Genomic DNA, 53,191 nt, shown 5'->3' with positions numbered 1-53,191 from the left:
TCTTCGGCCACTGCCCTCTTCTGACCAACCGGAGTTATGCCAATTTCGTTCGCCGTTTCGGCGAAAAAGCCGTCGGGCTTGGCCGGGAATATTCCTGGCACCTGTTCCGGATCTTCTGGTTCACCGTCGAGTTCGGCCTGATCGACACGCCGCAGGGACGCCGCTGCTTCGGCGCCGGTATCGTCTCCTCTCCCAACGAGACGCGTGCGGCGATGGAAGGCAGGGAAGCCGAATTCCGGCCCTTCGACCTGATGACGGTGCTGAGGACCCCCTACCGCATCGATATCGTCCAGCCGATCTACTATGTCATCGACAGCTTCGCGCAGCTGGAATCGATCATCGAGGAGGATATCGGCGCAAGGATCAGGGAGGCCAAGGCGCTGGGGGATTTTCCGCCGGTGTTCGAAGCCAAGGCTTCCTGAACGGGAGGAATTTTGTCTCGCTCAGGCTTGCCTTGTCGGCCCTTATTGTCCAACGTTCCCGCACGTTAACGATGGAGGGACGCCATGGCAGAAAAGTCGATCGACCATGCCTTCACTGCAAAAAGCCGGACCTCGGCCGCGTCGGATCCGACGTTTGCCGGGGCTCTGTCGTTCATGCGCCGCCGCTTTACCAAGGATCTGGCGGGTGTCGATGCCGTCATCTGGGGCATCCCCTTCGATGCCGCGACCTCCAATCGGCCGGGCGCACGGTTCGGGCCGCAGGCAATCCGGCGGGCGTCGGCGATCTTCGACAACGATCCGCAATATCCGTTCCAGCGCGATCTTTTCGCCGACATGGCCGTCATCGATTACGGCGACTGCCTGCTCGACTACGGCAACCACCAGAAGACCCCGGCTGCGATCGAGGCACAGGCGAATGTCATCCTCGACAGCGGCGCCTTCCTGCTGACGCTTGGGGGCGACCATTATGTCACCTGGCCGCTGCTCAAAGCGCATGCCGCCAAACACGGACCGATGGCGCTGGTGCAGTTCGACGCGCACCAGGACACCTGGCTCGACGACGAAGGACGCATCGACCACGGCTCCTTCGTGGCGCGGGCGGTGCGGGCCGGCATCGTCGATCCTGCCCGGTCGATCCAGGTCGGGATCCGTACCCACGCGCCGGAAGATTTCGGGATCCGTCTCGTCTATGGCCATGAGGTCGAGGAGATGACGGCAGCCGAGATCGCCAGAATGATCCTCGATCACGTCGGCGAAACGCCGACCTACCTCACCTTCGACATCGACTGCCTCGACCCCGCCTTTGCACCGGGCACCGGCACGCCGGTCGCCGGCGGGCCTTCGAGCGCCAAGATACTCTCGGTGCTGCGCCGGCTTGGGGCCCTCGATATCCGCGGCGCCGACGTCGTCGAGGTGGCGCCGGCCTATGACCATGCGGATATCACCGCCATTGCGGGGGCGACGGTTGCGATGTATATGCTCGGGCTTCGTGCGGAACGCCGCGCGACCGCGTTAAATTTCTGAATCAACTTGCTGGTAAACTGAATCCGGCATCCAATCCAAGGCACTGATCTAACAGGATAAGACCATGACAGCGAAGATCTTCATCGATGGCGAACACGGCACCACGGGACTGCAGATCCGCACCCGCATGACCGGCCGCCGCGACGTCGAGTTGCTGTCTATCCCGGAAGCGGAACGGCGCAACGCCGCCATGCGCGAGGATCTCCTGAACAGCGCGGACGTCGCCATCCTCTGCTTGCCGGACGATGCCTCGCGGGAAGCCGTGACCATGCTTGCCGGCAACAACAAGGTGCGGGTGATCGACACCTCGACCGCCTTCCGCGTCGATCCCTCCTGGGCCTATGGCTTTGCGGAAATGGACAAGGCCCAGGCAGACAAGATCAAGGCCTCCCGGCATGTCGCCAATCCGGGCTGTTATCCGACCGGCGCGATCGGCCTGATCCGGCCGCTGCGCGCCGCCGGCATCCTGCCCGACGGTTATCCGGTCACGGTCAACGCGGTCTCCGGTTATACGGGCGGCGGCAAGCAGATGATCGCGCAGATGGAAGATCAGGCCAGGGAAGACGCCATCTCGGCCAACAATTTTCTCTATGGCCTGCCGCTCAAGCACAAGCACGTGCCGGAGATGAAGATCCACGGCCAGCTCGACCGTGCGCCGATCTTCTCGCCGTCGGTCGGCCGCTTCGCGCAGGGCATGATTGTCCAGGTGCCGCTCTTCCTCGAAGACCTCAAGGACGGCGCGACGATGGAGAGCATCCACAAGGTGCTGGTCGAGCATTATGCCAGCCAGGATATCGTCACCGTCGTGCCGCTCGACGAGAGCAAGGCGCTTGCCCGCGTCGATGCGGAAGAGCTGGTCGATACCGACACGATGAAGCTCTTCGTGTTCGGCACGCCGGGCGGCGCGCATGTCAATCTGGTGGCACTGCTCGACAATCTCGGCAAGGGCGCCTCGGGTGCCGCCGTCCAGAACATGGACCTGATGCTTTCGGCCTGATGACCGAAGGCATTCCCTTCCCTTTTTCCTTTCCTGTCGAATGGCGGATCGAAACCGCCAGGCAGATCGCCGATACCGTCGTCGGCACGGTCCATGAAGTGACGCGTGCCGGCGGCGAAATCGATATCGTCAAGATCCTGAAACCCAGGGCGCTGGAAGACAGTCTTCGCGGTGCCGATTTCATGGCCTGGCGGGATGGCGTCGGCTGTATTCGGCTGATCGCGCGTTCGGACGATCTCCTGCTGATGGAGCATGCAGGCAAGGTGACGCTGCGCGACCATCTGCAAGCTCATGGCGACTTGGACGCAACCCGGATCGCCGCCGAAGTCCTCATGGAGTATCACCGGCCGTCCAACATCGCTCCGCCCCCAACCCTGATGCCGCTTTCCCGCTATTTCAAAAGCCTGTTCGAGAAGGCCGAAACGGACCGCCGCGACGGCATTGCCGGCCCCTTTATCGAGGCGGCGGAAATGGCGGAGACGCTGATCGCCGATCAGCGGGACATCAAGCCGCTGCATGGCGACCTGCATCACGAAAACATCATGCTTGGCCCGCGTGGCTGGCTGATCATCGATCCGGCCGGATTGATCGGTGATGCCGCGATGGACGTCGCCAACATGTTTTCCAATCCGCTTGACCGCTTCGACCTCACCCGCAATGAAGAACGCATTGCCTCCATGGCCGGCGTATTTGCTGAGAGTCTCGGCCGCGACGTCTGCACTATTCTGCGTTATGCCTTCGCCTATGGCTGTCTCTCGGCAGCGTGGCACGAGGAGGACGGCAATGCGAAAGACCGCGACGACGAGCTTGCCGTCGCCACCGCGGTCCGCAGTGTGCTGCAACAAGCTTAAGCGAGCGTCCGCTTCAAACCCAGATGGACGGCGAGCTTCTCGCCGGGGCCATGCACGGCGGCGAAGAGCAGGCCGGCCAGGAAGGTGAAGTGGTCGACGAAGAAGCCGAATTCCGCCTGGTTAGCTTGCCAATGGCTGGGGCCATGGAAAGCGAAGGCAAGGAAGATGACGTAGGCGCCGGCAAGCAGCGCCGCTTCGGAGAAAAAGGCGCCGGTCAGGAATGCGAGAGCCAGCCCCACCTCAAAGATCGCCGCGATCCAGGCGAGGAACAGCGGAAACGGAAATCCGGCGCCCGAAATGAACCCTGCGGTCGCCTGCATATCGAGAAACTTGAACGTCGTCGCCATGACGAACAGGCCGCCGAATATCAGCCTTGCGACGAGAATTGCGATTGTCTTTGCCATAACCCTACCCTCTCCTTGGCCGAAGCCCTTTGAACTATGTCCCAAGGACGGGCAGACGGCGCCCATTCCGACACGAGGCCGAAAATTTTTCTCGGAGAAACGACAGGCGGAAATCGATCCGCCCGCTTAGGGAAGGTTTCCATTCAATAGATCGGAAATCAGGTCCGCGTGACGATCGCGGTCTCCGGCGGATATTCGCCGACGAAACCGCGCCAATGGGCGACGGCAAAGCCGAGTACGATCAGGGCGACGGCCTGGTGCGTCAGCGCCAGATCGAGCGGCACCTGCATGACGAGCGTCGAAATGCCGATGACGGCTTGTAGCGTCACCAGCCCGAACAGCAGAACGGAACGGCGGGCATGGGTCGAGCCGGAGGCCAGCCGAAGCGACACGATCATGTGCACGAGGGTCACGGCCCACAGGATGTAGGCGCCGCAGCGGTGCGCGAACTGTACCGTCTTCGGGTTCTCGAACAGGTTGACCCACCAGGGCTGTTGGACAAAGAGATCGCTCGGGATCAGTGCGCCATCCATCAGTGGCCAGGTATTATAGGAGAGGCCGGCATCGAGCCCCGCCACCAGCGCACCGAGATAGATCTGGAAAAGGACCAGGAAGGCGATCCCGCCGGCTGCCCATTTCGATCTTGCCGTCGGTGGAAGGTCGCGGCTGTGCGGCGCCAGCCCGCGCATGATCCAGATACAGGCGGCGAAGATCAGACAGGCGATGACGAGGTGCGTCGCGAGCCGGTATTGCGAGACGCTGACCAGCTTGGTGAGGCCGGAAGATACCATCCACCAACCGACGAAGCCCTGGAAACCCCCGAGCGCCAGAAGGCCGACCAGCGGACCGCGCAGGCGCTTTTCGATACGGCCGGTGAGCCAGAAGAAGATCAGCGGCAGAGCAAATACCATGCCGATCGAGCGGGCCAGGAACCGGTGCGCCCATTCCCACCAGAAGATCGACTTGAACTCGTCGACCGTCATGTCCCTGTTGATTTCCTGATATTGCGGAATGCGCTGGTAGAGGCGGAATTCCTCGTCCCATTCCGCAGCCGACAGCGGTGGGATGACGCCGTGAATCGGCTTCCATTCAGTAATCGACAGTCCGGAATCGGTGAGCCGTGTCGCGCCGCCGACCAGAACCAGACAGAACAGCGTGAAGACGACGACGCCGAGCCAGATGCGCACGGCCTTGCGGTCGCGCTCGCGGCGCCTGGTGTGGTTCAGGACATCGATGATCACAGCATCAGTTGCCGACATGGGTATGCTCCTGTCGCTCAAGCCAAAAAGGACGCGGGTGCGGGGCCACGCATCCATCAAGCATTTCGCGTTGCTTTGCCCCATCAACCCATGCAAAACAAGCCCCGGCGCTTTGCGGCATGCGGTCGCGGATAGGAGAAGACGTCTTGGTCCCGCGTTTGAGAAGTTTCATCGGCACGATCCTGATCATCATCCTGGTGATCTTTTATGCGCTTGCCGCCACGACTTTCGCCATGCTGCTGCTTGCCACTTCACCCTGGTGGGTGCATTTCCTCTACTTCCTGATCAGCGGCCTCCTCTGGATCCTGCCGGCCATGCTGATCATCAAATGGATGGCCGGGCCGAAGCCGAAACCGTGATCGGTTTTACTTGCCGTTAACCAGCGGCAGCGGTTTCCAGGGCTTTCCCTTATCAGTAAACCGATTTTTGGCGCCCTCCCCTTATGTTGCCGGCAGAACGGCATCAGCGGGCGAAGCCATGCAGCAACGGAAAATCCACCACGAAGAGCAGATCGAGGATGCGCTTCCCCCAAGAGCCGCCGATCAGACTATACGGCTGTCCGAGCTCACTCTCGTTTCGACCAACGATCTCCGGTCCGTGGAAGCCGAGTGGCGCCGCCTCGAAAAGCTTGGCAAGAACTCTCTTCATCAGGGTTTTGACTGGTGTCTCGCCTGGGTTCAGGCGCATCATAGCGAACTTGCGATCATCCAGGGGGTTGTCGATGGCCGCACGCTTTTCATCCTGCCGCTCGAAGTCATACCGGAACGCCGCGCTCGAATCGCCCGTCTGCTCGGCCACCGGTTCAACAACGTCAATACCGGCCTCTTCGATGCCGAACTTGCCGCACCCGATGCGGAGGAACTGCAGAATTTCGCTTATGGCATAAAGCTCGCACTCTCCGATAAGGCGGACCTGGTCGTTCTCGACAATATCCCGCTTGTCTGGCGGGGCATACGTCATCCGCTGTCCGCGCTTGCTTCGATCGAAAACCAGAACCATTCCTTCCAGTTGCCGCTCTTTCAGAATTTCGAGGCGACGCTGGCGCAACTCAATGCGAAAAGCCGCCGCAAGAAATTCCGCTCGCAGAGCCGCAAGATCGAGGCGATCGGCGGTTACGATCACATTGTCCCGATCGATGCGGCCGAAAAGCACGTTCTGCTCGATATCTTCTTTCGCCAGAAAGGCGAGCGACTGAGACTGTTCGGCCTGCCGGACGTCTTTCAATTTCCCGGTATCCAGGATTTCTTCCACCACCTGATGGACGTTCCGGTCAAGGGCACAGATACGCCGCTGATGCTGCATGCCATTCGGCTGCGCGGCGAGCACGAAGGGCACATCGCGGCGATTGCCGGCCTGTCGCGCAAGGGCGACCATGTCATCTGCCAGTTCAGCTCGATCGACGAGACGATCTGCCCGGAGGCGAGCCCCGGCGAATTGCTGTTCTGGCTGATGATCGAGCAGTCCTGCCGGGAGGGTGCTTCGGTGTTCGATTTCGGCGTCGGCGACCAGCCCTACAAGCGCAACTGGTGTACCCAGGAAACGGTGCAGTACGATATCCTGCTGCCGCTCACCTGGAAGGGTTCGCTGATGCGGCCTCTTTTGATCGGAGTGACCAAGGCGAAGGCTGCGATCAAGCGTAATCCGCACGTCTATGCGTTGGTGCAGCGGTGGCGGTCCCGCCGGTGCCCGAACGTGCCGGAAGCTCCCGCCTCCGACGCGGAACCAGCAGCCGAATAATCAGGCGGCGCGGCGTTTGCCGGGGCGTGGCGAATGCCGGTCGACGGTCTGCGCCATGACCAGCAGATTGCCATAGCCGGCCGCTTCGAAATCCGTCACCAGTTCGGCGACCTCCTCATCCTTGAAGCCCGGAACCGACAGAACGATCTCGGCCATCGCATTGCGGGTCAGACGCGAGATGCCGGCGATCTCGGCGGGACCGCATTCGATCAGCACCAGGTCATAGGCATCCGCCAGCGCATCGATGATCATCGACAGGCGATCGACACCGCGCATGGCACGTGCCGGATCCGAAGCGCCGTGCGGGATGATATGGGCGTCAGAAAGCCGGTCCGGATGGATCGCGTCGCCGAAGGCGGTTTCGCCGCAGAGAAGATCGGTAATGCCGGGCAGTTTCGGATTTTCCACCATCATCTGCGTCGGGGCGGCAGAACCGGTCATGTCGACCAGCACGACAGTGCGGCCGCGCTCAGCGAGCTCGCGGGCGAGCATGACGGTCGCAGTCGAGCCCTCGTCGCCACCCGGTGAAATGCCGATCGCCACAGGCACATCGTGGCGCTGCAGGTAATGCGCGACGGAGCCGATCGTGAAGCCGCGGTCGTCGACTTCCGCCACGGTGTCCTCTTCTTCGCTCTCCTTCTCGGACAGCGACTGTTCGGCGATCTTGGCATAGGCGAGCGCTGCGGCGTTCTTCGGGTTTTCACGGGCCGGTTCCGGCCGGTCGAAGCGTGCCGCCTCTGCCTGCATCTGGTGGACCGGCAGCGGAGCGGCCGTAGCAGCGGGAACGGATGCGGTGGGTTCCAGCATGATGTCGTCTTCGACATCACGAACGCCGGAGGGGCGCAATGCGCGGCCGGAGAAGAGCTCGATAACGATGACGATCAGGCAGCCGAAGATGAAGGTGGCGAGCGAGACGACGATGACGATCGGGATGATCTTCGGGAAATAGGGTTCCGACGGTTCGGCGGCTTTCGAGACGACGCGCGCATCGGCCGGGCTCGAATTGCCGTCGAGGCGGGAACTCGCTTCGCGGTAGCGGGCAAGATAGGTTTCGAGAAGCTGGCGCTGGGCGGCGGCCTCGCGTTCCAGCGCGCGCAGGCCCACTTCCTCTTCGCCCGCCTTGGCGGAATCAGCCTTCAATCCGTTGAGCTGGCCCATCAACTGGCGTTCGCGGATGCGCGACATCTCGGCTTCGTTGTCGAGGCTTGCGAGAATCTTCTTGGTCTCGCTCTCGATCTGCTGGCGGATGCCGGAAAGCTGGCCGCGCAGTCCCTTCAGCCGCGGATGGCCTTCGAGCAGCGAGGTCGCGGAGTCGGAGATCTGGGCCTGCAGGTTGGCTTCCGCTTCCTTCAGCCGCTGGATGACCTGCGAACCGACGACATCGCTTAGCGTATCGGAAGCACGGCCGGCCTTCAGGGCCGTGCGGACGTTTTCGGCGCGCGCCTCGGCATTCGCCCGCTCGCCGCGGATACGGGCAAGTTCGGTCGAAATGTCGTTGAGCTGCTGGGTCGAGAAGCTGTTGGTCTCGGTGGTCTGGAACAGGCCGTTGGAAGAGCGGTAGCCGGCAACCTTCTTCTCCGCCTCCTTGACCTTCTGGGTCAGGCTGGCGATTTCCGGCTCCAGCCATTTGGCGGTCTCGGAATGGGTGTCGAGCTTGGCGCCGCTCTGGATTTGAAGGTAGACCTGCGCCATCCGGTTCGGGATTTCGGCTGCAAGCTTCGGGTCGCGCGAGGAAAACTCGATGGCAATAACGCGCGAATTCTCGACGGCATAGACATTCAGCTTGTCGCGGAATTCCTGGATAACCCGATCTTCCGGGTCGAGCTTCATCGGATCCTGCTTCAGGCCAATCAGGACCAGCGGATCGGGAAGGAAGGATTGCGCGGCCGGATCGAATTCCTTGAGCTTGGCGAGATTGAGGTCTCGGGTGACCCGCTTGATGAGGTCGGTCGATTGCAGCAGCTGCGCCTGGCTGGTGATGTTGAGCGAGTCGAGGAGCGGATCGTTGGCCTGCGCCGCCGCGTCCCCTCCCGAGAGGTTCGGCGAGCGGGATTCGATCAGCATCCGCGCCTCGCCCTTGTAGCTGGGCTTCATCAGGCTGGTGCCGACCAGTGCGACCGCCGCTGCGACGATCGTTGCGCCCAATATCCTGGCCTTGCGTTCCCAGACCGCCGAGATGACCCGACCGAGGTCGATATCCACGTCCTGATTGCCACCGTTTACGCCTGACATGATACGCTCCAACTGATCGGTTTCGGCGAAGAGTAAAGGATCATGGTAACGCGAGAGTTAATGGCCTAGTACAGCGTCGGAGCTCCAAGAAAATCCCCAAATTCCCGGCCTCTTTACCGGGCATTAACCCTAACGGATCGATAACGGGGACAGATGGTATGAACAGCCGGAGCCTCGAACGCGGAAATGTCCTTCGCCCCCTTCAAACGCGTGATGGCCAAACATGTGCTGGCGTTAGCGCTCGCTGCGACGGCGCTTGCCGGCTGCACGAGCTACGCGCCCGCCCCGAAAAGTTTCCAGCAGGCAACTATGCAGCCGTACAGGCTGGATAGCGGCGACCGGCTGCGCGTCAGCGTCTTCGAGCAGCCCGGCCTCACCAATACCTATACGGTCGACCAGGCAGGTTACATCGCCTTCCCGCTGATCGGCCAGGTGGCCGCCCGCGGCCAGACGTTGCCGGCGCTGGAAGGCTCGATCGCTTCCCGCCTCAAGCAGGGTTACCTGCGCGATCCGGACGTCACCGCCGAGATCGACCGCTACCGTCCCGTCTTCGTCATGGGTGAAGTCGGCCGGCCAGGACAATATTCCTACGTGCCGGGGATGACCGCCCAGAACGCGATCGCGATCGCCGGCGGTTTCACCTCGCGAGGCAACCAGCGCGACGTCGACGTCACCCGCAAGATCAATGGCCAGGTGATCACCGGCCGCACCGTCATCTCTTCCACGGTGCTTGCCGGCGACACGATCTACGTCCGCGAGCGGCTGTTCTGACCGATCCATGGCGGAGAGCCCCCCCTTGCGGATACTCCACTGCTTCAGGTCGCCCGTCGGCGGGATTTTCCGCCATGTGCGCGATCTGGTCGAGGAGCACCGGGCAGCCGGCCACGAGGTCGGCATCCTGTGCGACAGCTCGACCGGTGGCGCGCATGAGGACCGCCTCTTCGACAGTATCAGGCCGCATCTTTCGCTCGGCCTCACCCGCATTCCGATGCGCCGCGCAATTGCGCCTTCCGATTTCGTGGCGATCTACAAGAGTTACAAACATATCAAGAGCTTGCAGCCGAACATTTTGCACGGGCACGGCGCCAAGGGTGGCGCCATTGCTCGGCTGATCGGCTCAGCCCTGCGGGTCAACAGGTATCGCGTAGCCCGCCTCTATTCGCCGCATGGCGGCAGCCTGCATTTCAGCCGGTCGAGCCTTTCCGGCCAGGCCGTCCTGCGGCTGGAACGCTTCCAGGAGCATTTCGGGGACGCGCTGGTGTTCGTCTGCGACTACGAACGGCGCACCTACGAGGCCAAGATCGGCAAGCCGCGAAAAGTCTCCCGAGTGATCTACAACGGTATCAAGGACGCCGAGTTCGAAACCATCGGCGCCGACCAGGGGGCACCGCATTTCCTCTATATCGGCATGCTGCGCGACCTCAAGGGTCCGGATGTGTTCATCGACGCCTTCGCCCGCACCGAAAGGGCGGTCGGTCATCCGCTTTCGGCGCTGATGGTCGGCGACGGCCCTGATCGCGACCGCTACGAGGCGATGATGGCCGAGCGCGGGCTTGGCCGGCGCATCCAGATGAAGCCGGCCATGCCGGCGCGCGACGCGTTCGCCATGGCGAAGATCGTCGTCGTGCCCTCCCGCGCCGAAGCGATGCCCTATATCGTGCTCGAGGCGCTGGCGGCCGGCAAGCCAGTGATCGCCTCCAGGGTCGGCGGCATCCCGGAAGTGCTCGGCGAGGCGAGTGCTGCCCTTGCCATCCCCGGCGATGCCGAGGATCTCGCCCGCGTCATGACCGAGGCGGTCACGACGCCCGGCTGGCAGGATGCGGTGATGCCGAAACCGGAGGCCTTCAAGGCGGTCTTTTCCGCCTCGGTCATGGCCCGCGAAATGCTCAGCCTGTATCAAGATCTGACAGGTTCGAGACCGGATCCTGGGCGCGGCTAAAGGCTTCCTTCACCTCTTTTTGGTATGCGTTTCCCATTGCTTCCAGCGTCACCGGGGCTTCCAGCGCCGCCGGACCCGGAAGGCCAAAGGGATCGGTCCATGAACCAGCCGAACAAGTCCGAGCAGTTCGATGTCGAAAGCCTTCGCAAGAAGGTTTCGGAACTCCGCGCGGCCGACGAAAAGCATGATCCGGTGAACGCCACGGTGCTCAATCCGTTTGCGCGCCAGATCGCAGAGCAGTTCCGCAACGACAGCTATTCGCCAACGATGCTGATCGGCCAGTTCCGGTTGTTCGAGCTCCTCGCCATGCTCGGGATCGGCCTTGGCGTCGGAGCACTTTTCGCACCGATCGATCTCACCGGCTTTTTCGCCCGCTTCGCCCTCGTCGCCTGGGGCTCGACGCTCACGGTCCTGCTTCTGCAGGTGGCCGATACCTATCAGATCCCCTCGCTACGTGGCGCTTCGCGCACCGCCAAACGCGTTTTCGTCTGCTGGACGATCGGTTTTCTGCTGACGGCGTCCACCCTTTACCTTGTCGAACGCGAGCCCTATCCGCTTGCCGGCTTTATCGCCTGGTTCGTCACCAGCGCCGCTTTCCTCTTCCTCGAACGGCAGCTCACGGCCTTTGCCATCCGTCACTGGGGGCGTAACGGCGTGATGGAGCGTCGCGCCATCATCGTCGGCGGCGGCGAACCGGCCAAGCAGCTCGTCCGCCAACTCGAACAGCAGCCCGACAACGACATCCGCATCTGCGGCATTTTCGACGACCGCAACAGCGAACGCTCGCCGACCGTCGTCGCCGGCTATCCGAAGCTCGGCACCTTTGCGGAACTCATCGAATTCGCCCGCCTCGCACGCATCGACATGCTGATCATCGCGCTGCCGGCCACCGCCGAGGCCCGCATCCTGCAGCTGCTTCGCAAGCTCTGGGTGCTGCCGGTTGATATCCGCCTTGCCGCCCACGCCAATCGCCTGCGTTTCCGCCCCCGCTCCTATTCGCACGTCGGCGCGGTGCCGATGTTCGACATTTTCGACAAGCCGATCCGCGACTGGGACTCGGTCGCCAAGCGCGTCTTCGACATCGTCTTTTCAGTTGTCGGCCTCCTCCTTACTTGGCCGATCATGCTGGCTGCGGCAATCGCCGTGAAGGCGACCTCGAAGGGGCCGATCCTGTTTCGCCAGAAGCGCCACGGCTTCAACAACGAGATCATCGACGTCCTGAAGTTCCGTTCGATGTACACCGACCTCAGCGACCAGACGGCAGTCAAGGCCGTCACCAAGGGCGACCCGCGCGTCACCTCGGTCGGTCGCTTCCTGCGCAAATCCTCGATCGACGAACTGCCGCAGCTGTTCAACGTGCTGCGCGGCCAGCTTTCGCTCGTCGGTCCGCGCCCGCATGCGGTGCTCGCCCAGACGGGTACGCGCAAATATGTCGATGTGGTCGAGAGCTATTTCGCCCGCCATCGAGTCAAGCCGGGCGTCACCGGCTGGGCGCAGATCAACGGCTTGCGCGGCGAACTCGACAGCGACGAGAAGATCCGTGCCCGCACGGCCTACGATCTCGACTATATCGAGAACTGGTCGCTGCTCTTCGACCTCAAGATCCTGTTCCTGACGCCGATCCGGCTGCTCAACACGGACAACGCCTATTGAGCACGCTCGACTATAACCGCGCAGGCGGCCACCCGGTGGGTTTCGACAGCCGGCTGGCGGCCGTAAAGCTGGCCGGTTCCGGCCTGATCGCTTTTGGCGTCTTCCTTTCCGGCTTCGTCATTTCCGAGCCTGCGCCTTACGAACTGATCATGGTAATCCAGATCGGCATCTGGTTCCTGCTCGGCCTGAAGATATCGCGTACCGTCGCACCGCTTCTGGTGATGATGCTGACGTTCAACATGAGCGGCATGTTCTCCATGTTCGTCATGAAGGACATGAGCGAGGCGCCGATGTATTTCGCCGTCTCCACCTTCCTGGCGCTGAGTTCGGTCTTCTATGCGGCGATCATCGAGAACGACCACCGGCGCCTGAACCTGATCTTCAAGGCTTGGGTGATCGCCGCGATCATCACCTCGCTGCTCGGCGTTCTCGGCTATTTCAACGCCTTTCCGGGCTCGCATGTCTTCACCCGCTATAATCGCGCCATGGGAGCCTTCCAGGACCCGAATGTCTTCGGCCCCTATCTCGTCGCCCCCCTCCTCTACCTCCTCTACCGGTTGCTGACCGGACCGCTGATAAAGGCGCCGCTGCTGATCGCCGGCATCCTCATCCTGGCGCTCGGCATCTTCCTCTCCTTCTCGCGCGCAGCTTGGGGCCTTCTCATATTTGCCGGCATCGCTCTGGTGATCGTCATGCTCCTCAAGGAGCGCACCACCGCCTTCCGGTTCAAGATCCTGGCGATCGCCGGGGGTGCTGCGATCTTCCTTGTCCTGGCTCTGGCGATCGCGCTGCAGTTCCCGCAGGTCTCCGACCTGTTCACGAACCGCGCCAAGCTGGTGCAGGACTATGACGGCGCCCGGCTCGGCCGTTTCGAGCGTCACAAGATCGGCTTCCTCATGGCCATGGAACGGCCGCTCGGGCTGGGCCCGATGGCCTTCGGCAAGATCTTCGGCGAGGACGAGCACAATATCTGGCTGAAGACGTTGACGACCTACGGCTGGCTCGGCGCGATCACCTATCAGATCATGATCTGGTCGACGCTGTGGTTCGGCTTCCGCTATATGCTGCGCGAACGCCCGTGGCAGGCCTATCTGATGATCGCCTGGGTGATGATATTGGGCCACGCGATCATCGGCAACGTCATCGACACCGACCACTGGCGGCATTTCTACCTCCTGCTCGGCATCGTCTGGGGCTGCGTGGCGCTGGAACATCGTTTCATCCGATCGCAGCGACGAGCCCGCTCTCCGGCCGACAACGCCGCTTGACTTCGGCGCCCAGCGCTCCAGATTTCCTATCATGCTGACGGCTTCTCAACTCCGCGCCGCACGCGCGATGACAGGAATGACGGTGGAGGAACTCGCCGCCGCATCCGGGCTTTCCAAATCCGCGATCGAAGAAGCCGAGGCCTCCCAGGTCTTCGCAAATGCCGGTGTCACCGATCGGCTCCGTTCGATCTTCGAGTCAAAGGGCGTGCTTTTCCTTGGCGCGGGCGAGGACGATGCGGGCGCCGGGCCGGGGCTCAGGCTGCGCCAGCAGTTTCACGACGAGGGAATTCGTCCCCAGAACCTCAACGCCGCAAACGACGACTGAAATCGCTGCAGCGCGGGAACTCTTTGAGATCTCACGCGTTTCTCCGCCGCCAGACAACGTGCAGGGGGTACGCATGACACGCACCAACAATCTTTATCTCATTATCGGCGCCTTGCTTGTCGCCGTCGTCGGCCTCGGTTTTTACGTCTATCGCGAAGAAACCAAGCCCAGAGGCGTCGAGCTCAGCATCGGCCAGAATGGTATTAAAGTCCAAGAAAAGTGAGGGTTCATTAGAGGATACATTATTAACGATAGAAGCTCAGAGTTGTCCGGAACAAAATTTTCCATGCGAGTTTAGGTTCGAACAAGCAAGAAAAGGGGATACTTATGTCGACGCATATGAACCTCGAGGATATCGACAGTAAAGGCTTGAAGAAAGTCTGGAGCGTTGCCGAGTTCGCAAAGCGCTATCGTATCGATCACGAGGAAGAAACCCGCCTTCTGAAACTTCTCGGACCCTTTGCGTCCCAGCAGGAACTCTTGATGAATGCAAGCCGGGCGCCGCGTTTTCGCTAATCATTAGATAGATACCGCAGCTAATCTTTCAGCCCGCCTTCTTGCCGAAGTTTCCAGCATGCGTAACTTCGTTCTATATTTAAAATTATCTTCCGCAGCCCCTCTGCAATCCCCTTATATTTTTGTCTTCCAGGAACCAATTGCCGCCCGAGCGGTTAACCGCGGCTGCAGCCTCGGTGAAGCCCGTGCCGCTGCCCGCGACGAAGGCTTTCGCGATTGCCCAGGTCGCCCGCGTGACCAGCCGCAACATCACCCTCAAGGGGTTCACGCGCAACGGCCCGGATCGCGTCACCTTCGCCAACCGCCGCGGCTGCCCGGAAATCTGAACTGTTGCCCAGGCCGATCGCTCCGTTGACCTCGAAAGCCGCGCCCGAGTTCGGACGCGGCTTTTATGTTCACCGACGCGTTCTTATGCCGACCATCCTCTTTTTCTTCCGATCAGGGGATTTTGAGCTTGCGCCGGCAAAGCGGAGCGACTAGGGAAAACATGCTCATTGAGCAGGTCGGGGCGTAGCGCAGCCCGGTAGCGCACTTGACTGGGGGTCAAGGGGTCGTCGGTTCAAATCCGGCCGCCCCGACCAATTAAATCCCCTTGAAATCTCAGTCAGATCAAAAACCTTTTCGCAGAACCGGGACTTCCCCACGTAATTTACCCGCCCCACCGGATTGGCAGAGCGGGCTGAAGTTTTCATCCGGTTCAACGGATATCAGTAGGGCGAATAGCACTGCTGGCGCGGGCCGTAATAGGGCTGGAACGTGTTGTCGTAGGCCCTGTAGGACCGGTAGCGGGCGTAGCACCAGTTGACGTGCGAATTGCCGCCGACATATCGCCGGGGCGCGTAGTAGCGCGGTGCGTATCTCGGTGCATAGCGCGGCTGGGCCAGCGCGCCGCCGATGATCGCGCCAAGGGCAAGCCCTCCGATGATCGCACCGACATCGGGGCCACGGCGATGGCGGCGGTAATAGCGGTCGCCATCGTAGCGGTCGCGATAGTAGCGACGCCCTCCCCAGCTGTCACGATCGCGCCAGTACTGCACCTGCTGGACATCCTGAGACGCCTCGATCCTCGGGGCGCCGATCGACGGAAACGCCTGGGCGGGAGCGACGCCGCTGAAAGCCGTAATCAGGGCCAGAACGGCGACGGCGAGCTTTTTTTTCATAATTCACCTCCTCTGATTTTCCTTTATGAAGAAATGATCCTCCATTTCTCCTGAACCAGAGGTGAATGGTAAATTTTGCTTAACTTTGCCGCGAGTTGAATTAGCGAACCTGATCCAAGAGGCGCTTGCATTCCAGAAGGTCGAACAGTGCCTCCTGCAACAGGGCGCGGTCCTCCTTGCCGATGCTGGACTTGCCGATCGACACCTCCATGTCGTCCTCGTTGGAGCCACCGAAGCCGAAAAAGCGGCCGCTCGGCTTCACCTTGGGGCGACCGACGATCTGATCCTCTTCGGCCGTGCTGATCTTCGGGTCGACCTGCTTTTCGCTGTTTGCCGCCATGATCGCTTCCATCGTGGCGAGATCGCCGGACGCGATCGCCGAGACGAACTTGTTGCCGTTCATCTTCAGAAGCTTCTGCACGCCTTTTATGGTGTAACCGTGATCGTAGAGCAGGTGGCGGATGCCCTTCAGGAGATCGACGTCCTCGGGACGATAATAACGCCGCCCGCCGCCGCGTTTCATCGGCCGGATCTGCGGGAAACGCGTTTCCCAGAAGCGCAGCACATGCTGCGGCAGGTCGAGGTCGTCAGCGACCTCGCTGATCGTACGAAAGGCGTCCGGGCTCTTCTCCAAAGGTCATACTCCAAACGGCAGGCTGCCCATGCCCCAAGGGCAGACTCATAGCCTCCAATTCACGCGCGGATTATGCGCCGAATCGGACATATCTCAACGGCTTAAGCCGGGAGATTCAAGCATGTTCACAGGATTGCGGAAAGGTCGCGGAGGTTCAGGCGACAGGGCTTGCCGGCTTCAGTTTCGCCTTGCGCGCCGTGTGCGCCTTGAGGATACGGCTCTTCAGTACATTGGAGGCCTTGAACGTCATCACCCGACGCGGAGAAATCGGCACTTCCTCGCCGGTCTTCGGATTGCGGCCGATCCGCTCGTTCTTGGAACGCACCTGGAAGGTCGCGAAGGAGGAAAGCTTGACCACCTCGCCCCGCACGATCGCGTTACAGATTTCGTCTATGACCGTCTCGACGAGCTCGGCCGATTCTGTCCGCGAAAGTCCGACCTTGCGGAAAACCGATTCCGCCAGATCCGCGCGTGTTACTGTCTTGCCGGCCATGATCCCCGCCCAATTTTCGAAATTGATCTTATCAAAGCCGATAGAGAGTATTTTGCTTGAGCGCGAGGGTCAAGCACCTGTGCTCAATCGCTTATTTACGTTTCGGCCAATCATTGTCGCCCTACCAGCGGACCAGCAATGCGCCCCACGTAAAACCGCCGCCCATGGCTTCGAGCATCACCAGATCGCCCTTCTTGATGCGCCCGTCTGAGGCGGCAACCGAAAGTGCCAAAGGAATCGATGCAGCCGAGGTATTACCATGCAGATCGACCGTCACGACGACCTTTTCCAAAGGAATGCCGAGTTTCTTCGCCGACCCGTCGATGATGCGGCGGTTGGCCTGGTGCGGCACCAGCCAGTCGAGATCGTCTGCCGTCGTGCCGGTCGCGGCGAACGCGCTGTCGATCACGTCCGTAATCATGCCGACCGCATGTTTGAAGACCTCGCGGCCCTCCATGCGCAGATGCCCGACCGTGCCTGTGCTGGACGGGCCACCATCGACGTAGAGCTTGTCCTTGTGCGAGCCGTCGGAGCGCAGATGGGCGGTGAGCACGCCGCGGTCGGCGATCGTCCCCTCGCCTTCCGCCGCTTCCAGCACCAGCGCGCCGGCGCCGTCGCCGAAAAGGACGCAGGTGGTGCGGTCCTTCCAGTCGAGAATGCGGGAAAAGGTCTCGGCGCCGATCACCAGCACACGCTTCGCCATGCCGCCGCGGATATGCAGATCGGCGGTCGCCATCGCATAAACGAAGCCGGTGCAGACCGCCTGCAGGTCGAAGGCGTAGCCGTGGGTCATGCCCAGCCGGTTCTGGATGTTGACGGCGGTTGCCGGAAAGGTGTTGTCGGGCGTCGAGGTGGCGACCAGCACGAGATCGATGTCATCTGGCGTCAATCCGGCATTGTCGAGCGCCGCACGCGCCGCCTGCTCGCCGAGAGAGGCGGTAGTCTCGCCCTCGCCGGCGAGATAACGCTGACGAATGCCCGTGCGCTGCACGATCCATTCATCGGAGGTCTCGACGATGTCTTCCAACTCGCGATTGGTCACTACCCGCTTCGGGAGCGCTGCCCCGTAACCGCGAACCACTGAACGGATCATTCTTAACTCACATCCTGTCGTCATGCCGCTTCGGGGCCAGCCGGGGGCTGGCGACGGGCATGGTAAATTGCAAGATCCTGTCGGATCTTCGCGTTGAGATCGTTGCGTGCCATGTCATAGCCGACATCAATCGCGGCAGCAAAACCGTCGGCATTGGCACTGCCGTGGCTCTTGATGACGATGCCGTTCAAGCCCAGGAACACGCCGCCATTGACCTTGTTCGGATCCATCTTCTCGCGCAGCCTATCGAAGGCGGGCTTGGCGAGAAGGTAGCCGATCCTGGCCAGCAGCGTGCGCGACATCGATTCGCGCAGAAGCGTGGCGATCTGCCGGGCCGTGCCCTCCGCCGCCTTCAGCGCGATATTGCCGGTAAAACCTTCGGTCACCACCACATCGACGGTGCCCTTGCCGATGTCGTCACCTTCGACGAAACCGTGATAGGCGATCGTCGGCAGATTGGCCTCGCGGATCAGCCGCCCGGCCTCCTTGACCTCTTCCTGGCCCTTCACCTCTTCGACGCCGACGTTCAGAAGCCCGACGGTCGGCCGGTCCACTTCGAAGAGGGAGCGTGCCATGGCCCCGCCCATGATCGCAAAATCGAAAAGTTGCTGAGCGTCGGCACCGATCGTCGCGCCGATATCGAGCACGATGCTCTCGCCCTTGAGGGTCGGCCAGATGCCGGCGATCGCCGGGCGTTCGATATTGGCCATGGTGCGCAGACAGAACTTCGCCATCGCCATCAGGGCGCCGGTATTGCCGGCGGAGACCACGACCTCCGCCTCGCCGAGTTTCACCGCCTCGATCGACCGCCACATGGTCGAGACATAACGGCCGCGCCGGAGGGCCGCACTCGGCTTCTCCTCCATGCTGACGGCAAGTTCGCATTCGTGGAAGACGGATTTATCCCGCAGCTTTGGATATTTCGCCAAGACCGGTTCGCACTGGACCTTCAGGCCATAGATGAGGAAGGTCACATCCGGGTGGCGTTCCAGTGCCTTGGCAGCACCGGCAATGACGACCTCGGGACCAAAATCGCCGCCCATGGCATCGATAGAAATTCTGATCACGCGTCCCTGATCCTTATCTTCGCCGAACGCACGCCCCGACCGGGGACCATGCGCCAGTTCTCACGTCTCCAACGGCCCTTCGCTCCTCATGCGGGGCCGTGTCGGCGAATTCGTGGCCAAAATATAGTTTTTGCTGTCGCTTACAACCCGTCCTCAATCCTTTTTCCAGTCCTTAAGGACGGCAAAGGGATTGGGGCGTCCGGACTTTTCATCCGGATCACCTTCCAGGTGATCGGCGAACTCGACGCCGGGTTCGCGGGGATAGGGATCGATCGCAAGTGCTGCGAATTCGGCCACCACTTCGCCGACATCGATCGTGTCGCCGACAAACATTTCCGGAAGATCGGGACCATCGGGATCGATCACCATCTCCGCCGTATCGCTGGTGACGACCCGCGCGAGCTTCGACCCTTCAGGCACGAAGATCTGCTCGAATGGCTCGTCTATCTTCGACGCCACCGGCTCGAGCGTGACGACCGAGGACTGGACGATATCGGCCTGGACGCGTCCCTTCAGACGCACCCCGTCCTTCTTCCAGCGGGCGATCTGCAGTTCGGCCTTCAGCGAACCGACCGAAACGACCTGCCACAGCTTTGCGAGACCCACCAGCTCGCGCGCATCCGCTTCGAGCTTCACGGTCACCGCATTGGCGGAAATATTCCCGACTTTGACGGGATAGGAAAAGGGGGGCTTTTCGCCTGAGCCACTGTCGTTCTTCATCAAACCTCACTCTTCTCGCGGCAGCAGGCCCGGCAGGGGCAAAACCGCGTGCCCGCGGGAAATCTCATCCTCGGAAATGCCGGCGAGCGCCGCCTCCGCAACGATCATCCAGTCCGCCAGCCCTCGCATCCCAGGCGCCTCCTCCGTCTTGGGATAGATATTCCGCATGAGGGCCGCGGCAAGCGCCTCGCCGTCCTTGCCTTCGAGAGCGGCGGCATAGGTCTCCACCCGGCCATAGAACATCCCGGCCAGCTTTTTCATGCGCTTCGGCACGCTCTGGTCGCCGATGCCGAGTTCGCGGATGGAGTGGTCGATATCCTGGAAAAAAGCGTCGACGATCTCCTGTGCCAGCTCCTGCCCGCTCGAATCGGACTTCGCGGTGCGCCTGAAGAACAGGATCATCACGATCGAGAGCATCTCGAAACGGCCCATGACCGTGTCCGGTACGTCCAGATCGCTATAGAAGAATGGAACACGCGCCATCGACGTCAAGGTCGAGTATTGGCGGTCAACAATCGCGTGGTTTTGGTTTTTCTTCTTGAAAAGGCCGAAGATCATCTGAATTCCCGTTATTTGCCTCCAGGAATGGGCCAGCCTGTCGCCGGCCATGTTGCATGGAAACGAAAGCTGGTTTACCGAAGCATGCACGAATTGCAATGCCGTTCCGCCGGATCAGCGAACGGGGTGGGATCTTCGCGGCCTTAACATCCGGGTCGGGATCGGTCTTATGTCCCTGAATAGCCACAATGGTAGGGTCAGCAGGGGCAGGTTGAGTTTGGGGGATGCCGTTGAACAAGCGGGTTTTCGGATACGAGATGACATTCTTGAGTAAAACCGCGATGGCGATGGTCGTCGCATCCATCACCGTCTCGGGTTGCACGTCCATGCATATCGGCGACACCATGTATAACGGCTACGTGGTCGACCAGAAATCGCTGGAACTCATTCCGGTCGGGTCGAGCCGCGAGCAGGTGCTGCTGACGATGGGCACGCCCTCGACGACGGCCACCTTCGATACCGAGGTGTTCTATTACATCTCGCAGAAACGTGAGCGCGCCGCGGCCTTCATGAAGCCGAAGATCGTCGACCAGACGGTGCTCGCCATCTATTTCGACAAGGACGGCGTCGTCGCCCGTCGCGCCAACTATGCGATGCAGGACGGCAAGGTGTTCGACACGATTTCGCGCACGACGCCGACCGGCGGCCGCGACCTCACCTTCCTGCAGCAGCTGCTTTCCGGCGGTTCCAGCGCTGGTGGAGCGGCAGCTCGCAGCATCCTGTCCGGCTTCGGCAAGTAAGCACCGGAAAACGGATACAAAAATCCAAAAAGCCCGCGAGGATCACTCCTCGCGGGCTTTTTGTCTGGCTTGGTTCAGAGATCAGCCAGCAAGCACCGCCAACAGCAGAAGCGCCACGATATTGGTGATCTTGATCGCCGGGTTGACGGCCGGGCCCGCCGTATCCTTGTAGGGATCACCGACCGTATCGCCGGTAACGGATGCCTTGTGGGCTTCCGAACCCTTCATGTGGCGGGTGCCGTCCTTGTCGACGAAACCATCCTCGAAGCTCTTCTTGGCATTGTCCCAGGCGCCGCCGCCCGAGGTCATGGAGATCGCCACGAACAGGCCGTTGACGATGACGCCGAGCAGCGATGCGCCAAGGGCAGCAAAGGCAGAAGCCTTGTCACCGCCGGAGATCAGCAGAACGCCGAAATAGACGACGATCGGGGCCAGAACCGGCAGCAGCGACGGAATGATCATCTCGCGGATCGCAGCCCGGGTCAGGATGTCGACGGCGCGGCCATAGTCCGGCTTTTCAGTCCCCGCCATGATGCCCGGCTTTTCGCGGAACTGCTTGCGTACTTCCTCGACGATCGAGCCCGCAGCGCGGCCGACGGCGGTCATCGCGATGCCGCCGAACAGGTATGGGATCATGCCGCCGAAGATTAGGCCGGCAACGACGTAAGGGTTGGAGAGGCTGAAGGAGATTTCGCCGATGCCCTGGAAGTATGGATACTGGGCGGGGTTGGCGGCGAAATATTGCAGGTCGTTGGAATAGGCGGCAAACAGAACCAGAGCGCCAAGGCCCGCAGAACCGATCGCGTAACCCTTGGTGACGGCCTTGGTCGTGTTACCGACCGCATCGAGCGCATCCGTTGACTTGCGCACTTCCGGCGGCAGGTGCGCCATTTCGGCGATGCCGCCGGCATTGTCGGTGACCGGACCGAAAGCGTCGAGCGCCACGATCATGCCGGCAAGGCCAAGCATGGTGGTGACGGCGATGCCGGTGCCGAACAGACCGGCGAACTGGTAGGTGGCGATGATGCCGCCGACGATGACGATCGCCGGAAGGGCGGTCGATTCGAGCGAGACCGCAAGGCCCTGGATGACGTTGGTGCCGTGACCGGTCACCGAGGCCTGGGCGATCGAGTTCACCGGGCGCTTGTTGGTGCCGGTGTAATATTCGGTGATGACGACGATCAGCGCGGTCACTACGAGACCGAGCAGACCGCAGATGAAGAGGTTCGTACCGGTGATCGGCTTGCCGGCGACGGTGCCGATCGTGCCCCAGCCGATGGTGATCGAAGTGGCGATGGCGAGACCGACGATCGACAGCAGACCGGTGACGATGAGGCCCTTGTAGAGAGCGCCCATGATCGAGCCGTTGGAGCCGAGCTTGACGAAAAAGGTGCCGATGATCGAGGTGATGATGCAGGCGCCGCAGATCGCCAGCGGGTAGACCATGACGGTTGCGAGGATCGGCGCGCCGGCGAAGAAGATCGCCGCAAGCACCATGGTGGCGACGACGGAGACCGCATAGGTTTCGAACAGGTCGGCGGCCATGCCGGCGCAGTCGCCGACGTTGTCGCCGACGTTATCGGCAATCGTCGCCGGATTGCGTGGATCGTCTTCCGGAATGCCGGCTTCCACCTTGCCGACGAGATCGCCGCCGACGTCGGCGCCCTTGGTGAAGATGCCGCCGCCGAGACGGGCGAAGATCGAGATCAGCGAAGCGCCGAAGCCGAGCGAGACGAGCGCGTCGATGACTTCACGCGAGCCGGTCGGATGGCCGAGGCCGGCTGTCAGAATCCAATAATAAATCGAGACGCCGAGGAGAGCGAGGCCTGCCACCAGCATGCCGGTGATGGCGCCGGATTTGAAAGCGATGTCGAGACCGGCCGCAAGGCTTTGGGAAGAAGCCTGGGCGGTGCGCACGTTGGCGCGGACCGAAACGTGCATGCCGATGAAGCCGGCGGCACCCGAAAGCACGGCGCCGATGACGAAGCCGACCGCAGCGGTGCCGGACAACAGAACCCAGGCAAGGATCGTCACAACGACGCCGACAATGGCAATGGTCATGTATTGACGCATCAGATAGGCCTGCGCGCCCTCACGGATATATCCGGCGATCTCCTGCATGCGGATACTGCCCTGATCGGCAGCCAACACGGAACGCGTCGCCCAGACGGCATAAATGATCGATAGCAACCCGCACACGATCACACCCAGAATTACAGTCATTCGCTTTTCCTCTCCCTTAGCGCCGGATGGTCCATACCCTCCGGCCGTGCACCCCTGCAGCGGCGCACATCCACGGGATGAGCAAAGTCCGCCGCAATACTCCATAGTGCGCATTCCCGCGCAGCCGACCGCTCCCCTCCCAAGGAATCCGGGATCGCCTGCGCGGACGGGAGATTGCGGTGGAGATGAATTGGCGTCAAGCCCCGAAGGGGCAAGACTCTAGGCGGATTTCACGGAAGAGCGTTTGAACATCAGCGCCAGCACCAGACCGAGGCAGACGATCGTGACCGGCCAGATGATCAGATTCATGAACGACCAGCCGTAGGCAGTGAACACCTTGCCCGAGGAGAAGGAGGACAACGCGACGGTGGTGAACAGGATGATATCGTGAAAACCCTGTACCTTGTCGGCCTCATGCGGGCGGTAGCTGGAGGCAACGATCGCGGTCGAGCCAATGAAGGCGAAATTCCAGCCGATGCCGAGCAGCACCAGCGCGCCCCAGAAGTTCCAGAGCTCGATGCCCATATGGGCGATCACGGCGCACCCCATCAGGATCACCAGCCCGGCGGCGACGATCTTTTCGACGCCGAAGCGGGAAATCAGCATGCCGGTGAAAAAGCTCGGCGCGAACATGGCGAGCACATGCCATTGGATGCCGAGGGTGGCCATTTCCGACGGGAAACCGCAGCCGATCACCATGGCAAGCGGCGCGCCGGTCATCATGAAGGTCATCAGCGCATAGGAGGAGATGCCGCAGATCATGCCGGTCAGGAACCGCTGGGTGACGACGATCTCGCCGAGCGGGCGTGCAGGCACCGAAGCAGTCTGGCCGCCGCTCAACTGCGGCAATTTCAGCGGCGACAGCATCACCAGGGCGATCAGATAGAGCGGAATGACGGCCACGAAGGCGCCGGCGAACAGCACCGGTGACAGCAGGTCCTTGGTCCAGATCGCAAGCTGTGGTCCGAGAACCGCCGAGACGATGCCGGCCGCGAGAATCCAGGAGATCGCCTTCGGCTTGTAGAAGGAAGGCGAGGCATCGGCTGCGGCAAAGCGGATCTTCTGACTGAAGCCGTTGCAAAGGCCGATCAGAAGCAGACCGGTCGCAAAGAGCCAGAAGTTGGCATGGAAGAGCGCGATCGCCGCAGTCGCGGCACCAAGCGCTCCGAGGACCGAGCCCAGCATGAAGCTCGTCTTGCGGCCGAGGAACCGCGATGCGATGGCAACCGCGATGGCGCCCGCCGCCATGCCGATGTTGAAGCCGGTCAGCGGCGCGGTCGCCAGCGACTTGTCGTCGCCGAGCAACTGGTACCCGACGAGACCGCCAAGCGCGAAAACCAGAGGTGGGGCCGAACCGAGGACTGCCTGAGCCCCGGCCAGCAAGGCGACACTGCGCCGGGCGGTGCTCATCTGTGCCTGAAGACCGTTCACCGCACCGTCCATGCTTGTCCCATCCCGAGTTGTTTTTGGCTTATTATTTCTTGGTTTCGCCGCGCACCTGCTTGGCGATACGGTCGAGGACAGCGTTGACGATGCGCGGTTCTTCCTCGCCGAAGAAGGCGTGAGCGATCTCGACATATTCGGTAACGATGACGGCCACCGGCACGTCCTTGCGCTCGAGGATCTCGAACGTACCCGCACGCAGGATGGCGCGCAGCGTCGAATCAAGACGCGACAGCGGCCAGTCTTCCTGCAGCGAGGCGCGGATCAGCGGATCGATCTTCACCTGGTCGCGCACGACGCCAGCAACGATCGAGCGGAACCAGGAGGCGTCGGCCTTCAGATAGGTGTCGCCGTCGAGTTCCTGGCCGAGGCGGTGCGCCTCATATTCGGCCACGACCTCCAGCACGCCGGTCCCGCCGACATCCATCTGGTAGAGCGCCTGCACGGCCGCCAGGCGAGCGGCGCCACGCTGGTTTGCCGGCTTGACCGGGTGTTCGCCTTCCTTGGCCATCAATCAACCACCGTTCAGCTTGTCACGCAGCGCGATCATGGTCAGCGCTGCACTGGCGGCAAAGCCGCCCTTGTCCTTGTCCGAACGGCGGGCACGTGCCCATGCCTGTTCGTCGTTCTCGCAGGTGAGGATGCCGTTGCCGATCGCCAGCGATTCCGACACGGCGAGGTCCATCAGTGCACGGGAGGATTCGTTCGAGACGATGTCGAAATGGTAGGTCTCGCCGCGGATGACCATGCCGAGCGCGACGAAACCGTCGTAATCGGTGCCACCTTCTTCCGACGCATCGAGCGCCATGGCGATTGCCGGCGGGATTTCGAGCGCACCCGGAACGGTGACCACGTCATAGGTCGCCCCGGCCGCCTTCAGCGCATGGGTCGCGCCATCGAGCAGCGCATCGGACATATCGTCGTAGAAACGCGCCTCGACGACGAGGAGGTGTGGAGCGGTTTCGCGTGACATGATTCACCTTTGTTCAAATCGGCCCAGCATGAGATCGATATCGCCTTCAAAGCGGGCCGATATTCATATGGGTCTCGGGCAGGTGGCGGTCAAAACACGCTCTGAGGGGAATGGCAAGCAATTTTCGCTGAGCGCAGCGATGCGAATCGGGAATACCTGAGCGAGGCGCGATAAAGATCAGTGCCATCCCGCACCATGGAGCCCGCCATGACCACCATCCCGACCCTCGAAACCGAACGGCTGATCCTGCGTCCTCATCGACTGGAGGAGTTCGAGACCTATGCGGAATTCTGGGCCGAGCCGGACGTGGTCCGCTATATTTCCGGCATCCCCTCGTCCCGCGAAACCAGCTGGAGCCGTATGCTGCGCGTCAACGGCATGTGGCATCTGATGGGTTTCGGGTTCCTGGCGATCGAAGAGAAGGCAACCGGGCGTTTTCTCGGCGAAGCTGGTTTCCAGGACATGCGCCGCGAGTTTCAGCCCTCGATCGAGGGGACGCTCGAGACCGGCTGGGCACTCATCCCTTCCGTCCACGGCCGCGGTTACGCGACCGAGGCGGTGGGCGCGATGATCTCCTGGGGCGAGGCCCATTTTTCCGATCGCCGGATGACCTGCATCATCAACCCCGAAAACGGCGCGTCGCTGAAGGTCGCCGCGAAACTTGGCTTCCGCGAGTTCGCCTGCGCCGACTACCATGGCCCGATCGTGGTGCTGGCGCGCGAAAACTGATCGCCGAGGCGCCGTCAGCTTTTCGCCGGGAATTCCGCGAGCCGTGCTGCGTAACGCGCCATCGTGTCGACTTCGAAGTTGACGAAGTCGCCCGCCTTGCGATCACCCCAGGTGGTGACGACGAGCGTGTGGCGGATCAGCAGAACGTCGAAATCGGTGCCCTCGACGGCGTTGACGGTCAGCGATGTGCCGTCCAGCGCGACCGAGCCTTTCGGCGCAACGAACCGGGCAAGCGCTTCGGGTGCCCGAAGACGGATGCGGACCGCCTCACCTTCATGTTCGATGCCAAGAATTTCCGCCTTGCCGTCCACATGGCCGGAGACGATATGGCCGCCGAGTTCGTCGCCGATCTTTAAAGCACGCTCAAGATTGACGCGCGTGCCCTCGGTCCATGCTGCGATCGTCGTCAGCCGCAGCGCCTCTTCCCAGGCCTCGACCTCGAACCAGCGCTCGTTGCTGCCTTCGTCAGGCAGGTTTGTTACCGTGAGGCAGACGCCGCCATGGGAAATCGAGGCGCCCATGTCGATGGTTTTCGGGTCGTAATTGGTGGCGATCCTGAGCTTGACGCCTTCATCCATGGGCGTCGTTGCCGCGACCGTGCCGACATCGGTGACAATTCCGGTGAACATCAGAAACCTCTTTCGTATTCGAAACAGCGATCCGGCCCGAAGCTTTCCTCGCGCACGAGCTTAAATCCTGCCGGCATATCGGATGGCGTCAGCGGCGATTCAAGCCCGCCTTCGCCGACAATGCCGGTGCCCTGGAACAGGATGACGCGGTCGATGAGGCTTGCTTCGAGGAAAGCTCTTGCGACGGTTGCGCCGCCTTCGACCAAAAGCGAGGAGATGCCGCGAACTGCAAGGATCGCCAGGAGGATATCGAGTTCGGTGCTGTCCATGATCTCGACGCCAGCCTCGATCAGTTTCTCGCGCTTGTCTCCCGGGATACCCCCCTCTGCCCTGCCGGGCATCTCCCCCTCAAGGGGGGAGATCGATGGAGCACCCGCTCGCTCCGCCTCGGACGTAGGTGCGGCAGAGGATGCGGCTGAAGATGAACCGGGAGCTTGCGCCTTGCCGATCTCCCCCCTTGATGGGGAGATGCCCGGCAGGGCAGAGGGGGGGGCTGCCCCATCCTCAACCTGCAAGGCTGAACCCGGCGCTGCCACCACGATCACCGGCACATTCCTCGCCGTCTGCACCAGCTTGGACGTCAGCGGCAGTTCCAGCCGCCGGTCCAGCACGATACGGGTCGGGGAGCGCTTCTCCAGCCCGGGAATGCGTACCGTCAACTCCGGATCATCGGACAGAACGGTGCCAATACCGACAAGGATCGCATCCGCCTCAGCCCGCAGCCTGTGTACGTCAGCCCGCGCATCGGGTCCGGTGATCGACACTTCCTCGCCGCGGCGGCCGAGCATGCCGTCGGCGGAAACGGCAAGCTTCAGAGTCACATGCGGGCGGCCCTTCGTCTGGCGGGTGAGGTAGGCGGCGAGTGCCCGGCGTCCCTCTTCCTCCATCAGGCCGGTCTCTACGATAATCCCGGCATCGCGCAAAATGGCGATCCCGCGGCCGGAGACGCGCGGATCGGGATCGGTCAGCGAGATGACGACGCGAGCGACGCCCGCCTCGACAAGCGCGTTGGCGCAAGGTGGGGTGCGGCCATAATGCGAGCAGGGTTCGAGCGTGACATAGACGGTCGTTCCCCTCGCCTTCTCTCCGGCAATATCGAGCGCCTGGGTTTCCGCATGCGGCCGCCCGCCCGGTGCGGTGACGGCGGAGCCGACCACCTCGCCGTCCTTGACGATCACGCAGCCGACCGAAGGATTGGTGCCTGTCTGGCCGGTATGAAGCCGCGACAGGCGCAGCGCCGACGCCATGAACCACCGGTCTTCGGCAGCGCTCGTCATGATTACGGCTCGATGCCGGGATCGCGGGCGATCTTGGCGTTGATCTCCTGGATCACCTTTTCGAAATCCTCCGCATGCGAGAAATCGCGATAGACGGAGGCGTAGCGCACGAAGGCGACGTCATCGAGGCTTTTTAATGCCTCCAGCACCTGCAGGCCGATCTCTTCCGACGAAATCTCGTTCTCGCCCGAGCTCTCGAGCCGGCGGACGATGCCGGAAACCGCCCGCTCGATACGGTCATTGTCGACCGGGCGCTTGCGCAGAGCGATCTGGAACGACCGTACCAGCTTGTTGCGGTCGAACGGCACCTTGCGGCCGGTCTTCTTGGTGACCATCAGTTCGCGAAGCTGCACGCGCTCAAACGTCGTGAAGCGACCGCCGCAATCCGGGCAGATACGCCGCCTGCGGATGGAGGTGTAATCCTCCGCCGGACGACTATCCTTGACCTGCGTGTCTTCCGAACCGCAATAGGGGCAGCGCATCGCCTCTCCTTAGGCTTGCAAGAGGGACCGCGAGATGCGGTCCCCGTTGGTACCGATTGGGATCACATGTAGGGATACATGGGGAAGCGGCCGGTGAGCGCCACGACCTTGTCGCGCACGGCGGCTTCGACGCCGGCATTGCCTTCGTCGGAATTGGCGACCTTCAGGCCGTCGAGAACCTCGATGATGAGATTGCCGATCTCCTTGAATTCCGCTTCCTTGAAACCGCGCGTCGTGCCGGCAGGCGTCCCGAGACGGATACCGGAGGTGACGAAGGGCTTTTCCGGGTCGAAGGGGATGCCGTTCTTGTTGGTGGTGATGTAGCCACGGCCGAGGGCCGCCTCGGCGCGCTTGCCGGTGGCGTTCTTCTTGCGCAGGTCGACCAGCATCAGGTGGTTATCGGTGCCGCCGGAGACGATGTCGAGGCCGCCGGCCATCAGCGTTTCGGAGAGTGCCTTGGCGTTCCTGACGATCTGGGCGGCATAGTCCTTGAAGTCTGGCTGCAGCGCTTCGCCGAAGGCAACCGCCTTGGCGGCGATGATGTGCATCAGCGGACCGCCCTGGAGACCCGGGAAGACCGCAGAATTGAACTTCTTGGCCAGTTCCTCGTCATTTGTCAGGATGACGCCGCCGCGCGGACCGCGGAGCGACTTGTGCGTGGTCGTGGTGGCGACATGGCAGTGCGGGAACGGCGACGGATGCTGGCCGCCGGCAACCAGACCGGCGATATGGGCCATGTCGACCATCAGATAGGCGCCGACCGAATCGGCGATCTCGCGGAAACGCTTCCAGTCCCAGATGCGGGAATAGGCGGTGCCGCCGGCGATGATCAGCTTCGGCTTGGTTTCCTCGGCCTTGCGGGCGACTTCGTCCATGTCGAGCAGGTTGTCGCCTTCGCGCACGCCGTAGGAGACGACGTTGAACCACTTGCCGGACATGTTGACCGGCGAACCGTGCGTCAGGTGCCCGCCCGAGTTGAGGTCGAGGCCCATGAAGGTATCGCCGGGCTGCAGCAGCGCCAGGAACACGGCCTGGTTCATCTGCGAACCGGAATTCGGCTGGACGTTGACGAAATTGACGCCGAACAACTTTTTGGCGCGCTCGATGGCGAGTTCCTCGGCGATGTCGACGAACTGGCAACCGCCGTAATAACGCTTGCCCGGGTAACCTTCCGCATACTTGTTGGTCATGATCGAACCCTGCGCCTCAAGCACGGCGCGGGAAACGATGTTCTCCGAAGCGATCAGCTCGATTTCGTGGCGCTGGCGACCCAGTTCCTTCTCGATCGCGCCAAAGATTTCCGGATCGGATTCTGCGAGCGGGCGGGAGAAGAAGACGTCGGTGTTCGACATGTGCGAGGCTCCTCAAAGGGGTGGGCATTGCAATGTCGCGTCTTAGCCTTACGCCTTGCACAGAGCAATACGGGGAACGACATTTGCTCGCCGGAAGACGCGGAGATGCTCTTAGAAAACGAAAAAGCCGCACCCTTGGCGGATGCGGCTTCTCATGGACGGAAAAAGAAGCCGATCTTATTGCGGCAGCAGATCGTCGTCGGCAGCACCGGCCGGCTTTTCGATGCCGGTGGTCGTCTGCAGCGCCAGTTCCTGGTTGCCGTCACGCTCGTAGATATCGTCGCGGAACTGCACGACGCGGTCCTTCGCAGACCAGGCGGTGATGTAGACGATATAGACCGGCACTTCCACGGCAAGCTTGATCGGATTGTTCTGGCGCGTCGAGATCACCCGCTCGATCTCCTGGCGCGACCAGCCGGTGGTGTCGCGCAGCAACCAGGTGATGAGGTCGCGGACGTTCTGAACACGCATGCAGCCGGAGGACTCAAAGCGCATCAGCTTGTTGAACAGGCCCTGCTGGGGCGTGTCGTGCATGTATTCGTTGTTCGGGTTGTGGAAGTTGATCTTCGTCGAGGCCATGGCGTTGATCTTGCCGGGGTCCTGCCGGAACATCAGGTTCGGCGCCTTCGGCGCGAACCAATCGACCGTTTCCGGCGCTACTTCGTTACCCTTGCCATCGATCAGGCGGATGTTGTTGCGGGTGAGATAGGTCGGATCCTTGCGCATCAGCGGCACGATGTCCTTCTCGACGATCGAGCGCGGCGCAGTCCAATAGGGGTTGAGGATGACCTCGTAGATCTTCGAGTTGATGGCGTGTGTCGGACGGTCGATGCGCCCGACGACAGCATTGGTTCGCAGCGCTACGCGGTCGTTTTCCACCGCTTCGATGTAGGCGGCCGGAATATTGACCATGACGTAGCGGGAGCCGAGATCGCCGGACATGGACTGCAGGCGCACCAGGTTGGTCCCCAGCTGGCGCATGCGCACGTCGGCCGATATGTTCATCGCCTTGACGGTAAACTCGCCCATCACGCCATCGGCGGGCAGTCCGTGGCGGGCCTGAAAACGCTTCACAGCGCCGTCGACATAGCTGTCGAACGACGAAGACATACCCGCCTCGCGCGGCAGGTCGCCAGATATCATCAAACGCTGGCGCAACTGCTGCACGGAAGGATCGACGACGCCAAGACGCAGGCGCTGCTGGCCGGGATTGACCTCGGGCCAGCCGCCGTTTGCAACGATCTGCTGGTAGTCTACGATCGCCTGCTGGATGTTCGCCGGTCCGCCGGCGCCGAGCACCGGATTGTTGGAGACGACATTGACGGCGGTTCTGGATGCGGCCTTGGCGTCGAACTGGTCGTCCCAGGTGCCGCGGCGAGGCGCATTGATCAGATCATCCATCGCCGTCTGGGCGAATGCCGGCGCTGCAAGTGCGGCAACACCGGCAGAGACGGCCGTGCGAAGCAAGGCACGGCGGGAAAGAGCTTCAGATCCGATCTTCTTTGACATCATAGTACCCATCTGGTCCCGAGCAGCATCAAAGACGCCTACAGGGATATGGTTAAGAACGCGCAAAAAGTTAGCGCAGCCGCAAAGGGCTTCGTCGTCATCGCAATGTTATGAAAGCGCGAATTCCCGCCAGCCCGTTGCATCCAGCCGGTCCCATAGCAATATGGCCAATTCGTGTCAGGTACTTGCGCGTCACAAAGCCGTGTTGGCACGTGATTTTTTCAAGCGGCATATGCGCCACACCCTGCGAACGCAAGCGTTCCCGGAAGGGGCTGCGGGATCGTCGATCCGCGACCTGCCTCTTTTACGGAACCGGCCCGGCATTCTGGACATCAAGCCCTCGTTTGGAAACGTAAAAGCCGTAAGCCTGGGACAAGCGGATTGGCTAAAAGTTGCCCGTCAAAGTGAGGAATATGAGAATTGAACTGGTACCCGATCGAGGCCCTTGAGCCTGGAAAGCTGGCTGTCCTGCATTTTCGCGACGAAACCGCGCCGCAATGTGTCGGCTATGTCGGACAGGACGGCGTCTGCGGATGGCCCGAAAAGGTGACGGGCCGCAGGCCGGACGGATGGCTCGACCTTTCCTCACTGTTTGCGGACATGACAACCGAAATACGCCGGGTCGCGGCGACCGCGTTGTAGGCAGACATTGCGCCGCAAACGGACGCAATGGAGTGTATTCCGACGCATATGGCAGAATACAGCTATCAACCAGGCCCCCATACTGGTAGGCACCCCATACATCACCCATTGGAGAGCTACCGTGACCCTGGACGAAAAATACCAAATTATTGTCAATGCTTTCCAGAACAACAAGTTTGGCGTCTCGCCGACCTCCACACGCGGAGCCGTCCAGAACTATTGCAAAAAGCACGGTCTCCAGGGCGAAGACTATACCGAGACCCTCGCCTCAGCGATGACTGCCGGCTTGATTGCCCAGATGGCGGATTCGGCCCTCACCATCCGAAACGCCGGCCGCGCCCTGCTGGCTCAGCGATAGGCTGGATCTGCGGCTGAGCGGCTACGCGGCTTGCACGCAAACAAGCGTAACGGCGCGTCTTCCGACACCCCGTTACGCTTTTGCGTAGCACCGCATGACTGGAGGTAATGGAGTGTTTCGCAAGCCCCCGGTGGATTAAAGGCGGTAAAGGATCTGGTCGTTCCAGAAGCGGTCGAGGCGCTGGAGCAGCTTGTTCATCTGAGAGAATTCGCCCTCGCCGATGCCGCCGACCTTTTCGATCGAGCCTATATGGCGCTCGTAGAGCTTGCCGACGGTTTCTGCGATCGCCTGGCCTTCCGGCGTCAGGCTGATGCGGACCGAGCGGCGGTCGATGCGCGAGCGCTGGTGGTTGATGAAGCCGAGGTCGACCAGCTTCTTGACGTTGTAGGAGACGTTCGAGCCGAGATAGTAACCGCGGGAGCGCAGTTCGCCGGCCGTCAGTTCCGAATTGCCGATGTTGAAAAGCAGGAGCGCCTGGACGGCGTTGACGTCGTCGCGACCCTGGCGGTCGAACTCGTCCTTGATCACATCGAGAAGGCGGCGATGCAGGCGCTCGACCAGATGCAGCGATTCCATGTAGAGGGCGCGAATGGTGTCTTCATGCGGATCTGCTACTGCCGGTGCCGCCTGCGGCTTCAGTTTCGTGTTCATCATGACTGCCTCATCCTGTTTTGTTTGGCGGTGTTTGTTTCTTCCCGCCTTGAGACAGACACTATCCAATACGCATAAAATTCGACTTAAAACATAGGCTTAACAAGCGCTTAACGCGTTCCTTCGAATTCCGGCCCGCCCTCGCCGGCCTGGGATGCGATCATTCAGATTTAAAATAAATCAATCACTTAGCGGCGAATTTCTGGTCAATTCAGGCCGTCAAAGCTTTAATTTCAAGGTGAATCAATTCTTACCCGCTCCGCCTTGCGGCGCGCTTCAACCCATAAGGAGAGCCGAAAGACGACATAGAGCGCTGCGACGAGGCCGTGCATGAGAGGCACGAGCCGATTGTGCCCGAAAATCTCCGGCCAGACGATATACATCGACACCTGCGAGATTGCAGCGATCGTCCAGAGCACAGGTCCCCAGGAAACGGTGAGCCACAGACCGAGCGAGGCGACTGGAAACAGCACGGCAAGCGAAGACGCCGCCACCTTCCAGGGAAGCGTCAGCAGATCGAAGCGGGCCATGCCCTTCAGCGAATAACCGACCAGCATCGCCCAATATTGCAGGCCGAACCAGAAACAGGCGATCGCGATCAGCCTGAGGAAGGCCACGTAGAGAATTTCGGTCAGCGTGCGCTTCGGCACCGTGAGTGAATCGGGTTCCATGGGACTACACTAGCCGCCACGGCCGCCGCCCGCCAGTACCAGCCAGTCGTCTGCACGATCGTTCAAGAGCCCTGCGCCTTGTCCTGATAGGGTTTGCCGCCAATCAATGGAGAAGGCATGACCCAGCGGAACTTTTCACATACGCCGATAAACCTCGCCGAGAAGCTGGGACGGATACCCGACCTCTGGCAGCAACGCGTCGTCGCCGAAATGAACGACTACCAGTTCAAGCTCGTCCGCATCGAAGGCGATTTCATTTGGCACGATCACCCGGAAACGGATGAAGCCTTCATTGTTATCGAAGGCCATTTGCGGATCGACTTCCGCGACGGCAGCGTTGAGATCGGCCCAGGCGAAATGTTCGTGGTGCCGAAGGGGGTGCAGCACAAGCCGTTCGCCGAAGAGGAGGTGAAGATGATGGTGATCGAGCCGCGTGGCGTTTTGAACACCGGCAACGAGGGCGGCGAGCGTACGGCTCAAAACGATCTCTGGATCTAGCCCGAGCCTCAACTGCGGCGATCGTTCCCATTCGCAAATGGCGCGCTGCATGATAATGACGCGCGCACGGGATGAGAAGTTGGAGACTTTGTCATGGACAAGACGCATCTGGTCGACGAGATCACCGGCCACCGCCGCATGCGGCGCAACCGCAAGGCCGACTGGACGCGTCGGCTGGTGCAGGAGAACCGGTTGACGGTCGACGATCTGATCTGGCCGATCTTCATCGTTCCCGGCACCGGCATCGTCGATCCGATCGCCGCCATGCCGGGCGTAAACCGCATGAGCGTCGACAAGGCGGTCGAGGCGGTGAAGGAAGCGGCCGATCTCGGTATTCCGGCGATCGCCACTTTCCCCGATATCGAGATGGAACTGCGCGACGAGACTGGCTCCAACAGCCTGGTCGCCAACAACCTGATCAACCAGGCGACCGCCGCTTTCAAGAAAGCGGTGCCGAATATCGGCATCATCACCGACGTGGCGCTCGATCCGTTCACCAGCCACGGCCATGACGGAATTCTCAGGGACGGCATCATCGTCAACGACGAGACGGTCGACCAGATCGTCCGCGCCGCCGTCATGCAGGCGGATGCCGGCGCCGACATCATCGCGCCGTCGGAAATGATGGATGGCCGCATCGGCGCGATCCGCCGCGGACTGGATGCGAGTGGCCACCAGGATGTCGGCATCATGTCCTACGCGACGAAATTCTCGTCCGGCTTCTACGGCCCCTATCGCGAGGCGATCAACACACGCGGCCTCTTGAAGGGCGACAAGAACAGCTATTACATCTCGCCGGCCAACGGCACCGAAGCGGTGCGGGACGCTGCCCTCGACGTCGAGGAAGGCGCCGACATGCTGATGGTCAAGCCCGGCATCGCCTATCTCGACATCTGCTGGCGCATCAAGGAAGCATTTGGCCTGCCCGTCTTCGCCTACCAGGTCTCCGGCGAATATACCCAGATCAAGGCGGCAGCCATGAACGGCTGGATCGACGGCGACCGGATCATGATGGAGACGCTGCTCTGCTTCAAGCGCGCCGGCTGCGATGGGATTCTGTCATATTTTGCGGTGGATGTGGCCAGGAAACTGGCGAAAAACAGATAAGCCTTGTTGCCGGAGCGGTCTCTTCCCATATCATCGGGGAGAAACAGGAGATGTTGAAACGATGAGCCTCGACCCGAACCCGGCCTATGCCGCACCGGACGACTGGCGCGCCTATAGCGGCGTTCTTTCGCGCCGGGTGTTCGCCTTCATCATCGACTATGTGATCGTCCTGCTGCTGTGCATTCCGGCAGCCGTCGTGGTGTTCTTCCTCGGCATCATCACGCTCGGGCTCGGCTTCATGCTCTATCCGGTGCTGTTCGTGATCGTCGCGCTTCTCTATTTCGGGATGACGCTCGGCGGCTCGGCCCAGGCCTCGCCCGGCATGCGCGCCATGGGGCTCGCCATGGTGCGGCTCGACGGCCGGCAGATGGATTTCCTCACCGCCATGGCCCACACCGTGATCTTCTGGATCATCAATTCGGTGCTGACGCCGCTCATTCTGCTCGCGGGCCTATTCATCGAGCGTTCGCGCCTCGTGCACGACCTGCTGCTTGGCACTGTCGTGGTGCGTACGTCGTAACGATTACGCTACTGGCCGAAAGTTTATGGCACTAGCCTGCTGCCTGCCGCAGCATATGGTTGACGTTTTACTTTTATGCGCCATGGTATGACATTACGACCCTAAAGACCGGACTGCCACGACGCAATGAATACCCAGGCAACGCCCTCACCGCAGTTCTACCTGACGGCCCCGGCAGTTTGTCCCTATCTCCCGGGTGAAATGGAGCGAAAGGTCTTCACTCACCTGGTAGGCGCTCGCGCCGCCGAGATGAACGACCTACTGACCCAGGGCGGTTTCCGCCGTTCGCAGAACATCGCCTATCGGCCGGCCTGCGAATCATGCCGCGCGTGCATTTCCGTGCGCATCCTCGCTCACGAGTTCGAGCCCGTGCGCTCGATGAAACGGGTTCTTGCCACCAATCGCGACGTGATCGCGACGGTCTACCCCGCGCAGCCCTCCACCGAACAGTTCTCGCTCTTCCGCCGTTATCTCGACGACCGCCATCAGCGGGGCGGCATGTCCGACATGTCGGCGCTCGACTATGCGATCATGGTCGAAGACACGCATGTCAACACCCGCATCATCGAGTACCGGCGCCGCGAGCCGGGCTCCGGCATCAGCGTCGAGCCGAAGGGGGAACTGCTTGCCGTCGCACTTACCGACATGATGAGCGACGGCCTGTCGATGGTCTATTCCTTCTTCAATCCCGAGTATGAAAAGCGCTCGCTCGGCACGTTCATGATCCTCGACCATATCGCCCGCACCAGGACGCTTGGCCTGCCGCATGTCTATCTCGGATATTGGGTGAAGGGTTCGGCGAAGATGGGCTACAAGACCCGCTTCCAACCCCAGGAACACCTGACCCCGCGCGGCTGGGAAATCTTCGATCCCGCCACGGACATCTGAAATCATCCCATGAACGATCATAAAAAGGGCCTCGTGCTCACCGCCATCGGCGGCCTTGCGCTCTCCTTCGACGTGCCGCTGGTGCGGCTCGGGCATGGCGAGATGTGGTCGACTGTTGCGCTGCGCAGCACCGCGACCTTCGCCGCCGCCATCATCCTCTGGCTGCTCGTCCGCCGCTTCGGCTCGACCCGCCCAGTGCTGATCCCCGGAAAAGCGGGGCTTGCCGCCGGCTTCTGCTACGGTATTTCGACGATCGCCTTCCTCGGCGCCGTGTTCAACACGGCGACCGCCAATGTCGTCTTCATCGTCGCCTTCACGCCGATGTATGCCGCCATTCTCGGCTGGCTGGTCCTGAAGGAACGTCCCTCGCCTTCGACACTCGTCACCATGCTGGTGATGTTTTTCGGCGTCGGCCTGATCGTCTCGGGCGGGCTTGCCGGCGGGCATATTTTTGGCGATGTGCTGGCGGCAACCGCGTCGTTCCTGCTCGCCTTAGCGATCACGCTCAGCCGGGCAGCGCGCATCGACATGGGCTTCGTGCCGCTGGTCGCGACCATCATTCCGGCAACGATCGGGCTTTCCTTCGTCGCCAGCAACGGCTTTTCGGTCGCGGACCCCGTCTGGGTGGTGTTCGACGGCGCGATCATGATGCCGCTCGCCTTCTGGTGTCTTGCGACCGGCCCGAAATATCTCTCCGGCCCCGAGGTCGGCATGTTCTACCTGCTCGAAACCATCCTCGCACCGATCTGGGTCTGGCTGATCTTCGCCGAAATCCCATCCTCCCGCACGCTCTTGGGCGGCTCCATCCTGGTACTAGCACTGATCGGTTATTCGGCCTGGCAGATGCGGCGCGTGGAGAGGTTGCGGACGGAATCGCCTGTTTGAGAAGACTTTTCAGCGCTGCCTCCCCATGTTATAACTCCGTTGCAACATGAGGATAAATTCATGAATGTCGCTATTCGCAAGATCGGAAACTCCGAGGGGATCATCATTCCGAAGGAAGTTCTGGACCGCATGGGCCTGAAGGCGGGAGACAACGTCAATTTGGCTGAAGAAGCGGGGCAACTGGTTCTGAAGCCGATCGACGATGATTTTGCACGCCAGCTCGAACATGCGGAACGTTTCATGGACAAGTACAAGGTCGCGCTGAAGAAGTTGGCTGAATAATGCAGTTCAACTTCCTGTCGCGGCCCGTTGTCGAGCATCTGCATAAACGACAGATCGAAAAATTCGGCGGCTCCTATGGTCTGCGAGACGAAGGCGCCCTGGAATCTGCTTTGGCGCGCCCACTCAACAAGATCTCTTACGGCTGTAACGATCTAATTGAACTAGCCGCCGCATACCTCTTCGGCTTGGCCATGAACCACGCCTTTATCGATGGCAATAAGCGGATCGCTATCGTCGCAGCGGGTGTATTTCTGATGGACAATGGCTATTTCATCGAAACCGATGAAACCATTCTCTACAAGTTCGTCCTCGCGGTCGCCGCCGGCGAGATCGACGAGGACGGCGCGACGCGTTTCCTGCGCGATCACACCGTTCTCCTCACCTGATCACCCCGCAAACTTCCCGCTCCGCGGAAAGCCCTTCGGAACGGCGCGGCCGGCGGTGGCGCGGTCGGCGATCCATTCCAGCAGTTCGTCCTTGTTGCGGGTGAACGAGCGGCCGGCGCTGTCTTCCCAGGAAAGGCCGTCGGCCATGGTGAAGCAGCGGATGTCGGAAATGCCGCCGTCCTTGTAGCGCTGCAGGCGCACGCCCTTGCCACGGGTCATTTCCGGCAGCTGCGACAAGGGGAAGACCAGCATTTTGCGGTTTTCACCGACGACCGCGACGTGATCGCCCGAGACCGGCACGACCAGCTTCGTTTCGTCGGGCATGGCGACGTTCATGATCTGCTTGCCCTTGCGGGTATTGGCGATCATCTCGCTCTCGACGACGACAAAACCGTTGCCGGCGGTGGAGGCAAGGATCAGCTTGCGATGCGGATCATGGACAAACGCGGTCAGGATGTCCTGGTCGTTCTCCATGTCGACGATGATGCGGATCGGCTCGCCATGGCCGCGGCCGCCCGGCAGCTTGTCGGCACCGAGCGTATAGACCTTGCCGCCCGTCGTGACGAGCAGCAGCTTGTCGGTGGTCTGGGCCGTAAACGCGATCTTCGGCCCGTCGCCTTCCTTGAAGGTCAGGGTCGAGGTATCCGAGATATGTCCCTTCAGCGCGCGGATCCACCCTTTCTGCGAGACGACGACGGTGATCGGCTCCTTCTCGATCATCGACTGGTTGATCGCGTCGATATCGGCATCCGGCGCATCGGCGAAGGTCGTCAGGCGCGCATAGGGCTTGCCCCGGCCCTTGGCGAAATTCTTGCGGACGTCCTGGATCTCGTGCTCGATCACCCGCCACTGCTTGTCCTCGGAAGCCAGCAGCGATTCGATATCCGCCTTCTCCTTGGTGAGGTTGTCGTGCTCGGTGCGGATCTCGAACTCTTCGAGCTTGCGCAAGGCGCGCAGCCGCATGTTGAGGATCGCCTCGACCTGGATGTCGGAGAGCGACCAGCGCTGCATCATGACAGGCTTCGGTTCGTCCTCCTCGCGGATGATGCGGATCACCTCATCGATATTGAGGTAGGCGATCAGCAGACCGCCGAGGATTTCCAGGCGCCGGTCGATCGCAGCCAGCCGAAAGCGCGAACGGCGGACCAGCACGTCTCGTCGATGCGCCAGCCATTCCAGCAGTACTTCGTTGAGCGCCATCACCTTGGGCACCCGGCCCATGGAGAGCACGTTCATGTTGAGCGGCAGGCGGGTTTCCAGCTCGGAAAGCTTGAACAGCGATTCCATCAGCAGGGTCGCATCGACGGTACGGCTCTTCGGCACCAGCACGACGCGCACGTCTTCGGCCGATTCGTCACGCACGTCTTCGAGCAGCGGCAGCTTGCGGGCGAGCAGCAGCTCGGCGATCTTCTCGATCAGCCTGGACTTCTGCACCTGGAACGGAATTTCGGTGACGACGATCTGATAACCGCCGCGGCCGAGATCCTCGATCACCCAGCGCGCACGAACGCGAAAACCGCCACGGCCGGTCTTATACGCTTCGACGATCGAGGCGCGGCTGTCGATGATGATGCCGCCGGTCGGAAGATCGGGGCCTTCGATGCCGCCCTTGGCAGGCTCGGCCGGATCCGCCATCAGATCCTCGATGGTCGCCGCCGGGTTCTTGATCAGGTGCAGCGCGGCATCGCACAGCTCATGGACATTGTGCGGCGGGATCGACGTCGCCATGCCGACTGCGATGCCCGACGTGCCGTTGGCCAGCAGGTTCGGGAATGCGCCGGGCAGTACGACCGGTTCGGAATTCGACTCGTCGTAGGTGTCGCGGAAATCCACCGCGTCCTGGTCGATGCCTTCGAGCAGCAGTTCGGAGACCGCCGTCATCTTCGATTCGGTATAACGCATCGCGGCGGGGCTATCGCCGTCGATATTGCCGAAATTGCCCTGGCCGTTGACGAGCGGATAACGCTGCGAAAAATCCTGCGCCAGGCGCGCCAGTGCGTCATAAATCGACTGGTCGCCGTGCGGATGGAAATTACCCATCACCTCGCCGACGATCTTTGCGCATTTGCGGAAGGCGGCGTTGGGGCGCAGGCCCATCTCGCTCATCGCATAGACGATACGGCGGTGGACGGGTTTCAGGCCGTCGCGCACGTCCGGCAGCGCACGGTGCATGATGGTGGAAAGCGCATAGGCGAGGTAGCGCTCTTCGAGCGCTGCTTTCAGATCGACGGGCAGGATGTGGTCGCCGCCGTCACCGCCCGGTGGTGTCAGATTTTTTCCCATGGGCCTTGACTAGCGGAAAGCCCGATTCTCGGCAAGAAAGTACCGGCGACAGCCTGTGGATGAAGGCTTTTCCCGGACTAAAATCAGTGTTTGATTTACCCTGAATCGTCAGCCGCAATTTTGACGAAAGGAATGTGGAACAAAGCCATAAACCTTTTACCCGGCTTGCCTATAAGGTCCCGCGAACAAGCAGACCGAACTATCGACAAAACCCTAACGGAACGCGGGCCGGACCATCGCCCGCCAGGAGGAACTCCGATGCAATACTCCACCAAGGCCCGGCTTCTGCTCGCCGGCGCAGCGCTTTCGACTTTCGCCGGCCCGGCATTCGCGCTCGACGGCAACGATCTCGTCACCAAGATCAACGGCGCGCTCTCGATCCAGGGCGGCGCCGGTTTCTCGGCTGAAAAGGCCACCGTCAGCGGGTCGAACGTGACGCTCACCAATGCCAAGTTGCTGGTCCAGGCCGGCAAGCAGAACCTGCCGCTCGGCACGGTGAAGTTCGAGGGTGTCGAAGAGAATAATGGCGGCTACACGGTCGAGAAGGTCACTTTCGACAACGTCAACACCAGCCAGGACAAGACGGTCTTCACCGCCTCGGATATCGCGATCAGCGGCCTTACCGTCCCCGGCAATCCAAGCGGCGACGGCCTCGATGCGATCATGCTCTATGACGAAGCGCATGTCGGCAAGATGACCGCTACCGTCGACGGCAAGCAGGCTTTTTCGGTCGATGGCGTGAACCTCACCACCGAGGTCGCCGACGACAGCTCCTCCGTCGGCTTCGACCTTCAGGTGAACGGGGTCAAGAGCGACCTCAGCCTCGTCGATGATGCCCAGGCCAAGGACACGCTGCAGCAACTCGGCGTCACTTCGATCGACGGCAAGGTGAACATGACGGGAAGCTGGACACTGGCGGATGGAAATCTGGAGATCGACGAATACGCGATCGATTTCGCCAAGGTCGGCAAGCTCAACCTCGCTTTCAGCGTATCCGGCTACACGCTCGACTTCATCAAGTCCGCGAACGAAACTGCCAAGGCGATGGAAGCCAATCCGAACAAGGAACAGGCCCAGCAGGCCGCGGGCCTTGCGATGCTCGGCCTGATGCAGCGCCTCACCTTCAACAGCGCCGAAATCCGCTTCGAGGATGCCGGCATTACCAAGAAGGCGCTCGACTACGCCGGCAAGAGCCAGGGCACCACGGGCGAAGCCATGGCGCAGATGCTGAAGGGCATGACGCCAATGATGCTGGCGCAGTACAACGTGCCGGAACTGCAGAACATGGTGAGCGCTGCGGTCAACAGCTATCTCGACAAGCCCGGCAGCTTCACGATCACCGCGGAACCGGCCGATGCCGTCCCCTTCCCGATGATCATGGGCGCCGCAATGGGCGCTCCGAACACGCTGCCGAAGGTTCTCGGCGTCAAGGTCACCGCCAACGACTGAGGCCTTCGGGCTGGATTCGAAAAGCCCCGGCGGGAGATCGCCGGGGCTTTTCCTTTAATGGGCCGATCCTTTAATGGGCCGAGGAACTCGTCATCGAGGCATGGTCCTTGTCATGGAGTGCGAAGCGGTCGATCATGCCGGCGCTCGCCTCGTTGGCGCCGTGCACCGTCACGTCCACGCCTCTACGGCGGTATTTGAGGACGACGTCGTCCAGCGCGCCCACCGCGGAAATGTCCCACAGATGCGCGTCGCTTACGTCGATCAGCACGGTTGCCACCGGCTCATCGAAGTCGAAGGACTTGAGCAGGCTTTCGGCGGAAGCGAAGAAGATCTGGCCCTCCACCTGATAGGTCCGGACACGACCATCCGCGGAAAGCTCCGAGCGGACGCGGACGAGCCGTGCGACCTTGCCGGCGAAGAAGATGCCGGAGAGCAGGACGCCGACCAGAACGCCCTTCGACAGGTCCTGCGTGGCGAGAACGGTCGCGACGGTCGCCAGCATGACGATCGACGAGGTTCCCGGATGGCGCTTGAGGTCGACGACGGACTTCCAGGAAAAGGTGCCGATCGAGACCATGATCATTACCGCCACGAGTGCTGCCACCGGAACCACCCTCAGCACATCGTCGAGCACGAGCAGCAGTACCAGCAGGAAGGCACCGGCGACGAATGTCGACAGCCGCCCTCGCCCGCCGGACGTGACGTTGATCACCGACTGGCCGATCATCGCGCAGCCGCCCATGCCGCCAAACAGCGCTGCGACGATATTGCCGGAGCCCTGGCCGAAACACTCCTGGCTCTTGCTGCTTGTCGTATCCGTCATATCGTCGACAATCTGCGCCGTCAGCAGCGATTCCAGGAGCCCGACGGCGGCAAGCGCGACGGAATAGGGAAAGATGATCTGCAGGGTTTCAAAGGTCAGCGGCACCTGCGGCCAGCCGAAGGCAGGCAGCGAGGTCGGCATTTCCCCAAGATCGGCGACCGTGTGGACATTGATGTCGAAAACGAGTGCCACGACCGTCACCACGACGATTGCGACCAGCGGCGACGGGACCACCTTCGTCACGTAGGGGAACAGATAGATGACAGCAAGCGCCACCGCGATGAGAACGTAGGTCACGCCCGGAACGTTGATGAGCTGAGGTATCTGGGCGATGAAGATCAGGATCGCCAACGAATTGACGAAGCCTGTCATCACCGAGCGCGACACGAAACGCATCAGCCGCCCGAGCTTCAGGAAGCCGGCGAGGATCTGCAGCAGCCCCATCAGGAGCGTCGCTGCAAACAGATACTGGATGCCGTAATCGCGAACCAGCGGCCCCATCAGCACGGCGGTCGATGCGGTCGCAGCGGAAATCATCGCCGGTCTGCCGCCGGTGAGCGCGGTGACGCAGGCGATTGCCACCGAGGCAAAGAGGCCGACCTTGGGATCGACGCCGGCGATGACCGAAAAGCCGACGGCTTCCGGAATAAGCGCCAGCGCTACGACAATGCCTGAGAGAACGTCGCCGCGAATGTTGAAAAACCATTCGCGGCGGTAAGCTGAAATTCTGTTCATGAGGAAAAGTTCGCAAAAAAATCGCATCCGCCGGGAGGGTTATCCAGGTGTGACCAGACGTAAATGAGGCTGATGCTTTGCGTTGTCCTGCGGATCGGCGGCCGGAAGAGCCACTCGGGAGTCGCACCCGAGTCCTTGTGATGGCAAACCATAGACGGTGGGATGCTGCGGCGCAATGTCACGAATAGAAAACCCGGCGATCGCTCGCCGGGTTTTTGTTGCTCGGAAAGAGCCGGATGAAATTATTCCAGAACCTGGATGACGGTCCGGGTCTGTGGATTGACGATGACGCGGCGGTCGTTGACGACCGTATAGGCGTAATCATCGTAACCATCGACGGTGTGGACCTCGACGGTATCGGGAAGGGCAGTCCCGACAGCGATGTCGCCCTGATAGGAAACCGACGGTACGCTCTGCTCCATGACATAGGTGCGAACTTCGCCAGGCAGAACGACCGTCGAATTGGTGGTGACCGGATCTTGGGTGACGATCGTCGTCTGGGCGTAAGCCGCACCGGAAAGCGCGATCAGGACCGCCGACGCGGCCAATAGGGTCTTGTGCATGTCGTAACTCCTATGCTTCTGCCTGCCCTAACAACACAAGCGCGCGGATATGGTTCCCCTATTCGCCCGACGCACGGGAAAGCCAGGGGCGGCGTCTTGACGCCACGGGCAGGCGCAAGCGACAAGATTGCGGTGACGAGGCGGGGACAGCCTGACTTGCTGCCTAAGTCCATTTGATCGGCTCCCGGCTGGCGGCTGATCGAGAATATGAAACTGAACAGTTCTGTCGTCCTCGATCGTCTCCAGCATGTCGCTCAATGTTTTTGTCGCCGACCGGATCGCCCCTCGCTGAAGCGACCCTAGATAAAAGCGTCTTTAGCGAAGGTTTTGTCCCATGAATTTGCCAATCCATCCATCTGCTCAGATATCCTTCCCCACGATCGACGCGGCGATCGACAGCGCGCTCGCCGCCAAACGCCTCGTCGGTGCCGTGGTGATGATCGCCAGAGATGGCGAGATCGTCTACCGCCGCGCCGCCGGATTGGCGGACCGGGAAGCGGGCCTCATGACCCAAGAGAACACGATCTTCCGGCTTGCCTCGATAACCAAGCCGATCGTCACCATCGCCGCCATGCGGCTGATCGAACAGGGCCGCATCGACCTCGACGATCCGGTGACGAAATGGCTGCCGGACTTCCGGCCACGCCTCGAAGACGGCCGTGAACCAGCGATCCTGATCCGGCACCTTCTCACCCACACGTCCGGCCTCAGCTATTGTTTCCATCTGGAAGAAGGACCTTATGTCCAGGCCGGTGTTTCTGACGGCGTCGACCAGCCGGGCCTTTCGCTTGACGAGAACCTGCGCCGCATCGCCTCTGTGCCGCTGCTCTTCGCACCCGGCACCGGCTGGCAATATTCGGTCTCGATGGACGTGCTCGGCGGGGTCATCGAAAAGGAAACAGGCAAGCGCCTCGGCGAGGCCGTCGTCGAACTGGTGATGCGGCCGCTCGGCCTCTCCGATACCGGCTTCACCGTCACCGACCGCAGCCGGCTCGCGGCCCCTTACGTCGATGTTTCACCCGAGCCGAAGCGGATGGGTGAAACGGAAAAAGTGCCCGTCCTCACTGGCACGGTGACATTCGCGCCGGACCGCATCTTCAATCCCGCCTCCTTCCATTCCGGCGGTGGCGGCATGGCCGGTACCGCCTCCGACGTGCTGACCGTGCTCGAAGCCATCCGCAAGGGCGGCGCGCCGCTGCTGTCCGAAAAGACGGTCGGGGCCATGATGACCAACCAGATCGGCGATCTGCTGGAGCCAACGCGGCCGGGTTTCGGGTTCGGGTTCGGCTGGGCGATCGTGCGCGATCCGGCAAAGGCAGGACTGCCGGTGTCCCCCGGCTCGCTGCAATGGGGCGGCGTCTACGGTCACCACTGGTTCATGGACCTGACGAGAAAAGTCACGCTGGTGGGGCTGACCAATACGACGCTCGAAGGCATGTCGGGCCAGTTCACGTTCGACCTGAAAAAGGCCGTCGCTGCCGACATTTAGGCCGGTCATCCTCAGAGATTGAATCAAAAAGCCCGGCACTTGGCCGGGCTTTTTCTGTTGTTCAGAGAACTCAGTCCTTCTTCGGCGTCGGCATGACGCGGATGGCGAGTTCGCGCAGCTGCTGCGGGGTGGCCGGCGACGGGGCGCCCATCAAGAGGTCCTGCGCCTGCTGGTTCATCGGGAACAGCGTCACTTCGCGCAGGTTCTTGGCACCGACAAGCAGCATGACGATTCGGTCGATGCCGAAGGCAGCGCCGCCATGCGGAGGCGCGCCGTACTGGAAAGCACGATACATGCCACCGAAGCGATCCTCGACATCCGCCTGGCTGAGGCCGACCTTTTCGAAGGCCTTGACCATCAGTTCCGGCGACTGGTTGCGGATCGAACCGGAGGCGATTTCGAAGCCGTTGCATACCGCGTCATACTGGAATGCCTTGATCGTCAGCGGATCCTGGTTTTCCAGCGCCTCGATGCCGCCCTGCGGCATGGAGAAAGGGTTATGGGCGAAATCGAGCTTCTTTTCCTCTTCGCTCCATTCGTAGAACGGGAAGTCGACGATCCAGCACATGTCGAAACGGTCGCGGTCGACGAGGTTCAGTTCCTCGCCGGCGCGGGTACGTGCCTCGCCTGCAAACTTGTAGAACTTGGCCGGGTCGCCGGCGACGAAGAAGCAGGCGTCGCCAATATCCAACCCAAGTTGATTCCGGATCGCCTCAGTTCTGTCTATACCGATGTTTTTGGCAAGCGGGCCTGCAGCCTCGGGAATACCGCCAGTCTCTTCTTTGTGTTTTTGAAGTCTCTGCTGGTTTTCTTCGCGGATTTTTTCAAGCATTTGCACACCTTGTGCATGCTTAGCGTTTGATCCTTTGTCATAGCCCTCTTGGATAAGGGCCTGCGCTGGCGCTTCATCAACAAGTTCAGGCCCGCGCCAGAAGATGTAGCCGAGGCCCGGCTGGCCGGTCGACTGCGCCCAGGCGTTCATGCGGTCGCAGAACGCGCGGCTACCACCGGTCTTGGCCGGGATCGCCCAGACCTCGACCTTCGGGTTCGAAGCGATCATGCCCGCGAACACCTTGAAGCCGGAACCGGCAAAATGTTCGGTGACGGCCTGCATCTCGATCGGGTTGCGCAGGTCCGGCTTGTCGGAGCCGTATTTGCGGATCGCCACGTCGTAGGGAATGCGCGGCCAGTCCTTGGTGACCGGCTTGCCTTCGGCGAACTGTTCGAACACGCCGGTCATGACAGGACCCATCGTGTTCCAGACGTCTTCCTGGGTGACGAAGCTCATTTCCAGGTCGAGCTGGTAGAATTCGCCCGGCAGGCGGTCGGCGCGCGGGTCTTCGTCGCGGAAGCAGGGAGCGATCTGGAAATAACGGTCGAAGCCGGCAACCATCAGCAGCTGCTTGTACTGCTGCGGCGCCTGCGGCAGGGCGAAGAACTTGCCTTCATGGATGCGGCTGGGCACCAGGAAGTCGCGCGCGCCTTCCGGCGAGGAGGCGGTCAGGATCGGCGTCGAATATTCGGCGAAACCGATCTCGCCCATGCGGCGGCGCATGTCGGAAATGATCTGGGTGCGCTTGACGATATTCCGGTGCAGGGTTTCGCGGCGCAGGTCGAGGAAGCGGTACTTGAGGCGCACGTCTTCCGGATAGTCCGGTTCGCCGAATACCGGCAGCGGCAGTTCCTTGGCGGCGGAGAGCACTTCGATCTCCTGGGCGTAGAGTTCGATTTCGCCGGTCGCCATGCCCTTGTTGACGGTGTCTTCGGAGCGCGCCTTGACGAGGCCGTCGATGCGGATGACCCACTCGCCGCGGACGACCTCGGCGGTCTTGAAGGCGGGGCTGTCCGGATCGGCGACGACCTGGGTCATGCCGTAATGGTCGCGAAGGTCGATGAACAGCACGCCGCCGTGATCTCGCACGCGATGCACCCAGCCGGACAGGCGGACGGTCGATCCGACGTCGGACTTTTTGAGGGCGGCACAGGTATGGCTGCGGTAACGGTGCATTTCAGTATCCTGGACGGTTAAGTTTTGCGGTCTTTTGGCGTGCATGGCACGGCCTGCCGGCTTTACGGAAAATCGGCGGGAAAAGCGCATGATGGACATGCTTTGTCAAGGTAGAACCGATCTGCCGCCCAAAACGCCGATGCGGAATGACGGGACATCCAGCCGCGGTCAGCCTGCCGCGGCAGCCCCGAACAGGCCGCGCATCGCCCTCTCCATGAGGCGCTCACATTAGAAAGACCAAGCGTGTCGCTTATCGCTGGCCCTGCCGATGGTTCGGGATATAGAACGGGTAGAACCATCCAAAACCTCTCCCGATTCCCGTGCAAAGCCCTCCCGATGAGCCATATCCGTCCGTTGATCCCCCTCCTCGTCACCGCAGGCATCCTGATTGGCGGCAACGGGTTGCAGGGCACCTATATCGCGTTGCGCGGCTCGGCTGAGGGCTTTTCGCCCTCGACGATCGGCATGATCGGCGCAGGCTACAGCATCGGGTTTGCCTTCGGCTGCATGTATGTGACACGGCTGTTGCGCCAGATCGGCCATATCCGCACCTTCTCGGCGATGGCCGCGGTGACCGCGTCCGCTTCGATCGGCATGTCGATGATCGTCGACCCGACCTTCTGGTTCGCGATGCGCTTCGTGACCGGCCTCGCGGTCGCCAGCCTGTTTGCGACGGTCGAGAGCTGGATCAACGCCAAGGTCACCAATGCCAACCGGGCGCGCACGCTCTCCATCTACCGTTTCGTCGATCTCGGCTCGGTGACGGTGGCGCAATACATCATCCCGACCGTCGGCATCGAAGGCCCGTTTATCTTCAACATCATCACAATCGCGCTGATCCTGTCGCTGGTACCGATCTCGATCGCCGACAAATCCAGCCCTGCGCCGCCGCAGGCAATCGCTTTCGACCTCAAGGCCGTCTGGCGCATCTCGCCGCTTGCGGTCGTCGGCGTCATCTCGGTCGGCCTGTCGATGGCGGCCTTCCGCAATATCGGGCCGATCTATGCGGCAGAGATCGGCATGAGCATCACTTCGATCGCCACTTTCATGAGCGCGGGCATTATCGGTGGCGTCGTGCTGCAATATCCGCTCGGTATCTATTCCGACCGGCTCGACCGACGCCGCGTCATCCTGTGGACGACGATCGGCTCGATCATAACCGGCGCCTACCTCTCCTTCGGGGCGGGCACCAGCGAGACCGCCAATATCGTCAGCGTCTTCCTGTTCGGCGCCTTTTCGATGCCGCTCTATTCGCTGTGCTCGGCGCATGGCAACGATTACGCCAAGCCGGGCGAACACGCGCTGGTTTCCGCCGGACTGCTGTTTTACTGGTCGGTCGGAGCGACGATCGGGCCGCTGCTCGCCTCGATCCTGCTGCAATATTACGGACCCCGCGCCTTTTTCGCCTACACCTCGTTCATTTTCCTGGGCTTCATGATCTTCACGCTGAGGCGCATGCGGGCGCGCCCCTCGGTGCCGCCATCGCAGCGTTCCTGGCGTTTCCGCTCGCTGCTTCGGACATCAGCCTATTTCAACAGGCTTGCCGGCCCGCCCGATAAAGACGAGCGCCAATAAAGGTTAAACACCGTTCCGTATTGACATATGCGGCCGGAAGGAGAAGGAAGGTTGATCACCCTCACGTGAATGAAACGATGATCCAAACGACCGCCGCACTCGAAGAAGCCTGCATCCAGCTGGCCCAATCGGACTTCATCACCATCGACACCGAGTTCCTCAGGGAAACGACCTTCTGGCCTGAGCTGTGCCTCATCCAGATGGCGAGCCCGACTGTCGAAGTCCTTGTCGATCCGCTCGCCAAGGGCCTGGACCTGAAACCCTTCTTCGAGCTGATGGCCAATCCCGCCGTCACTAAGGTGTTTCACGCCGCCCGCCAGGATATCGAAATCGTCTACCATCTCGGCAATCTGGTGCCGCATCCGATCTTCGACACCCAGGTCGCCGCCATGGTCTGCGGCTTCGGGGACTCGGTCTCCTATGACCAGCTCGTCAACCGCATCAAGGGCGAGAATCTCGACAAGTCGTCGCGCTTCACCGACTGGAGCCGCCGGCCGCTTTCCGACAAGCAGCTCGAATATGCGCTGGCCGACGTCACCCATCTGCGTGACGTCTATCTCTTCCTCAAAGCCCAGCTCGAACGCGAAGGCCGCGCCCTGTGGTTGACCGAGGAAATGGCCGTGCTGGAATCTCCCGGCACCTATGACCTGCATCCAGACGACGCCTGGGCCCGCCTCAAGTCGCGCCTGCGCAAGCCGACTGAGCTCGCTGTCCTGAAATTCGTCGCTGCCTGGCGCGAGCGCGAAGCGCGCAGCCGCAACGTACCGCGTTCCCGCGTGCTGAAGGACGATGCGATCTACGAGATCGCCCAGCAGCAGCCGAAGGATGTGGAGGCCATGTCGCGGCTTCGCACCATCCCGAAGGGCTGGGAGCGTTCTGCCTCCGGCGCCGCCATCATCGAAGCGGTCAACGCAGCACTTGCCCTGCCGAAGACCGAGATGCCGCATGCGCCGAAACATGTGCATGTCCCGGAAGGCACCGCCGCCGCGGTCGAGCTGCTCAAGGTTCTCCTGAAGCTGATCTCCGACAAGCAGGGCGTCGCCGCCAAGATCATCGCCAATACCGACGATCTCGAAAGGATCGCCGCCGAAGGCGAGGCCGCCGAGGTCGGAGCCCTTTCCGGCTGGCGTCGCGATCTCTTCGGCGAAACCGCCCTGAAACTGATCAGCGGCGGCGTGGCGTTGCGCTTCGTCAACAAGAAGGTCGAGGCGGTGGAGCTTTAGGGGTATTCTCTCCTAGAGCTTCCAGGGATCGATGACCGGAATTCCTGCCGCTTCGAAGGGAGCGGTATCCCGAGTGGCCACTGTAAAACCGTGGACCTGAGCGATCGCAGCGATCTGTCCGTCCGCGAATGAAATAGCCCGCCCCTTTTGGGTCGTCAGCGCCATGATCGAGGCATAGGCTATTGCAGCATCCCGGTCGAACGACAGGATTCTTGGGCCGAAGAACATCCCGACCAGATCTGACATTCTCTGATGAACCTGCGCCTTCCTCTTGCCAACCGGTAATATCTCGATTCCAGCGAACAGTTCGGCCAAACTCGTCGCCGTCAAATAGAGCGTTTCGGCGGGTTGCGCGTTCAGCCATGCGACGACGGATTGATTGGGTATTGGCTTTGCCGGCTCGGAAATCACATTCGTATCGAGAACGAGGCCGGCCTGATCGGAGCAGGATCACGTGTAATGTCCAGCTCCAGCCCACCGAATTCCTGGCCGAGCTCCCACAACGCCGTCCCGAGTTTCAGAGGTTTTGCCGCCTGCGAGGGCTGTTGGGCGATCGGCTCCTTCGACAGCAGTACCTCCTCCAAAATCTGCTCGATTTCGGCTTCCGCAGTCGTTCCATTCCTGATCGCTCGAGCTTCCAATGCACGGCTGGCTTCGTCGGACAGGTTTCGTATGGTGATTGCATTCATCATCTCACCTCCGATCAGATATTACTTATCTTTCCCATGATATCCATTCAGCAGACGCTTTTCAACGCGAGCCCAGCCATGATCCAATCGCTTGCCCGGGTGACCACCCAGCGTTCTGTGCCCGACTCGCTCCGGCATTTCCCCCGCAACCATGTGGGCAAGCGTCAACCGGCGAGCTTCGTCACCCTGGCGCTGGAGGCCTGAGCGACCGATGCGCTATCCAACATCGAATGCCCTGATCGCCGTCGTCGTCCTGCTCTCGCTGTTGCTCGTCCTCCTCATGGAAGCGTCGGGGTTCGGGGCCTTTTCGCCGCTCTGGAACCGCCCGATCATCCGGGTGATCTGCGCCGCCAATCTGCTCGTCGCCCTGCCGGGCCTGATGACGCGGAAGCACGTCGCCTGGCTCAACTACCTGCTCCTCAGCATCGCCGCCTATGTGGTGGCCTCGACCACGCCGATCGCCGCGCTCTGGGTCATTCCGAAGACCATGTTCTTCGCCGTCAGGCATGCATTTTCGAGCCTTTGGTGATCTTGTCGACGATCTTCTTCTCAGTCCTGATCGCGATGCCCACCAGCTTCGCATCCTCCGGCGAGAATTGCGCGAACACCTCGCGGTTGGCCGCATCATGGCCGGTAGAGAACATCTCCTCGACATAGGCCGACGTCGTCACCTCCCGTTCCAGCGACCGCCGGTGAATGGTGCGCAGCGTCTCCTGGTCGGCGGCCAGCACCACGATCGGCTGAATGCTCATCGGATTGTAGACATGACCTGCCGCATCCCGATATGCTTCACCAATGATCGCGGGATTTTGCGCGATGATGCCGCTCGTCAGAAACGCGGTTACATTGAGCTCCTGCCAGGGGGCGAGGTCATCGCGAAGCACGATCGCGATCTTGGTATCGAACATGAAGAACAACTCCGTCGAAGGTTATGCCAAAGGCCATGCAATGACAGACGAGATAGCGGCGGCGGATGCGGCCGGTCTTGAACGTTCGTGCAGCTCGGGAGCCACGGCTGGCGGCAGCGCAAGAGGCGCGCCTGACGGCAGCGCAAGAGGCGCGCCTGACGGCATCATCCAGGCCCCGTCCTCGCGCGGCATCGAGCGGATCGAGGCTCGCTTCCATGGCAACGGTTTCGAGCCGCATCGCCACGACACCTATGCGATCGGGCTGACACTCTCCGGCGTGCAGACCTTCCAGTATCGCGGTGCCGCCCGCGCCAGCCTGCCCGGCAATGTCATCGTGCTGCATCCGGACGAGGTGCATGACGGTGCGGCCGGCACCGACGACGGCCTGCGCTACCGCATGCTCTACCTGCCGCCGGAACGGCTGATCGAGGCGGCCGGCGGTTCGCGCGGCCTGCCCTTCGTGCCGGATCCCATCATAGCGGATGCGGGATTCCGGCAGTGTCTTACCGAAGCCTTGGACGATCTCGAAGCCGAGCCGCAGGACCTGCTGCTCGACGACCTGATCGGCCGCATAGCCACAAGCCTCTGGCACCATGCCGACGGCAAGGGCAGCGTTGCCGGCACGCCGCGGGCACAACAGGCGGTTCTGCGCTGCCGCGATTACCTACAGGCGAATTCGGAGCGGGTCGTCTCTTCCGAAGAACTCGAAGAGGTGAGCGGTTTCGATCGCTACACGACCGCCAGGCAGTTCAGGAAGCTTCTCGGCACCAGTCCGCACCGCTATCTCGTCATGCGCCGGCTCGACCGGGCGAAGGTCCTGCTGTCACAA

General features: G+C 61.5%; 61 protein-coding genes, 1 tRNA gene and 1 other annotated feature (2 of these 63 cut by a window edge). Of the genes, 33 read left to right on the top strand and 29 right to left on the bottom strand.

Going from position 1 to position 53,191, the window contains the following annotated elements:
• From RG540_RS05720 to RG540_RS05705, 4 genes are all read left to right on the top strand, one after another.
• Nucleotides 1–422, top strand: the 3' portion of a protein-coding gene (locus RG540_RS05720) for a phenylalanine 4-monooxygenase (protein ID WP_038585599.1). It extends 370 nt beyond the left edge of the window; only the last 422 of its 792 coding nucleotides appear in the window; its start codon lies beyond the left edge, outside the window; it ends in the stop codon at nt 420–422.
• Nucleotides 423–506: 84 nt separating this feature from the next.
• A complete protein-coding gene (speB, locus tag RG540_RS05715) occupies nt 507–1,466 on the top strand; it encodes an agmatinase (RefSeq protein WP_038585597.1) in 960 nt (319 codons plus the stop codon).
• Nucleotides 1,467–1,530: 64 nt separating this feature from the next.
• Nucleotides 1,531–2,463: an N-acetyl-gamma-glutamyl-phosphate reductase gene (gene argC / locus RG540_RS05710; RefSeq protein ID WP_038585595.1), complete on the top strand. Its 933-nt coding sequence runs from the start codon at nt 1,531–1,533 to the stop codon at nt 2,461–2,463.
• A complete protein-coding gene (locus tag RG540_RS05705) occupies nt 2,463–3,314 on the top strand; it encodes an aminoglycoside phosphotransferase family protein (protein ID WP_038585592.1) in 852 nt (283 codons plus the stop codon). The genes argC and RG540_RS05705 overlap by 1 nt, the downstream gene beginning before the upstream one ends.
• On the opposite strand, the gene RG540_RS05700 is transcribed toward RG540_RS05705, so the two are convergent.
• Nucleotides 3,311–3,718 (bottom strand): DoxX family protein, encoded by a 408-nt coding sequence (locus RG540_RS05700; protein ID WP_038585589.1) that lies wholly within the window; start codon nt 3,716–3,718, stop codon nt 3,311–3,313. The genes RG540_RS05705 and RG540_RS05700 overlap by 4 nt on opposite strands.
• A gap of 158 nt (nt 3,719–3,876) precedes the next feature.
• Nucleotides 3,877–4,977: a COX15/CtaA family protein gene (locus RG540_RS05695; protein ID WP_038585587.1), complete on the bottom strand. Its 1,101-nt coding sequence runs from the start codon at nt 4,975–4,977 to the stop codon at nt 3,877–3,879.
• Between the two features lie 146 nt (nt 4,978–5,123).
• Here RG540_RS05695 and RG540_RS05690 point away from each other — a divergent pair, with 146 nt between their 5' ends.
• Both RG540_RS05690 and RG540_RS05685 read left to right on the top strand, forming a co-directional pair.
• Nucleotides 5,124–5,336: a DUF2842 domain-containing protein gene (locus tag RG540_RS05690; protein ID WP_038585585.1), complete on the top strand. Its 213-nt coding sequence runs from the start codon at nt 5,124–5,126 to the stop codon at nt 5,334–5,336.
• A gap of 118 nt (nt 5,337–5,454) precedes the next feature.
• Nucleotides 5,455–6,714: a GNAT family N-acetyltransferase gene (locus RG540_RS05685; RefSeq protein ID WP_038585581.1), complete on the top strand. Its 1,260-nt coding sequence runs from the start codon at nt 5,455–5,457 to the stop codon at nt 6,712–6,714.
• On the opposite strand, the gene RG540_RS05680 is transcribed toward RG540_RS05685, so the two are convergent.
• Nucleotides 6,715–8,946, bottom strand: coding sequence for a GumC family protein (locus RG540_RS05680; protein WP_038585579.1), 2,232 nt, complete (start codon nt 8,944–8,946; stop codon nt 6,715–6,717).
• A 186-nt stretch (nt 8,947–9,132) separates the two neighbouring features.
• On the opposite strand from RG540_RS05680, the gene RG540_RS05675 reads away from it, so the two are divergent.
• From RG540_RS05675 to RG540_RS05635, 9 genes are all read left to right on the top strand, one after another.
• Entirely contained in the window at nt 9,133–9,717 is a 585-nt protein-coding gene (locus RG540_RS05675; RefSeq protein ID WP_038585577.1) for a polysaccharide biosynthesis/export family protein, read from the top strand.
• A 7-nt stretch (nt 9,718–9,724) separates the two neighbouring features.
• Nucleotides 9,725–10,885, top strand: a complete 1,161-nt coding sequence (locus RG540_RS05670; protein WP_038585574.1) for a glycosyltransferase family 4 protein — start codon at nt 9,725–9,727, stop codon at nt 10,883–10,885.
• Between the two features lie 99 nt (nt 10,886–10,984).
• A complete protein-coding gene (locus RG540_RS05665; RefSeq protein ID WP_038585571.1) occupies nt 10,985–12,538 on the top strand; it encodes an undecaprenyl-phosphate glucose phosphotransferase in 1,554 nt (517 codons plus the stop codon).
• Nucleotides 12,535–13,806 (top strand): O-antigen ligase family protein, encoded by a 1,272-nt coding sequence (locus RG540_RS05660; protein ID WP_038585569.1) that lies wholly within the window; start codon nt 12,535–12,537, stop codon nt 13,804–13,806. The genes RG540_RS05665 and RG540_RS05660 overlap by 4 nt, the downstream gene beginning before the upstream one ends.
• A gap of 31 nt (nt 13,807–13,837) precedes the next feature.
• Nucleotides 13,838–14,131, top strand: a complete 294-nt coding sequence (locus tag RG540_RS05655) for a helix-turn-helix domain-containing protein (protein ID WP_038585567.1) — start codon at nt 13,838–13,840, stop codon at nt 14,129–14,131.
• A 73-nt stretch (nt 14,132–14,204) separates the two neighbouring features.
• Nucleotides 14,205–14,354, top strand: coding sequence for a hypothetical protein (locus RG540_RS32825; RefSeq protein WP_038585564.1), 150 nt, complete (start codon nt 14,205–14,207; stop codon nt 14,352–14,354).
• A 104-nt stretch (nt 14,355–14,458) separates the two neighbouring features.
• The gene (locus tag RG540_RS05645; protein WP_038585561.1) at nt 14,459–14,647 is read left to right on the top strand and encodes a hypothetical protein; all 189 of its coding nucleotides are present in this window, start codon (nt 14,459–14,461) and stop codon (nt 14,645–14,647) included.
• 176 nt (nt 14,648–14,823) lie between these two features.
• Nucleotides 14,824–14,973, top strand: coding sequence for a hypothetical protein (locus RG540_RS32745; protein ID WP_162182790.1), 150 nt, complete (start codon nt 14,824–14,826; stop codon nt 14,971–14,973).
• A 178-nt stretch (nt 14,974–15,151) separates the two neighbouring features.
• Nucleotides 15,152–15,228, top strand: a tRNA-Pro gene (locus RG540_RS05635).
• Between the two features lie 126 nt (nt 15,229–15,354).
• Here RG540_RS05635 and RG540_RS05630 read toward each other — a convergent pair.
• The 8 genes from RG540_RS05630 to RG540_RS32740 form a co-directional block, all read right to left on the bottom strand.
• The gene (locus RG540_RS05630) at nt 15,355–15,807 is read right to left on the bottom strand and encodes a BA14K family protein (protein WP_157884585.1); all 453 of its coding nucleotides are present in this window, start codon (nt 15,805–15,807) and stop codon (nt 15,355–15,357) included.
• A gap of 100 nt (nt 15,808–15,907) precedes the next feature.
• Nucleotides 15,908–16,441, bottom strand: coding sequence for a MerR family transcriptional regulator (locus RG540_RS05625; RefSeq protein WP_038585553.1), 534 nt, complete (start codon nt 16,439–16,441; stop codon nt 15,908–15,910).
• Nucleotides 16,442–16,595: 154 nt separating this feature from the next.
• Nucleotides 16,596–16,934: an integration host factor subunit alpha gene (locus RG540_RS05620; RefSeq protein WP_007770264.1), complete on the bottom strand. Its 339-nt coding sequence runs from the start codon at nt 16,932–16,934 to the stop codon at nt 16,596–16,598.
• Between the two features lie 121 nt (nt 16,935–17,055).
• The gene (locus RG540_RS05615) at nt 17,056–18,027 is read right to left on the bottom strand and encodes a beta-ketoacyl-ACP synthase III (RefSeq protein WP_038585550.1); all 972 of its coding nucleotides are present in this window, start codon (nt 18,025–18,027) and stop codon (nt 17,056–17,058) included.
• A 20-nt stretch (nt 18,028–18,047) separates the two neighbouring features.
• Nucleotides 18,048–19,094, bottom strand: coding sequence for a phosphate acyltransferase PlsX (gene plsX / locus RG540_RS05610; protein WP_038549014.1), 1,047 nt, complete (start codon nt 19,092–19,094; stop codon nt 18,048–18,050).
• A gap of 153 nt (nt 19,095–19,247) precedes the next feature.
• On the bottom strand, nt 19,248–19,814 hold the full coding sequence (locus RG540_RS05605) for a YceD family protein (protein ID WP_038585548.1): 567 nt from the start codon (nt 19,812–19,814) through the stop codon (nt 19,248–19,250).
• A 6-nt stretch (nt 19,815–19,820) separates the two neighbouring features.
• On the bottom strand, nt 19,821–20,372 hold the full coding sequence (locus RG540_RS05600; RefSeq protein ID WP_038585545.1) for a ubiquinol-cytochrome C chaperone family protein: 552 nt from the start codon (nt 20,370–20,372) through the stop codon (nt 19,821–19,823).
• Nucleotides 20,323–20,676 carry a hypothetical protein gene (locus RG540_RS32740; protein ID WP_162182789.1) on the bottom strand — a complete coding sequence of 118 codons (354 nt, stop codon included), beginning with the start codon at nt 20,674–20,676 and terminating at the stop codon, nt 20,323–20,325. Before RG540_RS32740 ends, RG540_RS05600 begins: the two co-directional genes overlap by 50 nt.
• Between RG540_RS32740 and RG540_RS05595 the strand changes: the two genes are divergently transcribed.
• Nucleotides 20,597–21,112, top strand: a complete 516-nt coding sequence (locus tag RG540_RS05595; RefSeq protein WP_038541863.1) for an outer membrane protein assembly factor BamE — start codon at nt 20,597–20,599, stop codon at nt 21,110–21,112. The two genes, RG540_RS32740 and RG540_RS05595, sit on opposite strands and share 80 nt — an antisense overlap.
• 81 nt (nt 21,113–21,193) lie before the next feature.
• Here RG540_RS05595 and RG540_RS05590 read toward each other — a convergent pair whose 3' ends face one another.
• The 4 genes from RG540_RS05590 to ribH form a co-directional block, all read right to left on the bottom strand.
• Nucleotides 21,194–23,335: a sodium-translocating pyrophosphatase gene (locus tag RG540_RS05590; RefSeq protein ID WP_038585543.1), complete on the bottom strand. Its 2,142-nt coding sequence runs from the start codon at nt 23,333–23,335 to the stop codon at nt 21,194–21,196.
• A 219-nt stretch (nt 23,336–23,554) separates the two neighbouring features.
• Entirely contained in the window at nt 23,555–24,778 is a 1,224-nt protein-coding gene (locus RG540_RS05585; protein WP_038585541.1) for an MFS transporter, read from the bottom strand.
• A 31-nt stretch (nt 24,779–24,809) separates the two neighbouring features.
• On the bottom strand, nt 24,810–25,289 hold the full coding sequence (gene nusB / locus RG540_RS05580; protein WP_038593118.1) for a transcription antitermination factor NusB: 480 nt from the start codon (nt 25,287–25,289) through the stop codon (nt 24,810–24,812).
• A gap of 3 nt (nt 25,290–25,292) precedes the next feature.
• On the bottom strand, nt 25,293–25,751 hold the full coding sequence (ribH, locus tag RG540_RS05575; RefSeq protein ID WP_038585539.1) for a 6,7-dimethyl-8-ribityllumazine synthase: 459 nt from the start codon (nt 25,749–25,751) through the stop codon (nt 25,293–25,295).
• Nucleotides 25,752–25,958: 207 nt separating this feature from the next.
• Here ribH and RG540_RS05570 point away from each other — a divergent pair, with 207 nt between their 5' ends.
• Entirely contained in the window at nt 25,959–26,480 is a 522-nt protein-coding gene (locus RG540_RS05570) for a GNAT family N-acetyltransferase (protein WP_038593116.1), read from the top strand.
• 14 nt (nt 26,481–26,494) lie between these two features.
• Here the strand turns inward: RG540_RS05570 and RG540_RS05565 are convergent, their stop codons facing one another.
• The 5 genes from RG540_RS05565 to RG540_RS05545 all read right to left on the bottom strand — a co-directional run bounded on the left by RG540_RS05565 (nt 26,495) and on the right by RG540_RS05545 (nt 31,729).
• Entirely contained in the window at nt 26,495–27,109 is a 615-nt protein-coding gene (locus tag RG540_RS05565; RefSeq protein ID WP_038585537.1) for a riboflavin synthase, read from the bottom strand.
• Nucleotides 27,109–28,386, bottom strand: coding sequence for a bifunctional diaminohydroxyphosphoribosylaminopyrimidine deaminase/5-amino-6-(5-phosphoribosylamino)uracil reductase RibD (gene ribD / locus RG540_RS05560; RefSeq protein ID WP_038585535.1), 1,278 nt, complete (start codon nt 28,384–28,386; stop codon nt 27,109–27,111). The genes RG540_RS05565 and ribD overlap by 1 nt, the downstream gene beginning before the upstream one ends.
• Nucleotides 28,387–28,388: 2 nt before the next feature.
• Nucleotides 28,389–28,868 (bottom strand): transcriptional regulator NrdR, encoded by a 480-nt coding sequence (gene nrdR, locus RG540_RS05555; protein ID WP_007771094.1) that lies wholly within the window; start codon nt 28,866–28,868, stop codon nt 28,389–28,391.
• A 62-nt stretch (nt 28,869–28,930) separates the two neighbouring features.
• The gene (gene glyA / locus RG540_RS05550) at nt 28,931–30,220 is read right to left on the bottom strand and encodes a serine hydroxymethyltransferase (RefSeq protein WP_038585531.1); all 1,290 of its coding nucleotides are present in this window, start codon (nt 30,218–30,220) and stop codon (nt 28,931–28,933) included.
• A 177-nt stretch (nt 30,221–30,397) separates the two neighbouring features.
• Nucleotides 30,398–31,729 (bottom strand): L,D-transpeptidase family protein, encoded by a 1,332-nt coding sequence (locus RG540_RS05545; protein WP_038593113.1) that lies wholly within the window; start codon nt 31,727–31,729, stop codon nt 30,398–30,400.
• Between the two features lie 420 nt (nt 31,730–32,149).
• Here RG540_RS05545 and RG540_RS05540 point away from each other — a divergent pair, with 420 nt between their 5' ends.
• Together RG540_RS05540 and RG540_RS05535 are read left to right on the top strand one after the other, a co-directional pair.
• Nucleotides 32,150–32,371, top strand: a complete 222-nt coding sequence (locus RG540_RS05540; protein WP_038585529.1) for a hypothetical protein — start codon at nt 32,150–32,152, stop codon at nt 32,369–32,371.
• A gap of 121 nt (nt 32,372–32,492) precedes the next feature.
• On the top strand, nt 32,493–32,729 hold the full coding sequence (locus RG540_RS05535; protein ID WP_038541845.1) for a hypothetical protein: 237 nt from the start codon (nt 32,493–32,495) through the stop codon (nt 32,727–32,729).
• Nucleotides 32,730–32,864: 135 nt separating this feature from the next.
• Here RG540_RS05535 and ldtR read toward each other — a convergent pair whose 3' ends face one another.
• Complete coding sequence (gene ldtR, locus RG540_RS05530) at nt 32,865–33,380, bottom strand: transcriptional regulator LdtR (protein WP_038549003.1); 516 nt, start codon at nt 33,378–33,380, stop codon at nt 32,865–32,867.
• Nucleotides 33,381–33,613: 233 nt separating this feature from the next.
• Nucleotides 33,614–34,051: a DUF6163 family protein gene (locus RG540_RS05525; RefSeq protein WP_038585526.1), complete on the bottom strand. Its 438-nt coding sequence runs from the start codon at nt 34,049–34,051 to the stop codon at nt 33,614–33,616.
• 117 nt (nt 34,052–34,168) lie between these two features.
• Between RG540_RS05525 and RG540_RS05520 the strand changes: the two genes are divergently transcribed.
• The 7 genes from RG540_RS05520 (at nt 34,169) to RG540_RS05490 (ending at nt 38,617) form a co-directional block, all read left to right on the top strand.
• Nucleotides 34,169–34,549: a cupin domain-containing protein gene (locus tag RG540_RS05520; RefSeq protein WP_038585523.1), complete on the top strand. Its 381-nt coding sequence runs from the start codon at nt 34,169–34,171 to the stop codon at nt 34,547–34,549.
• 93 nt (nt 34,550–34,642) lie between these two features.
• Entirely contained in the window at nt 34,643–35,656 is a 1,014-nt protein-coding gene (gene hemB / locus RG540_RS05515) for a porphobilinogen synthase (protein ID WP_038585521.1), read from the top strand.
• A gap of 61 nt (nt 35,657–35,717) precedes the next feature.
• Nucleotides 35,718–36,176 (top strand): RDD family protein, encoded by a 459-nt coding sequence (locus RG540_RS05510; protein WP_038585518.1) that lies wholly within the window; start codon nt 35,718–35,720, stop codon nt 36,174–36,176.
• Nucleotides 36,177–36,302: 126 nt separating this feature from the next.
• Nucleotides 36,303–37,064: an arginyltransferase gene (locus RG540_RS05505; RefSeq protein WP_038541835.1), complete on the top strand. Its 762-nt coding sequence runs from the start codon at nt 36,303–36,305 to the stop codon at nt 37,062–37,064.
• A 9-nt stretch (nt 37,065–37,073) separates the two neighbouring features.
• The gene (locus RG540_RS05500; protein ID WP_038585515.1) at nt 37,074–37,949 is read left to right on the top strand and encodes a DMT family transporter; all 876 of its coding nucleotides are present in this window, start codon (nt 37,074–37,076) and stop codon (nt 37,947–37,949) included.
• Nucleotides 37,950–38,009: 60 nt separating this feature from the next.
• Complete coding sequence (locus RG540_RS05495) at nt 38,010–38,231, top strand: AbrB/MazE/SpoVT family DNA-binding domain-containing protein (RefSeq protein ID WP_038585512.1); 222 nt, start codon at nt 38,010–38,012, stop codon at nt 38,229–38,231.
• Nucleotides 38,231–38,617, top strand: a complete 387-nt coding sequence (locus RG540_RS05490) for a type II toxin-antitoxin system death-on-curing family toxin (protein WP_038585509.1) — start codon at nt 38,231–38,233, stop codon at nt 38,615–38,617. The genes RG540_RS05495 and RG540_RS05490 overlap by 1 nt, the downstream gene beginning before the upstream one ends.
• On the opposite strand, the gene parC is transcribed toward RG540_RS05490, so the two are convergent.
• On the bottom strand, nt 38,618–40,900 hold the full coding sequence (gene parC / locus RG540_RS05485) for a DNA topoisomerase IV subunit A (RefSeq protein WP_038585505.1): 2,283 nt from the start codon (nt 40,898–40,900) through the stop codon (nt 38,618–38,620).
• Nucleotides 40,901–41,158: 258 nt separating this feature from the next.
• Here parC and RG540_RS05480 point away from each other — a divergent pair, with 258 nt between their 5' ends.
• Entirely contained in the window at nt 41,159–42,349 is a 1,191-nt protein-coding gene (locus RG540_RS05480) for a YdgA family protein (protein ID WP_038585502.1), read from the top strand.
• 70 nt (nt 42,350–42,419) lie between these two features.
• Here RG540_RS05480 and RG540_RS05475 read toward each other — a convergent pair whose 3' ends face one another.
• Nucleotides 42,420–43,907, bottom strand: coding sequence for a SulP family inorganic anion transporter (locus RG540_RS05475; protein WP_038593111.1), 1,488 nt, complete (start codon nt 43,905–43,907; stop codon nt 42,420–42,422).
• 80 nt (nt 43,908–43,987) lie between these two features.
• Nucleotides 43,988–44,045: a sequence feature (sul1 is cis-regulatory element that is thought to sense ions involved in sulfur or methionine metabolism; They are found in Alphaproteobacteria), on the bottom strand.
• Between the two features lie 104 nt (nt 44,046–44,149).
• A complete protein-coding gene (locus RG540_RS05470) occupies nt 44,150–44,470 on the bottom strand; it encodes a DUF1236 domain-containing protein (protein WP_038585499.1) in 321 nt (106 codons plus the stop codon).
• A 334-nt stretch (nt 44,471–44,804) separates the two neighbouring features.
• On the opposite strand from RG540_RS05470, the gene RG540_RS05465 reads away from it, so the two are divergent.
• A complete protein-coding gene (locus RG540_RS05465; protein ID WP_038585496.1) occupies nt 44,805–45,959 on the top strand; it encodes a serine hydrolase domain-containing protein in 1,155 nt (384 codons plus the stop codon).
• Between the two features lie 70 nt (nt 45,960–46,029).
• Here the strand turns inward: RG540_RS05465 and aspS are convergent, their stop codons facing one another.
• Nucleotides 46,030–48,012: an aspartate--tRNA ligase gene (aspS, locus tag RG540_RS31560; protein ID WP_407668867.1), complete on the bottom strand. Its 1,983-nt coding sequence runs from the start codon at nt 48,010–48,012 to the stop codon at nt 46,030–46,032.
• A 291-nt stretch (nt 48,013–48,303) separates the two neighbouring features.
• On the opposite strand from aspS, the gene RG540_RS05455 reads away from it, so the two are divergent.
• Together RG540_RS05455 and rnd are read left to right on the top strand one after the other, a co-directional pair.
• The gene (locus RG540_RS05455; RefSeq protein ID WP_038585490.1) at nt 48,304–49,542 is read left to right on the top strand and encodes an MFS transporter; all 1,239 of its coding nucleotides are present in this window, start codon (nt 48,304–48,306) and stop codon (nt 49,540–49,542) included.
• A gap of 77 nt (nt 49,543–49,619) precedes the next feature.
• Complete coding sequence (rnd, locus tag RG540_RS05450) at nt 49,620–50,765, top strand: ribonuclease D (protein WP_038585488.1); 1,146 nt, start codon at nt 49,620–49,622, stop codon at nt 50,763–50,765.
• A 12-nt stretch (nt 50,766–50,777) separates the two neighbouring features.
• Here rnd and RG540_RS05445 read toward each other — a convergent pair whose 3' ends face one another.
• Entirely contained in the window at nt 50,778–51,176 is a 399-nt protein-coding gene (locus RG540_RS05445) for a type II toxin-antitoxin system VapC family toxin (RefSeq protein ID WP_038585485.1), read from the bottom strand.
• Complete coding sequence (locus RG540_RS05440) at nt 51,173–51,457, bottom strand: FitA-like ribbon-helix-helix domain-containing protein (RefSeq protein ID WP_051909245.1); 285 nt, start codon at nt 51,455–51,457, stop codon at nt 51,173–51,175. Before RG540_RS05440 ends, RG540_RS05445 begins: the two co-directional genes overlap by 4 nt.
• Before the next feature lie 75 nt (nt 51,458–51,532).
• Here RG540_RS05440 and RG540_RS33455 point away from each other — a divergent pair, with 75 nt between their 5' ends.
• Nucleotides 51,533–51,658, top strand: a complete 126-nt coding sequence (locus RG540_RS33455) for a hypothetical protein (RefSeq protein ID WP_275451996.1) — start codon at nt 51,533–51,535, stop codon at nt 51,656–51,658.
• Between the two features lie 7 nt (nt 51,659–51,665).
• Nucleotides 51,666–51,983, top strand: coding sequence for a hypothetical protein (locus RG540_RS05435; protein WP_038585482.1), 318 nt, complete (start codon nt 51,666–51,668; stop codon nt 51,981–51,983).
• Here the strand turns inward: RG540_RS05435 and RG540_RS05430 are convergent.
• Nucleotides 51,955–52,362 (bottom strand): DUF2000 family protein, encoded by a 408-nt coding sequence (locus RG540_RS05430; RefSeq protein WP_038585479.1) that lies wholly within the window; start codon nt 52,360–52,362, stop codon nt 51,955–51,957. The two genes, RG540_RS05435 and RG540_RS05430, sit on opposite strands and share 29 nt — an antisense overlap.
• A gap of 166 nt (nt 52,363–52,528) precedes the next feature.
• Between RG540_RS05430 and RG540_RS05425 the strand changes: the two genes are divergently transcribed.
• Nucleotides 52,529–53,191: the 5' portion of an AraC family transcriptional regulator gene (locus RG540_RS05425; RefSeq protein ID WP_038593105.1), read on the top strand. 126 nt of this gene lie beyond the right edge of the window; only the first 663 of its 789 coding nucleotides appear in the window; it begins with the start codon at nt 52,529–52,531; its stop codon lies beyond the right edge, outside the window.

Source organism: Neorhizobium galegae bv. orientalis str. HAMBI 540 (assembly GCF_000731315.1).
Taxonomy (GTDB): domain Bacteria; phylum Pseudomonadota; class Alphaproteobacteria; order Rhizobiales; family Rhizobiaceae; genus Neorhizobium; species Neorhizobium galegae.
Note: the sequence above shows the minus strand (reverse complement) of the source record. Positions and strands in the feature narration are given on the sequence as shown.

Excerpts from the sequence above, each read along its gene's own strand:
- RG540_RS05675 (WP_038585577.1), top strand. The coding sequence starts at position 9,133 with ATGTCCTTCGCCCCCTTCAAACGCGTGATGGCCAAACATGTGCTGGCG.
- aspS (WP_407668867.1), bottom strand. The coding sequence starts at position 48,012 with ATGCACGCCAAAAGACCGCAAAACTTAACCGTCCAGGATACTGAAATG.
- RG540_RS05680 (WP_038585579.1), bottom strand. The coding sequence starts at position 8,946 with ATGTCAGGCGTAAACGGTGGCAATCAGGACGTGGATATCGACCTCGGT.
- RG540_RS05585 (WP_038585541.1), bottom strand. The coding sequence starts at position 24,778 with ATGGACGGTGCGGTGAACGGTCTTCAGGCACAGATGAGCACCGCCCGG.
- RG540_RS05655 (WP_038585567.1), top strand. The coding sequence starts at position 13,838 with ATGCTGACGGCTTCTCAACTCCGCGCCGCACGCGCGATGACAGGAATG.
- nusB (WP_038593118.1), bottom strand. The coding sequence starts at position 25,289 with ATGGCCAAGGAAGGCGAACACCCGGTCAAGCCGGCAAACCAGCGTGGC.
- rnd (WP_038585488.1), top strand. The coding sequence starts at position 49,620 with ATGATCCAAACGACCGCCGCACTCGAAGAAGCCTGCATCCAGCTGGCC.
- RG540_RS05510 (WP_038585518.1), top strand. The coding sequence starts at position 35,718 with ATGAGCCTCGACCCGAACCCGGCCTATGCCGCACCGGACGACTGGCGC.
- speB (WP_038585597.1), top strand. The coding sequence starts at position 507 with ATGGCAGAAAAGTCGATCGACCATGCCTTCACTGCAAAAAGCCGGACC.
- RG540_RS05520 (WP_038585523.1), top strand. The coding sequence starts at position 34,169 with ATGACCCAGCGGAACTTTTCACATACGCCGATAAACCTCGCCGAGAAG.
- RG540_RS05475 (WP_038593111.1), bottom strand. The coding sequence starts at position 43,907 with ATGAACAGAATTTCAGCTTACCGCCGCGAATGGTTTTTCAACATTCGC.
- RG540_RS05630 (WP_157884585.1), bottom strand. The coding sequence starts at position 15,807 with ATGAAAAAAAAGCTCGCCGTCGCCGTTCTGGCCCTGATTACGGCTTTC.
- RG540_RS05525 (WP_038585526.1), bottom strand. The coding sequence starts at position 34,051 with ATGGAACCCGATTCACTCACGGTGCCGAAGCGCACGCTGACCGAAATT.
- RG540_RS05565 (WP_038585537.1), bottom strand. The coding sequence starts at position 27,109 with ATGTTCACCGGAATTGTCACCGATGTCGGCACGGTCGCGGCAACGACG.
- RG540_RS05670 (WP_038585574.1), top strand. The coding sequence starts at position 9,725 with ATGGCGGAGAGCCCCCCCTTGCGGATACTCCACTGCTTCAGGTCGCCC.
- RG540_RS05505 (WP_038541835.1), top strand. The coding sequence starts at position 36,303 with ATGAATACCCAGGCAACGCCCTCACCGCAGTTCTACCTGACGGCCCCG.
- parC (WP_038585505.1), bottom strand. The coding sequence starts at position 40,900 with ATGGGAAAAAATCTGACACCACCGGGCGGTGACGGCGGCGACCACATC.
- RG540_RS05695 (WP_038585587.1), bottom strand. The coding sequence starts at position 4,977 with ATGTCGGCAACTGATGCTGTGATCATCGATGTCCTGAACCACACCAGG.
- RG540_RS05470 (WP_038585499.1), bottom strand. The coding sequence starts at position 44,470 with ATGCACAAGACCCTATTGGCCGCGTCGGCGGTCCTGATCGCGCTTTCC.
- RG540_RS05545 (WP_038593113.1), bottom strand. The coding sequence starts at position 31,729 with ATGTCAAAGAAGATCGGATCTGAAGCTCTTTCCCGCCGTGCCTTGCTT.
- RG540_RS05620 (WP_007770264.1), bottom strand. The coding sequence starts at position 16,934 with ATGGCCGGCAAGACAGTAACACGCGCGGATCTGGCGGAATCGGTTTTC.
- ribD (WP_038585535.1), bottom strand. The coding sequence starts at position 28,386 with ATGACGAGCGCTGCCGAAGACCGGTGGTTCATGGCGTCGGCGCTGCGC.
- ldtR (WP_038549003.1), bottom strand. The coding sequence starts at position 33,380 with ATGAACACGAAACTGAAGCCGCAGGCGGCACCGGCAGTAGCAGATCCG.
- argC (WP_038585595.1), top strand. The coding sequence starts at position 1,531 with ATGACAGCGAAGATCTTCATCGATGGCGAACACGGCACCACGGGACTG.
- RG540_RS05570 (WP_038593116.1), top strand. The coding sequence starts at position 25,959 with ATGACCACCATCCCGACCCTCGAAACCGAACGGCTGATCCTGCGTCCT.
- RG540_RS05435 (WP_038585482.1), top strand. The coding sequence starts at position 51,666 with ATGCGCTATCCAACATCGAATGCCCTGATCGCCGTCGTCGTCCTGCTC.
- RG540_RS05455 (WP_038585490.1), top strand. The coding sequence starts at position 48,304 with ATGAGCCATATCCGTCCGTTGATCCCCCTCCTCGTCACCGCAGGCATC.
- RG540_RS05615 (WP_038585550.1), bottom strand. The coding sequence starts at position 18,027 with ATGATCCGTTCAGTGGTTCGCGGTTACGGGGCAGCGCTCCCGAAGCGG.
- RG540_RS05465 (WP_038585496.1), top strand. The coding sequence starts at position 44,805 with ATGAATTTGCCAATCCATCCATCTGCTCAGATATCCTTCCCCACGATC.
- RG540_RS05665 (WP_038585571.1), top strand. The coding sequence starts at position 10,985 with ATGAACCAGCCGAACAAGTCCGAGCAGTTCGATGTCGAAAGCCTTCGC.
- ribH (WP_038585539.1), bottom strand. The coding sequence starts at position 25,751 with ATGTCACGCGAAACCGCTCCACACCTCCTCGTCGTCGAGGCGCGTTTC.
- RG540_RS05440 (WP_051909245.1), bottom strand. The coding sequence starts at position 51,457 with ATGATGAATGCAATCACCATACGAAACCTGTCCGACGAAGCCAGCCGT.
- RG540_RS32740 (WP_162182789.1), bottom strand. The coding sequence starts at position 20,676 with ATGGATGCGACGACCATCGCCATCGCGGTTTTACTCAAGAATGTCATC.
- RG540_RS05705 (WP_038585592.1), top strand. The coding sequence starts at position 2,463 with ATGACCGAAGGCATTCCCTTCCCTTTTTCCTTTCCTGTCGAATGGCGG.
- RG540_RS05500 (WP_038585515.1), top strand. The coding sequence starts at position 37,074 with ATGAACGATCATAAAAAGGGCCTCGTGCTCACCGCCATCGGCGGCCTT.
- RG540_RS05645 (WP_038585561.1), top strand. The coding sequence starts at position 14,459 with ATGTCGACGCATATGAACCTCGAGGATATCGACAGTAAAGGCTTGAAG.
- RG540_RS05430 (WP_038585479.1), bottom strand. The coding sequence starts at position 52,362 with ATGTTCGATACCAAGATCGCGATCGTGCTTCGCGATGACCTCGCCCCC.
- nrdR (WP_007771094.1), bottom strand. The coding sequence starts at position 28,868 with ATGCGCTGCCCCTATTGCGGTTCGGAAGACACGCAGGTCAAGGATAGT.
- RG540_RS05605 (WP_038585548.1), bottom strand. The coding sequence starts at position 19,814 with ATGAAGAACGACAGTGGCTCAGGCGAAAAGCCCCCCTTTTCCTATCCC.
- glyA (WP_038585531.1), bottom strand. The coding sequence starts at position 30,220 with ATGTCGAACACCGACGTCTTCTTCTCCCGCCCGCTCGCAGAATCCGAT.
- RG540_RS05590 (WP_038585543.1), bottom strand. The coding sequence starts at position 23,335 with ATGACTGTAATTCTGGGTGTGATCGTGTGCGGGTTGCTATCGATCATT.
- RG540_RS05480 (WP_038585502.1), top strand. The coding sequence starts at position 41,159 with ATGCAATACTCCACCAAGGCCCGGCTTCTGCTCGCCGGCGCAGCGCTT.
- RG540_RS05595 (WP_038541863.1), top strand. The coding sequence starts at position 20,597 with ATGCCGTTGAACAAGCGGGTTTTCGGATACGAGATGACATTCTTGAGT.
- RG540_RS05700 (WP_038585589.1), bottom strand. The coding sequence starts at position 3,718 with ATGGCAAAGACAATCGCAATTCTCGTCGCAAGGCTGATATTCGGCGGC.
- RG540_RS05495 (WP_038585512.1), top strand. The coding sequence starts at position 38,010 with ATGAATGTCGCTATTCGCAAGATCGGAAACTCCGAGGGGATCATCATT.
- RG540_RS05600 (WP_038585545.1), bottom strand. The coding sequence starts at position 20,372 with ATGATCTTCGGCCTTTTCAAGAAGAAAAACCAAAACCACGCGATTGTT.
- RG540_RS05490 (WP_038585509.1), top strand. The coding sequence starts at position 38,231 with ATGCAGTTCAACTTCCTGTCGCGGCCCGTTGTCGAGCATCTGCATAAA.
- hemB (WP_038585521.1), top strand. The coding sequence starts at position 34,643 with ATGGACAAGACGCATCTGGTCGACGAGATCACCGGCCACCGCCGCATG.
- RG540_RS05685 (WP_038585581.1), top strand. The coding sequence starts at position 5,455 with ATGCAGCAACGGAAAATCCACCACGAAGAGCAGATCGAGGATGCGCTT.
- RG540_RS33455 (WP_275451996.1), top strand. The coding sequence starts at position 51,533 with ATGATCCAATCGCTTGCCCGGGTGACCACCCAGCGTTCTGTGCCCGAC.
- RG540_RS32825 (WP_038585564.1), top strand. The coding sequence starts at position 14,205 with ATGACACGCACCAACAATCTTTATCTCATTATCGGCGCCTTGCTTGTC.